Source organism: Falsirhodobacter halotolerans (assembly GCF_022899245.1).
Taxonomy (GTDB): domain Bacteria; phylum Pseudomonadota; class Alphaproteobacteria; order Rhodobacterales; family Rhodobacteraceae; genus Falsirhodobacter; species Falsirhodobacter halotolerans.
Window position 1 is genome coordinate 762,271 of sequence record NZ_JALJAZ010000001.1, and the last position, 55,974, is coordinate 818,244.

Sequence of the window (55,974 nt, forward strand, 5' to 3'; positions counted from 1 at the left end):
CCTTGCGGATGGCGGCGGGGTCGATGTGGTCGTGTTCGGCAATGACCACAAGGGCGGAGCGGCGGTCGGCCCCCCACGGGCGGTCATACTGGTGGCGCACACGCTCGCCCACCGCCTGCACCAGAAGGCGCATCGGTTTGCCCGCGACGGCGACATGGCCCTTGACCCGCAGGATTTCCTGCTCGCGCGCCAAACGGCGGATGCGGGTGGCCAGATCCTCGGGGTCGGCGATTTCGGGCAGGTCGATGACCACGGTGTCGAAATCGTCGTGTTCGTGATCGTCCGCCCCGTCATGGTGGCTGGGGCGGGCGGCAAGGTCGTCCTCCGCCGCAGCACCCAGACCAAGGATCAGCGTGGGGTCGATCGTGCCTTCGGTCACCGCGATCATCGGCAGGGGGCGCGGCGCCTCGGCCAGGATCGCCGCGCGGGCCGCGTCCAGACCGTCTGTGCCCGCAAGGTCGGCCTTGGTCAAAAGGACGATGTCGGCGCAGGCGATCTGGTCCTCGAACACCTCGGCCAAGGGCGTGTCGTGATCGAGGCTGTCATCCGCCGCGCGCTGCGCCTGCACGGCGTCCACGTCGGGGGCAAACCGACCGGCGGCCACCGCCTCGGCATCGGCCAGCGCGATCACGCCGTCCACGGTGATCTTCGACCGGATCGCGGGCCAGTCGAACGCCTTCAGCAAGGGTTTCGGCAGGGCAAGGCCAGAGGTTTCGATCAGAATGTGGTCGGGGCGCGTGGGCATGGCCAAGAGCGCCTCGATCGTCGGGATGAAATCGTCGGCCACGGTGCAGCAGATGCAGCCATTCGCCAGTTCGACGATGTTTTCCTCGGGGCAATTCTCATCGGCGCAGGCGCGCAGGATGTCGCCATCGACGCCGACCGTGCCGAATTCGTTGACCAGCACGGCCAGCCGTTTTCCCTGCGGATGCGCAAGAAGATGGCGGATCAGCGTCGTCTTGCCGCTGCCCAGAAAGCCCGTGATCACGGTGACGGGGATTTTTGCCAGATCGGTCATGAAGACACCTCGAACGAAGGGATGCGTGCGATGACGCGTTTGCGGAAAATCAGCGGGCGGTCGCGCCAGGGCACGACGCCGTCGTCCGAAGCCGCGTATTTCGCGGCCCCGTCCAGAATGTCGGGGGCGTCCTCGGGTGTCATCTGGCCATAGACATAGGTCCATTTGCCGGGAGCCTGCAGGGCGACGGCACAGCCGCCCGAACAGGCGGACAGGCATTCCACCCCGCGCACCGCGACATCGCCCGCCGCCAGCGCGTCGCGCAGTTGCGCGCCCTGACGCGGTTCGGCCGAGGGATCGCGGCCCTTGCAGGTGGTGCAGACCAGAAGCGTGACCGTCATATCGTTCCTTTCAAGGGGCGCATGACGAAACGACGCGGCCAAGGGCCACGTGCATTCCGGTCGCGACACACCCCGTTCGCCCGTTCTCATGCGCTGGCAGGTCTCCCGGCTTGCGGATTCAGGGTTTCCCCAACGGGCCGTCCGCCTTCCCGGTGTCCCAGTGGCGTTGGACGGACCTTTCCGGTCACGGTCGCGGGGGCGGCTGCGATCGGTCTCGCATTCCCTCTTGGCCTGTTCTAGGAACAGGAACCAGCGCGCGTCCAGATGGCGCGCTTGCCCATGGAATGTCAAGCCGAGGGGGCCATGATGGACAACGACCGCCATGCCGAGAAGAAGGCGAAGATCAAGGCCGCCCGTGACCGCATGATGGAGGGCAAGACGGGCGAGAAGGGGCTGGTGATCGTGCATACCGGGCCGGGCAAGGGCAAAAGCTCCTCCGCCTTCGGGATGGTGCTGCGCTGCGTGGCGCATGGAATGCCCTGCGCGGTGGTGCAGTTCATCAAGGGCGCGTGGGACACGGGCGAGCGGCGTCTGCTGACCGGCCATTTCGGCGATCTGGTGCAGTTTCACGCCATGGGCGAAGGCTTCACCTGGGAAACGCAGGACCGCGCGCGCGACATCGCGGCGGCGCAGGCCGGATGGGCCAAGGCCCGCGCGCTGATCGCCGACCCCGCGATCCGCATGGTGGTGCTGGACGAGATCAACATCGCGCTGCGCTACGACTATCTGGACGTGGCGGAGGTGCTGGCGGTTCTGGCCGCCAAACCCCCCATGACGCATGTGGTGCTGACCGGGCGGAACGCGAAGCCCGAGGTGATCGAGGCGGCGGATCTGGTGACCGAGATGACGGCGGTGAAGCATCCCTTCCGCGACGGGATCAAGGCGCAGGCGGGGGTGGAGTTCTGACATGCCCGCGCTGATGGTGCAGGGCGCGGGATCGAATGTCGGGAAATCGCTGATCGTCGCGGGCCTGTGCCGGGCGGCGCGTTTGCGGGGCCTGTCGGTCGCGCCGTTCAAGCCGCAGAACATGTCCAACAACGCCGCCGTTACGGTGGACGGGGGCGAGATCGGGCGCGCGCAGGCGTTGCAGGCGCGGGCCTCGGGGCGCGATCCGGTGGTGGACATGAACCCCGTCCTGCTGAAGCCGGAATCGGAAACCGGCAGTCAGGTCATCGTGCAGGGGCGGCGGGTGGCGACGGTCCGTGCGCGGGATTACGCCGCGCTGAAGCCCCGCCTGATGGCCCCGGTGCTGGAGAGTTTCGGGCGGCTGAAGGCGCAGGTGGATCTGGTGATCGTGGAAGGCGCGGGCAGCCCGGCAGAGGTCAATCTGCGGGCGGGCGACATCGCCAACATGGGCTTTGCCCGCGCCGCCGATGTGCCCGTGCTGTTGGTGGGCGACATCGACCGGGGCGGCGTCATCGCGCAGATGGTGGGCACCCATGCCGTGCTGGATGCGGGCGATCTGGGAATGGTGGAAGGCTTTTCGATCAACAAGTTCCGCGGCGATGTTCGCCTGTTCGATGAAGGCTATCGCCTGATTGCGGAGCGGACGGGCTGGCGGGGGATGGGGGTCATCCCGTGGTTTGCGGGGGCGTCCCGCCTTCCGGCCGAGGATGCGCTGGATTTGCGCGTCGCCTCACGCGGGGGGCGGGTGAAGATCGCCTGCCTGACCCTGCCGCGCATCGCCAATTTCGACGATCTGGACCCGCTGGCGGCGGAACCGGAGGTCGATCTGGTCATGGTCCGGGCGGGCGAGGCGATCCCCGGCGATGCGGCGGTGGTGATCCTGCCCGGCACCAAATCGACCCGCGCGGATCTGGCAGCGCTTCGGGCCGAGGGGTGGGATGTGGACTTGGCCGCCCATCTGCGGCGCGGCGGGCATGTGCTGGGCATTTGCGGCGGATACCAGATGCTGGGCCGGACGGTGGCCGACCCGCAGGGGATCGAGGGCGCGGCAGGCGCGACCGAGGGTCTTGGCCTTCTGGACGTGGACACGGTGATGACGGCGGACAAGCGTCTGGCGCGGGTGACGGGCGCGCGGGATGGCGTGCCGTTCGCGGGGTATGAAATCCATATCGGCCAGACCGAAGGCCCCGACCGCGCCCGACCCTTTGCACAGGTCGAAGGGCGCAATGAGGGGGCGGTGAAGGGGCGCGTCGCCGGAACCTATCTGCACGGGATGTTTGCCGATGACGCCTTTCGCGCGGCGTGGCTGGCGGGCATCGGCGCGCAGGGGGGCGCGCGTTACGAGGCCGGGGTGGAGGAGGCGCTGGACCAACTCGCCGCGCATCTGGAAACGCATATGGACGTCGAGGCCGTCCTGTCACTCGCGCGGTAGGGCGGCCTTCACCCGGTCCCATTCGTGCGGGGCGGGCAGGCCAAGCCGAAGCCACGTGCGGGAATAGGGGAAGATCCGGCTCCAGATCCCGTGTCGGGCCAGATGCGCCTGCGCCGCCGCCGCGTCCGCCGTGGCATAGGTGCGGAACAGATGCGTCCCGCCCACCAGCGGCCACGGCGCAAGCGCGTCCATCCGCGCGGCGTCCCGCGCCAGCCGGTCGATTGTGACGGCGGCCCAATCCGTATCGTCCAACGCCGCGCGCCCCACTTCCAGCGCCACGCCCGCGATGGGCCACGGCCCGGCCAGCGGGGCCACGTCCGCCCCGGCGACGAAGCCAAGCCGCAGTCCGGCAAGACCATAGAACTTGCCGAACGAGCGCAGCACCACCAGCCCCTCGCGCATATGAGGCAGAAGCGACAGATGCGGCACGGGGTCGGCAAAGCTTTCGTCCACGATCAGGCGGCGCACGTCCAGCGCCAGAAGCGCGGTCGGGTCATGCGCCTGTCCGTCGGGGTTATTGGGGTTGACCACCACCGCCAGATCGGCGCCGTTCAGGGCGGACAGGGTCACCACCTCCTCCACCCGCCAGCCCGCCGCGCGAAATTGGGCCGCATGTTCGTTATAGGTTGGGGCGAGGATGCGGGCGAGGCCGGGGGCCCACAGGCGCGGCAGCACCTGGATCGCCGCCTGCGCGCCCGCCACGGGGATCAGGGGGCGGGCCGAACCCCACGCCCGTTCCGCCGCCCGCGCCGCGGCCCCCATCGCGCGGGGTGTGGGCAGGGCGGTCCACGCCTCGGGTGGCAGCGGCGGGATGGGATAGGGCACGCGGTTGATGCCGGTGGACAGGTCGATCCAGTCCCTTCCGCCGAACAGGGCCTTTGCCCGGTCCAGATCGCCGCCATGATCGCGTGTCACAGGAATGCCCCCACCGCCAGTGCCATCCCAACCCCTAGCATCGCGCGGCGGAACAGCGCCAGCGCGCGAAAGAGGTCGGCAGGGGCGGGGTCGCGGCCCGTGGCGTTCAACCACGGCTCCGGGCTGATCGCGCCGTCATAGATGCGGGGGCCGGACAGGCGGATGCCCAGCGCGCCCGCCATCGCCGCCTCGGGCCAGCCCGCGTTGGGCGAGCGGTGGCGGCGGGCGTCGGCCCACATCGCGCGCCAGCCGCCCCCCCCGGCCACCGCAAAGAGCGCGCCGGTCAGGCGCGCGGGGATCAGGTTTGCGGCATCGTCGATGCGGGCGGCGGCCCAGCCGAACGCCTCATGCCGCGGGGTGCGGTGGCCGATCATCGAATCCAGCGTGTTGATCGCCTTGTAGGCCGCGATGCCCGGCAGGCCGAAGATCAGCCCCCAGAACAGGGGCGCGATGATCCCGTCCGAGGTGTTTTCTGCCAAACTTTCGGTCGCGGCGCGGGCGATGGCGGGGGCGTCCAGCCGGGCCGGATCGCGCCCGACGATCATCGACACCGCTCGGCGCGCCTCATCCATGTCCCCCGCCGCCAAGGGACGCGCCACCGCGGCCACATGATCGTGCAGCGAGCGGGTGGCGACCAGCGGGGCCGCCAGCACTCCGCTCAGAACGACGCCCACCGCGCCGTCGGGCAGAAGGGCCGACACGACCGCCGCCATGCCCGCCGCGACCCCGATCACCACCAGCGCCGCGGCAAGCCCCTTGACCCGCCGCGCGCGCCCCCGGTTCCAGCGACGGTCCAGCGCGGCGATCAGCGCCCCGATCCACGTCACCGGATGGCCGATCCGCGCGTGCAGGCGGGCGGGCCAGCCGAACGCCCCCTCGATCAGAAGGGCGAGGAGGAGCGCCCCGCTCATCCCCGCACCGGGAAGCTGACGATGTGCCGGAACCCCGCCTCGCGCATGGCGCGGCGGGCGGGGGTGGGGTCGGCCTCCGGCGGCAGGATCAGCGCGCGGGCGGGTCCGGTATGCGCGCGCGCCCAGCCAAGCGCGGGCAGAAAGGGCGTCGGATCCTGCGCCGGACCCCGCAGGGCCTGGGTGCGCGCGGCGGAGGTGCTGGCCAGCCGGGCCACGGTCGCCAGCGAGGGATCGGCGCACCACGCCGCCACCAGATCGGCGATGTCGGGAAAGCGGGTATCGGCGGGGTCGGTCCGTTCCCCCGCCCCCAAAAAGCCGCCGACGATGCGCATGGGCGGCAAGGGGGGCAGGGCGCGCAGAACGACCGCGCGCCGCGAGGCCCAAAGAAGGCGCTCGGGTCTGGGATGCATCAGCGGATCGACCGCCCCCTCCAGCCGCAGGCACAGGGCGGCCAGCGCGTCGGGATCGCCCCGCCCCGCCATCGCAAGGATCGCGGCCGTGGAGCTGCCCGCCCCGCCGCCCGCCGGCATGTCGGCGCGCAGGTGCCAGATGCCCGTCCGCCGCACCGCACGCGCCACGGCGGGCCGGATCACCCGCGCGCCGCGCAGGGCGAAGGGGCCGGGGCGATGGGTTGCGGTCACGGCCAGTGCGGGGCAGGGCAGGGTGATCAGCGCCACATCGCCCCCCAGACGGCCCTGCATCAGCTCGCCCATATGCCCCTCGATCCGGGTCATAGGGGTTCGTTCACCGACAGGATCGCCCAATCCGTGCCGTCGGTCCAGATGCGGGTCAGCGACAGGGGGGCGATGTGGAAGGCCAGCGCATCCTCGGGCGTGGTGAGGGCGAGGGCGAGGCCTGCGCGGATGGTGCCCGCATGGGCGACGACGGCGGTCGTGCCGGTCAGGGCGCCGAGCGCGGGGCGGGCGCGGGCGATCAGATCGGCAAAGCTTTCGCCCTGCGGCGGGCGGTGGACGGCCAGGGCCGCGCGGGGCAGCGGGCCAAGATCGGGCGGCGTCTCCGCCCCCTCCCACAGGCCGAAGTCCTGTTCCCACAGGCGCGGGTCGGTCGGGATGGGCCGGCCCGGATAAAGCGCGGCGGCGGTCGCGGTGCAGCGGCGGGCGGGGCTGGCGACGACATGATCCGCCGCAGGCCCCGCCGGTATCGGGTCGGGCAGGCGGCAGGCCGGATCGCCCCGCCCCGTCACGCGGGGCGGGGGGACGATGGGCGCGTGGCGGATCATCAAGAGCGTCGTCACGGGGACCTTTGCATCGGCGCGGTTTCGTGGTTTTAAATGCGGCGCAAAGGGGCGCGGCATGGCGGTGATACTCATTACAGGCGGGGCGCGGTCGGGCAAGAGCCTCCATGCCGAAACCCGCACGCGGGCGCTGGGCCCGAACCCCGTCTATATCGCGACGGCCCAGGCGTGGGACGCCGAAATGGCCGCCCGCATCGCCCAGCATCGCGACCGGCGCGGGCCGGATTGGCATCTGATCGAGGCGCCGCTGGACCTGTGCGCCGCGCTGGACCTTTGCGGGGCGGATCCGGCGCTGATCGATTGCCTGACGCTGTGGCTGGGCAATCTGATGCATCACGACCGCGACTGGGCGGCGGAGGTGGAGCGGCTGTGCGCCGCGCTGGCCGCGCGGACCGCGCCCGTGGTGCTGGTCACGAACGAGGTGGGGATGGGCATCGTGCCCGACAACGCGCTGGCCCGCGCCTTTCGCGATGCGCAGGGCACGCTGAACCAGCGCGTCGCACGGATCGCGGATGAGGTGGAGTTCGTCGTCTCCGGCCTGCCGATGAGGGTGAAATGACGCTGCGGGAATATCTGGATGCGCTGACCGACCTGCCGCCACCCGACCCGGTGGCGCGGGCGGAGGCCGAGGCGCGGCAGGCCAGCCTGACCAAACCCCCCGGCAGTCTGGGGCGGCTGGAGGATCTGGCGGTCTTCATGGCCGGGTGGCAGGGGCGCGCGCGGCCCCGCATCGCCCGCGCGCAGGCGCTGGTCTTTGCCGGAAACCACGGGATATGCGATCGGGGGGTAAATCCGTTCCCGCAGGCCGTCACCGCGCAGATGGTGGCGAATTTTCGCGCGGGGGGGGCGGCGATCAATCAGTTGTGCGCCGTGGCGGGGGCGGACCTGTCGGTCGTGGCGCTGGATCTGGACCGTCCGACGCAGGATTTCACCCGCGCCCCCGCCATGACCGAGGCCGAGGTTCTGGATGCCCTTCGCACGGGGGGCGAGGCGGTGGACCCCTTGGCCGACGTGCTGATCGTGGGAGAGATGGGGATCGGCAATTCCACCACCGCCGCCGCGCTGGCCTGCGCGACCTTTGGCGGCGCGCCGTTCGAATGGGTGGGGCCGGGAACGGGGGCACCCGGCGCGATGCAGGCGTTGAAGGCGCAGGTGATCGGCGAAGGGCTGGCGCGCCACGCGGACCTGCTAGGCACCCCGCTCGGGGCGTTTCGCGCCTTCGGCGGGCGGGAGCAGGCGGCGATGGCGGGTGCGGTGATCGCGGCGCGGCGGCACCGGGTGCCGGTGATCCTGGACGGCTTCATCGGCACCGCTTCGGTCGCGCCGCTGGCCCCGTGGCTGGATCATTGCCTGATCGGCCATGTCAGCGCCGAACCCGGCCATGCGGTGCTGGCAGGGCGCTTGGGCAAGCGGCCGATACTGGATCTGGGAATGCGGCTGGGCGAAGGGTCGGGGGCGGCGGTGGCGCTGATGGTGCTGCGGGCGGCGTTGGCCGCGCATGACGGCATGGCGACCTTTGCCGAAGCCGGGGTGTCGGACGCATGAACTGCCGGGACGACCTGCGCGTGGCCGCGATGCTGCTGACCCGCCTGCCGGTGGGGCGGGTCGCGCGGACGGTGCCGATGGGCGCGACGGGCTGGGCCTGGCCGCTGGTCGGGGCGGGGGTGGGCGCGGCTCAGGCCCTTGCCCTGTGGGCGGGGGGGGCGCTTGGCCTGCCGCCGCTGGCCGCCGCCGTGATCGCGGTGGCCGTGGGGCTGGGCGTGACGGGCGCGCTGCATGAGGACGGGCTGGCCGATCTGGCCGACGGCGTGGGCGGCGGGGCGACCCCGGCGCGCAAGCTGGAGATCATGCGCGACAGCCGTCTGGGCACCTTCGGCGCGGCGGCGCTGTGTCTGGCGCTGATCTTGCGGGTGGTGTGTTTCGCGGCGCTGATCGCCGTGCCATGGGTTCTGGTGGCGGCGGGGGCGGCCTCGCGCGGGCTGCTGCCATTGCTGCAATGGCAGCAGCCCGCGGCGCGGCCGGGCTTGGGGGCGCGCGCCGCCGAGGGGGGGACGGCGGCGATCTGCCTGATCGCGCTGGGCCTTGGGACGGTGGCGCTGATCCCGGTGGGGGGGGTGCTGCCGCTGATCGCCGCGCAGGCCGGGGTGGCGGCCCTTGCGCACCGACAGATCGGCGGGATCAACGGGGACGTTCTGGGGGCCGCGCAGGTGGTGGGGGAGGCCGCGATTCTGCTGGCGGTCCTGTCAGCGCTTTAACCGCTTGCCCTTTTTGCCCGTTCGGTCATCCTGCCCCGGACAGGAGAGCCCATGCACCCCCGAGATCGCCATGCCCGCATCGTCGACGCGCTGGACCGCGACGGCACCGTCACGGTCGAGGATCTGGCCGACCGGCTTCAAACCTCGCGCGAGACGATCCGCCGGGATCTGGCGGCGCTGGACCGGCGGGGCCTGCTGCGCAAGACCCATGGCGGGGCGCGACGGATCACCCACATCCCCGAGGAGGTGCGTTTCGACACCCGCATGTTTTCCGCCGTGGCCGAGAAACGGCGCATCGCGGCGGCGGCGGCGGACCTGTTGCGCAACGGCGATTCGCTGTTTCTGGATGCGGGATCGACCTCGGTCTTTCTGGCGGAACGTCTGGCGGGGTTGGCGGGGCTGACGGTCATCACCAACGCCGTGGCCACCTTGCCGCATCTGGCGGCGCGGGGGCATCGCGTGTTCCTGCTGGGGGGCGAATTCGACGGCGACGCGCACTGCACCTTCGGCCCCCAGACCGAGCGCGAGATGGAAAGCTTTCGCGCCGATCATGCCATCCTGACCGTGGGTGCGGTGACCGAGGACGGGGTGTTCGACTTCGACCTGCGCGAAGCGACGATCTCTCGTCGGATGTTGGCGCAGGCGCGGCAGGTGACGGTGCTGGCGGACCATGTGAAGTTTGGCCGCGACGCGCTGTTCCGCATCGGCACCTTCGCCCATATCGACCGCATCGTGACCGACCGGGCGCCCGAACCCGCGCTTTTGCGCAAATTGGAGGCGGCGGGCGTGCAGGTGATGGTCGCCCCGGAATGATGGGCCTTGTGCGACGAAAAACCGACCCTATCCTGTAGGCACCTCCCCCCCCCGACGAAAGGACGTCTGCCGTGACCAAATTCTGTCTGCTGACCGGGGCCAGCCGGGGAATCGGCCATGCCACGGTGAAGGTCATGCAGCGCGAGGGGTGGCGGGTTCTGACCGTATCGCGCCAGCCGTTTTCGGAGGAATGCCGCTGGCCCGGCGCGCGCGAAAGCCACATTCAGGCCGATCTGGCCGATCTGGACAGCATCCCGGCGCTGGCCGCCGATGTGCGCAGCCGGTTGCCGGACGGGGAACTGGCGGCGCTGGTGAACAATGCCGGGATTTCTCCCAAGGGGCCGGGGGGCGCGCGGTTGGGCGTGTCGGACACGGATGCGATGGCATGGTCCACGGTACTGAACGTCAATCTGGTGTCCACCGCGCTTCTGGTGCGGGAACTGCTGCCGGAACTGACCCGCGCCAAGGGGTCGGTGGTCAATGTCACCTCCATCGCCGGATCGCGGGTGCATCCGTTTGCGGGCGTGGCCTACGCGGCATCCAAGGCCGGTCTGGCCGCGCTGACGCGCGAATTGGCGCATGAATTCGGCCCGCTGGGCATCCGCGCCAACGCCATTTCGCCGGGAGAGATCGCGACCTCCATCCTGTCGCCCGGCACCGATGAAATGGTGGAGCGCGAGGTTCCCCTGCGCCGTCTGGGCACGACCGAGGAGGTGGCGCGCACCATCCATTTCCTGTGCACCGACGCCTCCTCCTATATCAACGGGGCGGAAATCCACATCAATGGCGGGCAGCATGTCTGACATTCGCAATCTGCCCGTTCGTGCGGCAGCGTCCCGCCCTTGGTGACCGAACGGGCGACGATCGCGCGGAATGCAGGCAGAATGTGACGGTTCGGTCAAAACCTGCCGCGTCGTGACTACATTTTTCTTGCCAGCCGCGATGGGTGCGCGCTTCCATGACGGGGCCACAGATGAATGGACCCCGTCATGAACGTCATTCCCAATTCGCTTTCCGCCCGCGACCTGAAATACATGCTGCATCCGGTGACCAACGCCCGTGTGCATGAAAAGACCGGCCCGCTGATCATCACCAAGGGCGACGGGGTCTTTGTCATCGACGATGCGGGCAAGGACTATATCGAAGGCATGGCCGGATTGTGGAGCGTGGCGCTGGGCTTTTCCGAAAAGCGGCTGGTCGATGCGGCGACCGCGCAGATGGCCGAACTGCCCTACATGCACCTGTTTGCCAGCCGGTCGCAGGAACCGTCGATCGAACTGGCCGAAAAGCTGGTGCAGATGACGCCGGACGGGCTGGACCGCGTGTTCTTCACCAATTCGGGGTCGGAAGCCAACGACACCGTCATCAAGATGGTCTGGTTCTACAACAACGCGATCGGGCGGCCCGAGAAGAAGAAGTTCATCTCCCGCCTGAAGGCCTATCACGGGATCACGCTGGCGGCGGGCAGCCTGACGGGCATTCCGGCCAACCACAAGGGGTTCGACCTGCCCTTCGATTTCGTCCGCCATCTGAGCACACCGCATTACTGGCGCAACGCGCAGGAGGGGGAAAGCGAGGAGCAGTATTCCGACCGTCTGGCGGCAGAGCTGGAGGAGATGATCCTGGCCGAGGGGCCGGAGACGGTCGCGGCCTTCATCGGCGAGCCGTTGATGGGCGCGGGCGGTGTGATGCCCCCGCCGAAGGGATATTGGCCCAAGATGCAGGCCGTGTGCCGCAAATACGATGTGCTGATCGTCGCGGACGAGGTCATCAACGGATTTGGCCGCACCGGACACATGTTCGCCTGCGAGACGTATGGCCTGCAACCCGACATGCTGGTGCTGTCCAAACAGATCACCTCGTCCTATCTCCCGCTGGCGGCGATCGTGTTTTCCGAAGCGATCTACCAGGGCATTGCCGATGGCAGCAGCGAACTGGGCACGTTCGGCCACGGCTACACCACCTCCGGGCATCCGGTGGCGACGGCAGTGGGTCTGGAATGCCTGAAGATCATCGAGGAACGCGACCTGGTCACCAACGCCCGCCGCATGGGGGAAAAGATGCGTGCCGCCTTGGCGACATACGCCGACCATCCCTTCGTGGGCGAAGTGCGGGGCGAAGGGATGGTTGCCGCGATCGAATTCGTGGCCGACAAGACCGCCAAGACCGGCTTCACCCCGGTCGGCAAGGCCGCACAGGCCGTCATGGCGGCGGCGCAGCGCCACGGCCTTCTGGTCCGCGCCATCGGGGAATCGATCTGCTTCTGCCCGCCGATGATCATCTCGGACAGTGAGATGGACGAATTGCTGGCCCGGTTCGACCGCGCCATGACGGACGCATTCGAAGGGTTCGAAGCATGACCAACGATCTGAGCGAGGTGATCGAGGCCGACCGCGCTCATGTCTGGCACCATCTGAGCCAGCACAAGACCTATGAAACGGTGGACCCGCGCATCATCGTGGAGGGTAAGGGCCTGGATGTCTGGGACGCGGCGGGGCGGCAGTATCTGGACGCGCTGTCGGGCGGGGTGTGGACGGTCAATGTCGGCTATGGCCGGACCAGCATTGCCGATGCGGTTCATGCGCAACTGGTCAAGATGAACTATTTCGCGCAGGCGGCGGGGTCGGTTCCCGCCGCGATGTTCGCCAAGAAGCTGCTCGAGAAGATGCCGGGGCTGAACCGCGTCTATTACTCCAATTCGGGGTCGGAGGCGAATGAGAAGGTGTTCAAGATGGTGCGCCAGATCTCGGCGCGGCATCACGGAGGCGGGAAGTCGAAGATCCTCTATCGCGAGCGGGATTACCACGGCACCACCATCGCCACCCTGGCGGCGGCGGGCCAGCCGGAGCGGGCGGCGATGTATGGCCCGTTCCCCGACGGCTTCGTGCAGGTGCCCCACTGCCTGGAATACCACGCCCAATGGGACGTGGAGGATTACGGCCGCCGCGCCGCCGACGCGATCGAGGAGGTGATCCTGCGCGAGGGGCCCGACACCGTGGGCCTGCTCTGTCTGGAGCCGATCACGGCGGGGGGCGGTGTGATCGTGCCGCCCAAGGGATACTGGGACCGCGTGCAGGACATCTGCCGCACCTATGACATCCTGCTGCATATCGACGAGGTGGTCTGCGGCATCGGGCGCACCGGCGAATGGTTCGGATACCAGAATTTCGGCGTGAAGCCGGATTTCGTGACCATGGCCAAGGGGCTCGCCTCCGGCTATGCCGCGATTTCCTGCACCGTCACGACGGAAGCCGTGTTCGATCTGTTCAAGGACGATCCGACCGATCCCCTGTCCTATTTCCGTGACATCTCCACCTTCGGGGGCTGCACATCGGGGCCCGCGGCGGCGCTGGAGAACATGCGCATCATCGAAGACGAGGGGCTTCTGGCGAACACCAAAGCCATGGGGGAACGGCTGCGCACCAACCTTTTGGACCTGCAGTCGCGCCATGCGGTGATTGGGGATGTGCGGGGCATGGGGTTGTTCATGGGGGCGGAACTGGTTTCCGACCGCGCCACCCGCCAGCCGGTCCCCGAGGCGCTGGCGCAGCGCGTCGTGGCCGAAGCGGCCAATGCGGGGGTGATGATCGGTGTCACCAACAGGTCGATCCCCGGGTTCAACAACACGATCTGCCTGTCGCCCGCATTGATCGTGACGTCGGCCCAGATCGACCGGATCACCGACGCCATCGACATCGCGTTGACCAAGGTTTTCGCCGCCTGACACGGGCTTACGCGACCTGACCCGGCCCGTCCCCCTTGCGGGGCGGGCCTTTTCTTATGGCGGGCGCACAAAACAATCTATCGGTCATAAAAGTTTTTTCGATTGGACCTTTGGGGTTTTGGCAGGTTCGATGAAGGCAAGAAGACGGGCGCCGATCCCGCACCTCCCATCCCCAGCAGACACCGAGGTATTCTTATGACCCTTACCAACACGCATTTGTCACGCCGCGCCATTCTGGTGGGCCTGGGGGCGGGCCTTGCCGCGCTGGCCCTGCCGCGCGGACTGGCGGCGCAGGAGGCGGGCGGCACGTTGCGCTTCGGCCTGTCCACCTTTCCCCCCAGCCTTAGCCCGTTCGACAATGTGGGGGGGGCTGCGAACACGGTGAAGCTCTCGATCCATCGGGGTCTGATGGGGTATAACGCGGCGGCGGAGCTGCAGCCCGAACTGGCCGAAAGCTATGACTGGGAGGATGAGACGACCGTCACCTTCCGCCTGCGCGACAATGCGGTGTTTCACAACGGCGATCCGGTGACGGCGGCGGACGTGATCCATTCGCTGGAGGAAATCCGCAAGGAGGGATCGACCGCCTTCCTGCGCAGCGATCTGGCAATCATCGACGGGATGGAGGCGGTGGACGACAAGACCGTCCGCATCACCCTCACCTCGCCCAGCGCGGTGTTCCTGAACCTTCTGGCGAATTACTGCGCGCCGGTGATTTCCGCCAAATCCACGGCAGAGGACATCATCGGTTGCGGCCCGTTCCAGCTTTCGGGGCAGGAGCGGGGCGTGTTCATCGAAGTCACCGCCTTCCCCGATTTCTATACCGAAGGGGAGCCGGGCGTGGGCGGCATTCGCTTCATCGTCTATGCCGACGAGAACCTGCGCTATTCCGCGCTGGAGGCGGGGGATGTCGATCTGATCGAATATCTGCCGTGGAGTCAGTTCGCCACGGTGGAGGCGTCGGACCAGATGGAGATGCACGCCACCTCCGGCCCGTTCATGTTCCTTCTGTTCAACGTGGCGCAGGAAGGCCCGCTCAAGGATCCGCGCGTGCGCCAGGCCATCGGCTATGCCATCGAACGGCAGGACATCGTGGATGCAGCCTTTGCCGGATACGGCACGCCGCTTTACGGCTTTCCGAACCCCGAAGGGTCCACGGTTCCCATCTCGGATGAAGGGATCGCCTACAGCTATGACATGGAACGGGCGATGGAGCTTCTGGCCGAGGCGGGGTATCCCAACGGCTTCGATTGCCGTCTTCTGGGCACCGCCACCTATGGTATGCATCAGGACACCGCATCCGTCGTTCAGGCCTATCTGGCGATGATCGGCATCAACGCGACGCTGGATCTGCCCGACTGGGGCAGCCGCGTGACGGCGGGGACCGAAGGCCGCTACGACATCGCCGTGCACGGGGCGTCGGGGACGTTCAACGACCCGGATGCGCTGTTCTCCATGCTCTATTCCGGCAACCCGTCCTATCTGCAATCCTATGGCTTCAAGAGCGAGCGGATCGACAGCCTGCTGTTGCAGGGACGGAACGAACCGGACCCGGAGAAGCGCCGCGCCATCTACCAGGATCTTGCCGCCGCCTATTACGAGGAGGTGCCGCAGGTGCCGCTCAACTGGCGCACGCAGGCCCATGCCAGCCGGGGCGTGTCGGGGTTCGCCGCCTTGCCGGGCTTCTTGAACGGGTCGAGCGGGTTTTCGCTGGATGAAGCGAAGCTGGACTGATCCCATGGCCGGTTTTCTGCTTCGCCGCCTGCTGGCCGCCGCCGCGATGCTGTTCACGGTGGGCACGATCATCTTCCTGATGCTGGTTATCGTGCCGGGCGATCCGGCGGAACTGCTTCTGTCCACGGGCGGGGGCAGTGCGACCCCCGAAACCATCGCCGCCCTGCGTGAACGGATGGGGCTGGATCAGCCCGTCTTCACCCAATACGCAATGTTCCTGTGGAACAGCGTGCAGTTCGATTTCGGCACCTCGCTGATCGACGGGTCGTCCATCGCGGGCAACATCGCCCGGCGTCTGCCCCGCACGTTGGAACTGATCGCTGCGGGGACGGTGCTGGCGCTGCTGGTGGCCATTCCGGCGGGCACGCTGGCGGGGCTGCGGGCGGGGGGGCGGTTCGACATCGCGGCCTCCGGGCTGAACGCGCTTCTGACCTCCATCCCCGGCTTCGTTCTGGGCACGCTGTTCATCTATTTCTTTGCGCAGGTGCTGAACCTGCTGCCGGCGGGGGGGTATGTTCCCTTCGCGCAGGACCCGGTGCAGCATCTGCGCACCCTGATCCTTCCGGCGGTGACCGTGGGCCTGCATCTGGCGACGATCGTGTTCCGCATGACGCGGGCCAGCGTGCTGGAGATGCGGGGCCATGACTGGGTGCGCACCGCGACCGCCAAGGGCCTGCCGCGCCGCACGGTCGTGCGCCGCCACGTGTTGCAGAACGCGCTGGGCCCGGTGATCACCGTGGTGGGGATGCAGCTTGGCATCCTGCTCGGCTCCACCGTGCTGGTTGAGTTCGTGTATAACTGGCCGGGCCTGTCGGGCTTTCTGGTGACGGCGGTGGAACAGCGCGACTACCCCTCGGTGCGCGCGATCATCCTGACGGTGGCCGCCATCTTCATCGCGATCAACCTTGTGATCGACGTGCTCTATTCCCTTCTGGACCCGAGGATCCGCCTCGAATGACATCCATACCCGCCAGCCGGACGCGCCGTCGCGCGTGGCCCGCCATTCCCCGCCGCATGATCCTGCCCGCCGTCTTTCTGGGCGCGCTGATCCTGATCCCCTTTGCCGCGCCGCTGATCACCTCTGACAACCCGATCCAGATTTCCGTCCGCGACCGTCTGGCCGCGCCCAGTTGGGACCATTGGCTGGGGCAGGACGAATTCGGGCGCGACCGTCTGGCGCGTGTGCTCTATGGCGGGCAGGTGTCGCTGACGGTGGCCTTCGTCGCGACATCGGTCGCCTGCATCATCGGCACCTTGTTCGGGCTGATCGGCGCGTATTTCCGGGGGCCGTTCCAGTTCATCACCCGCCGTCTGTCGGATGTGGTCCTGTGCTTTCCGCCGATCCTGCTGGCACTTCTGGTCGTGACGCTGTTCGGGCCGGGGACGGGCACGCTGGTGTCGGTCCTGTCCATCCTGTATTTCCCGGCCTTTGCCCGCATCGCCTTTTCCGAAGCCGTGCGCGTGACCGCGCTGGATTTCGTCGAGGCGTCGCGCGCCTTGGGCACGCCATCGCGCCGGATCGTGTTCCGCACCATCCTGCCCAACATCGCGGGGCCGGTGTCGGTGCAGTATTCGCTGACGGCGGCGGCGGCGATCACCATCGAAAGCGGGCTGTCCTTTCTGGGCCTGGGCGTCGTGCCCCCCGCGCCAAGCTGGGGCCAGATGATCCGCGGCGCGCGGCAGTTCATGAATCAGGATCCGCTGGGCATCATCATCCCCTGCGTGGCGCTGACGCTGACCATCTATGCCATCAACTTCTTCTGCGACCGCCTGCGGGATACGTTGGACCCCAAGGGGAACGGCGGCGGCAAGGACGCGGTGTCGCGCCCCTCCTCTGGCGGGGCGGTCGCGGCGGCGCCCGATACGGTGGCCGCGATCCACGGCCTGCGGCTGGACATTCCGCGCCCCGGCCGCCCGGTGTCGGTGATCGAGGATGTCAGCCTGACCCTGCGCGCCAATCAGTGCACCGCGCTGGTGGGGGAAAGCGGGTCGGGCAAGTCGCTGTCGTCGCTGGCGCTGATGGGGCTGCTGCCCTCCGGCATCCGTCAGGCGTCGGGCACCTTGTCCCTGCGCCGGAAATCGGGCGACATGGTCGATCTGGGCCGCCTGACCCCCCGTGAGTTGGAGGATGTGCGCGGCAACGACGTCGCCATGATCTTTCAGGAACCCATGACCAGTCTGAACCCGATCCACAAGGTCGGCGCGCAGATGACCGAGGCCATTCTGGCCCACCGCCCCATGGCGAAGGCCGCCGCGCGGGCGCGGGCGATCGAGCTTCTGACGCTGGTGGGCATCAACGAGCCGGAGCGCCGCTTCGACGGGTATCCGCACGAGATGTCGGGCGGGATGCGGCAGCGGGTGATGATCGCCATGGCGCTGTGCTGCGAGCCGCGCCTGCTGATCGCGGACGAACCCACCACCGCGCTGGACGTGACGATCCAGGCCGAGATCATCGAGCTGCTGCAACGCCTGCGCCACGAATATGCCGAAGGGCTGAGCCTTTTGTTCATCAGCCACAACCTGGGCGTGGTGGCCGAGATCGCCGACCGTGTGGCCGTGATGTATTCCGGTCAGATCGTGGAGGAGGGACCGGCGAAGGACATTCTGAACGATCCGCACCACCCCTATACCCGCGCGCTGCTGGAAAGCATGCCCTCCAGCCATGAGGAGATGCATTCGGCCCGGGGCGACCGGCTTCTGGCCGTCGCAGGGACGCCGCCATTGCCGGATCGCCGTCCGTCGGGCTGCACCTTCCGCGACCGCTGCCCCATCGCCATCGACGCCTGCGCCGGCATCCGGCCCGACCTGTCGGGTCCGGGGGACCGCCGCGTCCGCTGCATCCGTGCGCCCGAAGCCGGAAAGGACGCCGCATGACCGCCCTTTTGGACGTGAAATCCCTGAACAAGCATTACCCCGTGGGCCGCAAGGGCCTGTTCGGCAAGGGGCGGATGCAGGTGCTGCGCGATGTCAGCCTGACCGTCGCCCCCGGCGAAGTATTGGGGCTGGTGGGGGAAAGCGGTTCGGGCAAAAGCACGATCGGCAAGGCAGTTCTGCGCCTGATCGACAGCGACAGCGCGGGGATGACCTTTGACGGGCATGACCTGACCCGCATCTCCTCGGCCGATCTGCGGCGGTTGCGCAAGGACATGCAGATCATCTTCCAGGACCCCTATGCCAGTCTGGACCCGCGCAAGACCATCCGCGCGACCCTGGCCGAGGCGCTGGACACGCACCGCCTGCACATGGGCGACGCGCGGCAGGCCCGGCTGGAGGCGCTGATGCGGATGGTCGGGCTGAACCCCGATTTCCTCGACCGCTATCCGCATGAATTTTCCGGCGGGCAGCGGCAGCGGATCGGCATCGCGCGGGCGCTGGCGGTGGAGCCGAAATTCATCGTCTGCGACGAGGCGGTGTCGGCGCTGGACGTGTCCATTCAGGCGCAGGTGCTGAACCTGCTGGCCGATCTGCGGCAAAGCCAGGGCATCTCGCTTTTGTTCATCAGCCACGATCTGTCGGTGGTCCGCTATATCTCGGACCGGATCATGGTGCTGTATCTGGGCCGCGTGATGGAGGTGGGGCCGGCGGATGCGGTGCATTTCGCGCCGCAGCACCCCTATACCGCCGCACTGGTGTCCGCCGAACCCAGCCTTGCGCGGTCTTCGTCCCGCATCCGGCTGGAGGGGGAGATCCCGTCCCCCCTGACCCCGCCTTCGGGCTGCGTGTTCCGCACACGCTGCCCCTTTGCCATCCCCGCCTGCGGGGCAGGGGTGCCCGAATTGCGGCCCGCGGGCGACGGACGCCTGAAGGCCTGCATCCGCGACGACATTTCCACAGGAGAGTAGGATGACCACCGCGAAACTGAAGATGGCCGAACTGACCAGCGAGGAGGCCCGCCAATACCTGACCGACGAGGCGGTGATCCTTCTGCCCATGGGGTCGTTGGAAGATCAGGGCACCCATGCGCCGATGGGCGATTATCTGGGCGCGGAATGCGTGGCGCTGGACATTGCCCGCGCGGCCCGCGCCGAAGGGGTGCCGACCTTCGTCGCCCCGCCGGTGCCGTTCGGCGGCGCGGATTATTTCGGATCGTCCCATGGCGGGATCGCCATCGAACAGGCGACGCTGACGGCGCTGATCAACGACATGATCGCCAGCCTGGCCCGCCACGGGCTGACCAAGGTTCTGATCATCAACGGCCATGGCGGCAACGTGCAGGCCATCAACGAGGTGACGCAGAACTGGCGCCGCAAGAACGGGATGTTCGTGGCGTCGATGTATCTGTGGCAAATCAGCTATGAGCTTTTGAAGGACATTCTGGGGCCGGAGCAGGCGGCTCGCGCGTCCGGCCACGGGGGCGATCCACTGACCTCCATCGGGCTGCATTATTATCCCGACATCCTGCGGATGGATCTGCGGCAGGCCCCGCCCAAGGACCGCAAGGTCATGGGCATGGACGTGGCCGGCATGTCGGCCATCAAATACGACGGCGCGCGGATCCAGGTCCCGATCGAGGCGATCGAGAGCGCGCCGCATGGCGTCTGGGGCGGTGATCCGGTCCATGCCTCGGCCGAGACGGGCCGCGCGCTGTCGGACCGGCTGGTGAAGATCGGGGCGGGGTTCATCCGCGATCACGTGGCCAAGGGCTTCGCCGGGTAACCTTACGTCTCCATGAAGGTGACATAGCGGGGATGGGCCGCCGCCCATTCCCGTGCCGCCTGACGGGCCAGTTCCAGAAGGCTTTCGGATTGTTGCTTGCGCGCGCGGTTCATGTGGACGCAGCGCGTGACCAGCGGGGCAAGTTGCACCGTCGCCGGGATTTCGGTCAGAAGGCCGGTCGTCAGCTCCATCTCCACCGCCGCCAGGGGAATGGCGGACACGCCATAGCCCGCGCGCACCATGTCGCAGATATTGCCCAGCGAATTGCCGGTGTGCCGCGCGTTCGGGCGGCGGCGCAACTCCTCGACCATGTCGGCCACGGGGCGGAACAGCGGTGAGGTGTGGGGATAAAGGATCAGGGGATAGCCCCGGATCTCGTCCGGGGTCAGCGCGCGGGAGATCTGGCCCGCCACGTCGGGCCGCGCGACCCATCCCACGCGAAACTGCACCGAGAAGCTGTTCGCGATCTGCGGCAGGCCCGCCTCGCCGGTCACGAAGGCCATGTCCAGCGTGCCGTTGCGCATCAGTTCCTTCAGATCGACATTGGAGGCGGAGTGGAAATCCACGAGCCCGATATCGGGATCGGCCGACACCTTGCGCCGCAGCGTCGCCCCCCAGGTGTTGGTGACCATTCCAACCATGCCGATCGTATAACGTTTCTTTCGCCCCGCGCGCAGCCGCCCCGTCAGCGCCTCGGACAAAGACAGGAACGTCTCGGCGTATTCGGCGACTTCATGGCCTTGTTCGGTCAGGGCGAAGGTGGGGGAATCGCGGTTGATCAGCGGCACGCCGAACGCATCCTCCAACCCTGAAATCCTTGCGGAAACAGCCGGTTGCGTCAGGCCGATCCGGTCGGCCACCTTCTGGAAACTTTGCAGGCGCGTCAGCCAATAGAACGCCTCGATCTGCTTGAAGTTCATGTCGTCTCATCCCTCCGGGGGCCCGCGCCGATCATAGAATTTATTTATGAACCCGACCATTATTTTTGCTTTGACGGTTCGGGGCAACCCGCCGTTCCATGGGCGCAACACATTCGACATTCCGAAGGACCGACCCGATGCATGTTGCCGTCTATCTCCCCAGCGATGAAAAGACCAAGGACTGGTGCCAGATGCTGGGCGACCTGATGCCCGACTGGTCGTTCGAGCCGATGAAGACGGTGAAGGACCCCGAGGCCATCACCTATACCGTCGTGTGGCGGCCGCCCACGGGGGGGATGACGGGGTTTTCCAACCTCAAGGCGGTGGTGTCGATCGGCGCGGGGATCGACCACGTTCTGGCGGACGAGGATCTGCCGGATGTGCCGATCATCCGCACCGTGGGCCGCGACCTGACGCAGCGGATGAAGGAATACGTGGCGCTGCATGTGCTGCGCCATCACCGCGCGCTGCCCGCCCTGCAGGCCAGCCAGGCGAAGGGGAAATGGGAACCGGTCATCGTGCCGCCCGCCACGGGCCGCCGCGTGGGCATCATGGGTCTGGGCAATCTGGGCGCCGAGGCGGCGAAGCTGCTGGCCACCATCGGTTTCGACGTGGTCGGTTGGTCGCGCAGCCCAAAGGAGATCGAGGGCATCCGCACTTTCGCCGGGAAGGATCAGTTCGGCGCGTTTCTGAACGGCACCGAAATCCTGGTCTGCCTGCTGCCCCTGACCGAAGACACGCGCGGCATCCTGAATGCCGACACCTTCAACCGCCTGCCACGCGGGGCAAGCGTCATCAACGCGGCGCGGGGGCCGCATCTGGTGGATGCCGACCTTCTGGGGGCGCTCGCCTCGGGTCAGATCGCGGGGGCCACGCTGGACGTGTTCCATGTCGAACCGCTGCCCGCCGAACATCCGTTCTGGTACCATCCGCAGATCACCGTGACGCCGCATGTGGCCTCGTTGATCGACGCGCCGACCGGCAGCCGCATCATCGCCAAGAACCTGCGCGAATTCGAAAAGACCGGCACCGTCGCGGATCTGGCCGACGGCAAGCGCGGCTACTGACATCAAGGTCGAAACGGCCATACCCCAACAGGAGAGACGTTCATGAAAACCATTCTGTCCGCGGCGATCCTTGCCGCCGCCACCGCCGCCCCCCTCTCTGCGCAGGATCTGACGGGCAACCTGACCATCGCGTCCTATACCGGCATCTTTCAGGACAAATACACCGCCGCCGTGATCGATCCGTTCCTGGCCGAACATCCGGGCCTGACGGTCACCTATGCCAGCGCGCGGGGATCGGCGGATCAGCTGGGCGCGTTGCGCGCGCAGGCGAATGACCCGCAACTGGATGTCGTGCTCTTTGACGTGACAACCGCGTTGATCGGAAACAAGGAGGGGCTCTTGGCCCCGCTGACGGTCGAGGATGTCCCGAACCTGGCCGATCTGGTGCCCGAGGCAACGGTGCAGGAAGGCTACGGCCCCGCCGTGACCTTCGACAACGAGGTCATCATCTACAACACCGATCTGGTGCAGGGCACGCCGGAGTCGCTCGAGGTGCTGTGGGATCCGCAATATGCGGGCAAGCTGGCGGTGACCTCGATGCCCAGCATTCTGGGAACGGGGCTGATGGTCATGACCTCGTCCATGCTGGGCGAGGATTATACCCAAGGCGTGGACCAGTCGATCGAGAAGCTGGCCGAACTGGCCCCCGCTGTGCAGACCTTCGACCCCAAGCCCGACAGTTACACCCTTGTCCTGAACGGGACGGTGGCCATGGCCACGGGGTGGAACGCGCGCGCCCAGACCTATTCCAACGATGCGGATGGCAAACTGGGGGTGATGACCCCGAAAGAGGGGACGGTCCTTCAGATCAACACCATCAATCTGGTGGAGGGGGCGAAGAACCCCGACGCGGCGAAGGCCTTCATCGATTACGCCCTGTCGCCCGAAGCGCAGGCGGCCTTCACCGAAGCGATGTATTATTCGCCCACCAACGCCAAGGCGCAACCGAGCGAGGACGCCCGTGCGCGCACCGTCTTCGGCCAGATGGACCAGACGCTGCCGCTGGACTGGACCTGGGTCGCCACGCAGAACGACCGTTGGAACGCGATGTGGAAGCGTCGCATCATCTCGGCCAACTGAGATGGGGATGACGGGACCCGCGCATATCCGCATCGATGGGCTGACCTTCGATTACGGGGGCAAGCGTCCGGCGGTGGACAGGCTGTCGTTCGACATCGCGAAGGGCGAGTTCATCGGCCTCCTCGGTCCTTCGGGCTGCGGCAAATCGACGACGCTGCGCATGTTCGCGGGGCTTCTGGCCCCCACGGCGGGCAGCATCACCATCGACGGAAGGGACATCGTGTCCCGCCCGCCATGGGAACGAAACCTGGGCTTGGTCTTTCAGTCCTATGCCCTGTTCCCGCACATGACCGTGGCGCAGAACGTGGCCTTCGGCCTGTCCTTGCGCAAGGTGGGCAAGGACGAGATGCGCGCCCGCGTGGCCGAGGCCCTGCGCGTCGTGCGGCTGGAGGCATTTGCCGAACGCCGTCCCGCCGAACTGTCGGGCGGCCAGCAGCAGCGCGTGGCCATCGCCCGCGCCATCGTGATCGAGCCGGAGATTCTGCTGCTGGACGAACCCCTGTCCAACCTCGACGCGCGGTTGCGCGACGAGATGCGGTTCGAACTGCGCGACATCCAGACCCGCACCGGCATCACCACCCTGTTCGTCACCCATGACCAGCAGGAGGCGTTGACCATGTGCGACCGCATCGCCGTGATGAACGAAGGGCGGCTGGAACAGATCGGCACCCCGTCCGACATCTATGACAACGCGGCGACGCCGTTCGTCGCCAATTTCATCGGGCGGGCGAACACCCTGTCCGCGCAGGGGGAGGGCGGTCGCCTTCGTCTGGGCGACGTGGTCGTGCCCGCCCCGGCGAATGTGCCGGCAGGGGCCGCGCAGGCCGTGATCCGCCCCCATGTCGTGCGCCTGACCCCCAGCGGCCCGCTGATGGCCGAGGTGACGCGGCGCGTCTTCGTCGGGTCGATGATCGAGGTGGAGTTGCGGCTGGACAACGGCCAGACCCTGATCGCCGACCTGCGCCCCGGCGATCCCGACGATGCGCTGGCCCAGCCTGGCGCGCGGGTGGGGGTGGACTGGCGGGCCGACGATCTGCGGGTCTTTGCCGCATGATGGCCTTCGCCCCCCCCGGAACCGCGACCCGCTGGACGCCGTGGCTGCTCATGGCGCCCGTGCTGTGCGTGCTGTCGATCAGCTTCATCGCGCCGATGATCTGGCTGTTCCGCATGTCGCTGAACATTTCGGATTACGGCGCGATCGTGCAGGCGGTCAGCTTCGACACCTATGTCGCGATCCTGAGCGACAGCTACTATCTCGACCTGTTGGGCCGCACGCTGAAGCTGGCCGTGACCTGTTCGGTCATTGCGCTGCTTTTGGCCTATCCCATGGCGCTGTTCCTGTCGCGCACCACATCGCGGTGGAAGACGGTGCTGACGGTTCTGGCCGCATCCCCGCTTCTGGTGTCGGCGGTGGTGCGGTCCTTTGGCTGGATGGTCACGCTGGGCAATGACGGGGTGGTGAACTCGCTTCTGCTGCATCTGGGCGTGCTGTCCGCCCCGGTGCAGCTGGTCAACAACTATACCGGCGTGGTGATCGGCCTGTCCGAGGCGATCATGCCCTATATGTTCCTGACGATCATGGCTGGACTTGGCCGTCTGGACCCCCGGTTGGACGAGGCGGCGCAATCGCTGGGCGCGCCGCCCCACGTCGTGTTTTTCCGCGTGACGCTGCCGCTGACGGTGCCTGCCATCATCGCGGCGCTGACCATCGGGTTCGTGCTGTCGATCTCGTCCTATATCACGCCGTCGCTTCTGGGCGGGGGCCGGGTGTTCCTGCTGGCGACCGAGGTGTTCGACCTTGCGCTTCTGACGCTGGACTGGCCGACCGCCGCCGCGCTGGCCTTCCTGATGCTGGCGATGTTCCTGATCGCGATGACGGTGACCGCGCTGTTCATCCGCTCTCTCACGAAGGTGCGCACATGACCCGTTTCATCGGCATCCTTGCCCGCATCTATGTCATCGGCGTCTTCGGGTTCGTCTTCGTGCCGCTGTTCATCGTGTTCATCATGTCGTTCAGCGCCGACGCCTATCTGTCCTTCCCCCCGTCGGGGTGGAGCCTCAGGTGGTATGGCGAGGTTCTGAACAATCAGGGCTTCATGGTGGGCCTGAAGAACTCGGTCATCATTGCGGTGATCGTGGCGGTCCTCAGCCTCGTGCTGGGTTTGCCCGCCGCCTATGCGCTGGTGCGGCTGGAGTTTCGGGGGCGCGAGTTTCTGCGCAACCTGATCCTTGCGCCCCTGGTCCTGCCATCGATGATGCTGGGCCTGGGCATCCTGATGGTCTTCACCCCCGCCGGTCTGGTCGCGACCTTTCCGGGGCTGGTTCTGGCGCATCTGGTGATGACCCTGCCGTTTTCGGTGCGCATCCTGCAGACGAGCCTTGGGAACTTGGGGCAGGACGTGGAACATGCGGCGATGACGCTGGGCGCGCGGCCATTGCAGGTGTTCACCCGCATCACGCTGCCGCGTCTGATGCCGGGGATCGTCGCCTCCTCGGCCATCGCCGCCATCATGTCCTTTGACGAGATTGTCCTGTCGCTGTTCCTTGTCGGTCCGCGCCTGACGACGCTGCCCGTGGCGCTTTACCGCTATGTGGACGAACGGACGGATCCGATGGTGGCGGTGCTGGCGGTGCTGCTGATCGCGGTGTCGCTGGGAATGGTTCTGCTGATCGAACGCACGGTCGGTTTCACGAAAGCCTTCGGGCGTTAAGGAGAGAGTTATGAGCTACAAGATCAACCCGATGCCCGAACAGATCCCGCAGGCCGATCTGGACCTGCTGGCGCAATGTGAAACGGCGACGATGGGCCATTGGCGCCAGTTCGGGTTCCTGTCGCGCCAGATCCAGCCGCTGATCCCGCGCCGCCGGGTGGTGGGCACGGCGGTAACCATCGCCATTCCGGGGCCGGATTCGACGCTGCTGCACCATCTGCTGTCGTTGATCCGTCCGGGCGATTTCGTCATCGTGGATCGCCTGCACGACGACCGCTATGCCTGCTGGGGCGGGGGCGTGACGGTGGGGGCCAAGGCGGCCGGGGCCGTCGGCGCGGCGGTGGACGGCCCGTGCACCGACCTTGAGGAGATCGAGGCCTCGGACTTCCCCATGTGGTGCCGTGGCATCTCGCCCATCACCACGCGGCTTTACGACATCGGCGGGGCGATCAACGTGCCGGTGTCCTGCGGCAACACCGTCGTCATGCCGGGCGATGCGGTTCTGGCCGACGAATCCGGTGTGTTGGTCCTGCCGCGCGACGAAGTGGCGTCCGAAGCGCAGAAGGCCATCGACACGCAGGCGCGCGGCAAGGGGCGCGAAGGGCAGGTCCGCGCGGGTGAGGCGAAGCTGGGCGATCTGTCCGGGGCCACCGCCCGCGTCATGGCCAAGCTGGCATGACCGCGATGCTGCCCTTCACCTGCGAAAAGCGGCCCGCCCACGGGGCCGGTGGCATGGTTGTCGCGAACCACCCCATGGGGGCGGCGGCGGGGGCCGAGATGCTGGCGGCGGGCGGCAATGCGGTGGACGCCGCCGTCGCCACCCTGCTGACCCTGACGGTGGTGGAGCCGATGATGGTCGGCATCGCGGGGGGCGGTCTGTCGCATATCCGCATGGCGGATGGCACGAACATCGTCATCGATGCCCTGTCCAGTGCGGCGGCGTCGATGACGCCCGACATGTATACCCCCGTGTCGGACGAGCCCAAGCGCTATATGGACACCGTAGGGCGGCGCAGCATGGTCGGCGCGTCCGCCGTGGCCGTGCCGGGCAACCTGCGCGGCTGGTGCGACATGCAGGCGCGGTTCGGCAAGCTGCCCTTTGCCGATGTGGTGGAACCGGCGATCCGCGCGGCCTCGCGCGGGTTCACCGCCACCCATTACCTGGCGGGCGCGGTGCAGGAATTCGCGAACGATCTTCTGGCCGATCCGGCCATGGCGGCGGTGGTTGCGCCCAAGGGCGATCTGCTGCGCCATGGCGACCGGGTGGTCATGGGCGATTACGCCGAAAGCCTGCGGCTGATTCAGACCGAAGGGGCCGGGGCGCTGCATGGCGGCGCGCTTGGGGCGGCGCTGGTGGACCGCATGGCCACGGGCGACGATCACACGGGCTTTCTGACGCTGGAGGATCTGGCGGGATACACGGCGCTGGACCGAACACCCATCGCAGGCACCTATCGCGGGTATGAGGTGATCGGCCCGCCGCCGCCCGCGTCGTCGGGGGTGCATATCACGCAGATGCTGAACATCCTTGAAGGGTATGACGTGAAGGGGCTGGGTTTCGGCACGCCCGCCGGGTTGCATCTGCTGGCCGAGGTGCTGAAGATCGCCTTTGCCGACCGCCGTCAAAGCTCGGGCGATCCGGCCTTTGTCGATGTGCCGGTGGCGCGGCTGACCTCCAAGGCCTATGCCGCCGACTGCGCGGCGCGGATCGGGGGGCCGGTCGGGGCCTTCGTCGCGGGGCGCGAAAGTGCCGACACCACGCATGTGACCGTGGCCGACAAGGACGGCAACATCGTCACCGCCACCCACACGATCAACGGGCTGTTCGGGGCGCGGTTCGTCGTGCCGGGGACGGGGATCATCCCCAACAACTATATGATGAACTTCGATCCGCGCCCGGGCAAGGCGCTGTCTGTGGTGCCGGGCAAACGGGTGCCGACCTCCATGGCGCCGATGATCGTGATGAAGGACGGGCGGCCTGCCTTTGCCTTGGGAATGCCGGGCGGCCTGCGGATCTTTCCGTCGATCTTGCAGGGGATCGTCAACCTGATCGACCACGGGATGACCGTGCAGGAGGCGGTGGAGGCCCCCCGCATCTGGACCGAAGGCCATGTGGTGGAGGTGGAGAAGGCCTTCGCCCCCCTTGCCCCGGAGCTGCAGGCCATGGGGCACGACATCAAGGTCATGCCCCATATCGGCGGCGGGATGAACGCCATTGAGTTCGGGACCCAAGGCGATATGACGGGGGCGGCCTGCTGGCGTGCCGATGGCACGGCGGTGGCCCTTGGTGGCGGGTTGGCGCGGCCCGGGGTCCGGTTCTGGCCCGACCGCGCGCCCGACGATGCGCAGACGACAACGAAGGATGTGAAATGAAAACTGTCTTCATCACCGGCGCGACCGCCGGCTTCGGTCAGGCGGCGGCGCGCCGTTTCGTTACGGGCGGCTGGCAGGTGGTCGGCACCGGGCGCCGCGCCGAACGGCTGGAGGCGCTGCGCGCCGAGTTGGGGGATGCGTTCCACCCCCTGTGCGTCGATGTCACGGATGAGGCGGGTATGTCCGCCGCGATCGACGGACTGCCGGCCGGGTTCGCGGGCATCGACCTTTTGATCAACAATGCCGGGCTGGCCCTTGGCACCAAGCCCGTGCCCGACGTGTCCCTGACCGATTGGCACCGGATGGTGGACACCAACATAAAGGGCCTGATGGCCACCACGCTGAAACTGATCCCGGTGCTGAGGGATCGCAAGGGTGGGATCATCAACCTATCCTCCATCGCGGGCAACTGGCCTTATGCGGGCGGCAACGTATATGGCGCGACGAAGGCGTTCGTAAAGCAATTCAGCCTGAATCTGCGGGCTGATCTGCACGGGACGGGGGTGCGCGTCACCTCGTTGGAGCCGGGCATGGCCGAAAGCGAATTCACGCTGGTGCGGACGAACGGGAACCAGCAGGCGCATGACACCCTCTATGCCGGGGCGGCGCCGCTGACCTCGGACGATCTGGCGGAAACGATGTGGTGGCTGGGCACCCTGCCGCCGCATATCAACGTGAACGTGCTGGAAGTGATGCCGGTGAACCAGTCCTTTGCCGGACTTCAGGTGCACCGCGCATGATCGTCGGGGCGCGGCCCGCGCCGCGCCCCGGAAATGTCAGGTCAGATAGATGATCAGGACGATGATGATCGCCGCGCCGACCAGAATGCCCGTGCGTCCCATGATCAGCGCCCCCCTGCAGGATGGACATGGCACGCCGCGAGGGCTGGCCTGACAGGCGGGCGGGGGTGGGACGTCATGGGAAGCTCCTTTAGCTCTTGCAAAAATCAACGCCTTCTATAGAAAAATGTTCCGGTTATCTTCCTGAAAGTTTTCCCTGCCCGTGCCCGAGAACCTTCGTTATGAGATGTTGGACGCCTTGGGTATTCTTGATACCCCGGTGGAACGGTCGTTCGACAATCTTGCGCTTTTGGCGCGGTTGGCCTGTCGGACTCCCATCGCCCTGATCTCGTTGCTGGATCGCGACCGGCAGTGGTTCAAGGCCGCGTCGGGCACGGACCTGATCGAAACCCCGCTGAGCCAAAGCATCTGCGCCTTCACCGTGGCGCAAGGCACACCGCTGGTGATCCACGATCTGCGGTTGGACGAGCGGACCGCCAACAACACGCTCGTGACCGAGGGGCCGGAGGTCCGCTTCTATGCCGGGGTGCCGCTGCGCGTTCATGATGTGCTGATCGGGGCGCTGTGCGTCATGGATTACGTCCCCCGGCCGCAGGGGCTGACCGAGGACGAACTTCTGGCGCTGACCACGCTGAGCCAGCAGATCTCCACCGAGATCACGATGCGCCAGCGTCAGGTCCGCTGGGTGTCGGATGTCGAACAGCACAACGCGTCCTTGCGGCTGGCCGCGGAACAGTCGCGCGCCTTGGCCGATCTGGGCGACCGCCTTCGTGGGGCCAGAACGGCAGCCGAGGTGGTGACGCTCGGCTCGGCCTGCATGGCCGACGTGTTGCGCCCCACCCGCGCGGGGTTCGGCATCGTGGACGAGGTTGCGGAACGCGTCGAGATGCAGCCCGAGTGGCGGATGCCGGGCGTTTCCTCCTTGGCCGGGACGCATCATTTCCGCGATTACGGCAGCTTTCTGGACGATCTGAAGCGGTCGGAACTGGTGATCATCCCCGACGTGGCCGAGGATGAGCGCACGAAGGAGCAGGCCAAGGCGCTTCTGGATATCGGCATCCGGGTGCTGATCAACGTGCCGATCTTTCACGATGGCGAATTCACCCTGGTCAGCTTCGTGCATTTCGATTGGCCCCGCCCACTCAGCGATGCCGACGTCGTCTTCATTCGCGCCGTCAGCGACCGCATCCATTCGGCCCTGATGCATCTGCGGTCCGAGGAAGACCGCCGCATCGCCAATCATGAGATGAGCCACCGGCTGAAGAACACCTTCGCCATGATCACCGCCGTGGCGCGACAGACCTTCGGGGCGATGGACAAGAACGCGGTCGCCATATTCTCCAGCCGTCTGGGGGCCATGGCCTCCGCCTATGACCTTTTGGCGCATGAACGGTGGGTGGCAACGCAACTGGGCGCGATCATTGCCGGGACGGTGCAGGTGGCTGGCGGGGCGGACCGGGTTCTGGCGGTCGGCCCCGATGTGGACATGGGGTCGGAGGTGGCGCTGTCCACCACCATGCTGCTGCACGAATTGACCACGAACGCCATGAAGTATGGCGCGCTGTCCGTGCCCGGGGGGCGGGTGCATATCGATTGGTCCATCGAGGACCGCCATCTTGTTCTGACATGGACCGAGACGGGCGGCCCCCCGCCCAACCCGACGCCGGGGCGAAAGGGGTTCGGCTCACGGCTGATCCAGGCAGGTCTGGGCAGCGGCGATGCCGATATCGACTATCTTCCCACCGGCTTGCGCGCGACCTTCCGCGCACCGATGGAACGCCTGAGCCGGTAGGGCGGAACCCCGGCCCGCCCGACACGTTGCCCTTCCAGAGACCAGAAGGAGCAACGACATGAAACGCTTGGTAACCTCGGCAGCCGTATTCGGCCTGACGGCATCGATGGCGATGGCGCAAACGGCCCTGCCCAGCGGGAGCGTCCGCGTCGACGACATCAAGGATGGCGACATCTACAGCATCCAGACCGGCATCGAACAATCGACCTTCGGCAACGCAACCTACACCCAGATCAGCACCGATTGGGACGATATCGGCGAGATCGAGGACGTGGTTTTGTCGGATGACGGTCAGATGATCGGCATCATCGCCGAAGTCGGGGGCATCCTTGGCCTGGGCGACAAGGACGTGTTCCTGCCCACGGATGCCGTTCGCCTCATTCCGGGCGAGGATGGCCGCTATGCCTATGTCACGCGCTTGTCGCTGGAGGAGCTGAAGGCCCTTCCGGACGCCGACCGCTGATACCGAAGCCGGGGGCAGGGGAACCTCTGTCCCCCTTGCACGTTTTTACCGCATGTCATTTTGGGAGGAGACATCATGGCCAGCAGCACGATTTCCAGCCGCGAAGTGGACGGCACCAAGGTCTACAGCCCCTCGGGTGAGAAACTGGGCAGCATCGACCACATCATGATCGACAAGCAGTCGGGCAACGTCGCCTATGCCGTCATGGGTTTCGGCGGCTTCCTCGGTATGGGCGAAGGGCATCATCCGCTGCCGTGGCGCAAGCTGCGTTACGATACCGAACTGGGCGGATATGTCACCGATGTGACCAAGGACCAGCTGGAAGGTGCGCCCGTGCGTCCCGACAACTGGGAAGATGACCGCGCATGGGCCACATCTTTCTACGGCTATTACGGCGTGGCACCTTATTGGGTGTGATCAATTGGCCCGTCGCGTCGGCCGGAAGGGCAGGGGTGCCACGGGAATATCGTCTTCGATAAGGCGGCGCACGTCCTCAAGACGGGCCTCGCCATAGATCGACCGGCCCGGCGCCTCTCCGTTGTGGATGCGCCGGGCTTCTTCAGCAAATTCGGTGCCGACATAGGTGGAGGTGGCCTCGATCTCTCGTTTCAGGTCGGCCAGCGCCTTGCGCCGATCTTCCGACGTTGCGGTGACGCTGGGGGCCATCAACGCCTTTTCCACATGAGTGGATACGCATTCCGAACATGTGACCTGACCCGCGCGCAGCAGCGCGTCGAACGTATCGGACGAGGCATACCATCCGTCAAACGCATGGCCGTCCGCGCATTTCAGGTCGTATCGGATCATGCCGTTTCCCATCGTCTCACACGAACTGAGGTACGGATATTCCGCCGACATTCAAGTCATGTCATGGGGGAGAAGTGGCCCAGCAACGCCCGAAGGGCGTGTTCGTCCACGCGTCGGGCCGCCTCTGACACGGCGAACCATTTCCGCCGCCGCTGCTTGGCTTCGGGGTAGCGTTTCGCAAGGGCGTCGACACGCAGGTCATAGACGTCCACCTCGCATGGAAGGTGCCGTTCCCGCGGCGAGCCGCGCCCGACAACCTTGTCATAGGCATAATGTCCGATGACCGCCCCGACCGTTCCCGACACGCCCGCCTCCTCCCATGCTTCCTGGGCCGCGGAATTGGCGTCGACCTGCCCCTTGACCGGCCAGCCCTTCGGCATCACCCATCGGCCGGTTTCGCGGCTGGTGATCAGAAGAACCTGCACCTCGTTGCCCTTGCGCCGCCAGCACAAGGCGCAGACCTGCCGCCGGGCGGACAGGGTGGGTGGGGGAAGCCGATTGTCGGTCACTTCGGGCATGGGCGTGTTCTGGGGCTGGGGAGCGGACAGGGTCCGGGAAAAGGGCGGGACTTTCAAGCGCCTGTCGGAAAAACACCAAAATTCGGGATTACGGCGACACGCGGCCTATCGTTCGATGGGGCCATTACAGCGCAGGGCGATCCGTTGCATCCTTCCTTTCCCATTCTGATCGGGGCTGAAATCTATCGCCATTCCAGCTATGGTCGGGCGCATCCGCTGCGGGTGCCGCGCGTGTCCACCGTGCTGGATCTGGCGCGCGCCTTGGATTGGCTGCCCGCCGCGCAATATCGCACCAGCCCGCGCGCAACGGCACAGGCGCTGTCGGCATGGCACGACCCCGCCTATATCCGCGCTTTGCAGGAGGCGGAGGGGCGGAAAACCCCGACCGAGGTCATGTTGCAGCGCCATCATCTGGGCACCCTGTCGAACCCGCTGTTCCCCGAAATGTTTCGCCGCCCCGCCACCGGGGTGGGGGGCATGATGCTGGCCGCCGAACTGGTGCGGGACGGTGGGGTGGTGCATGTGCCGGGGGGCGGCACGCATCACGGGATGCCAGATCGGGCCAACGGCTTCTGCTATCTGAACGATTGCGTGCTGGGGATGCTGGCCTTGCGCCATTTCGGAATGCAGCGCATCGCCTATGTCGATATCGACGCGCATCATTGCGACGGGGTGCAGGCGGGGTTCGCGGGCGATCCCGACATTCGCCTGATATCCGTCCATGAGGAGGGGCGCTGGCCCTTCACCGGGCTGTTGGAGGACGATGCGGGGGGGAACGCGTTGAACCTGCCCGTGCCGCGCCGGTTCAACGATACCGAGATGCGGGCGATCCTGCAGGATCTGATCCTGCCCGCCGTGGACCGCTTTGCCCCCGATGCCATCGTGCTGCAATGCGGGGCGGATGCGGTGGAGGAAGATCCGCTGTCCCGGCTGGCTTTGTCCAACAACGCGCATCGCGAGGTGGCTTTGGCGCTGCGCGATCTGTGTCCGCGCCTGATCGTGACGGGCGGCGGTGGATACAACCCCTGGTCGGTGGGGCGCTGCTGGGCCGGCATCTGGGCCGCCCTGTCGGGGCAGGACGTGCCCGACCGCCTGCCCCCCAAGGCCGAGGCGGTTCTGCGGGGGCTGAGCTGGGGCGGCGGCGCGCGTCCCCCACCGGAGGAGGGGATGATGACAACCCTCCTCGACCCCCCACGCGAGGGGCAGGTGCGGAGCGAGGTGCGGGACCGCATCCGCACCCTGCGCCGATCGTGGGCGTTCTAGGTCAGCGCGGCGATGATCGCGCCGAAATCGCTGGCCTTCAGACTGGCGCCGCCGACCAGGGCCCCGTTGACGTTGGGCAGTGCGAAAATCTCGGCGGCGTTGGCGGGCTTGACCGAACCGCCATAAAGCAGGCGCACCTGATCGCCGAACCGCGGGGCAAGGCGGTCGCGCAGGAAGGCGTGCACCTCGGCGATCTGTTCCAGCGTGGGGGTGCGGCCGGTGCCGATGGCCCAGACGGGTTCATAGGCGACGACGATATCCGTCGCCCCATCGGGCAGCGAGCCGTCGATCTGCGCGCCGATCACGTCAAGGGTGCGCCCGGCGTCGCGGTCGGCCTCCATCTCGCCCACGCAGACGATGGCGGTCAGGCCCGCCTCCTGCGCGGCCTTCACCTTTTCGGCCACCTGAGCGTCGGTTTCATGATGATCGGCACGGCGTTCGGAATGGCCGAGGATGACATAGGTCGCCCCCGCCTCGGCCAGCATTTGGGCCGAGATGTCGCCGGTATGTGCGCCGGAGGGGTTCGCGTGGCAATCCTGCCCGCCGACCGCGATCCCCGTCGCCACCATGCGCGACAAAAGCGTGGCGGGCGGGCAGATCAGCACATCGCAGGCGGGGGAGGGGTGGGCGGCCAGAAGGGCCTCGACCTCGGCCAGGTCCGCGCCCGTTCCGTTCATCTTCCAGTTTCCGGCAGCCAATCCGCGCATGATATCTCCTTGGGTTTGCACCAAAGGCTAGGGCATGGCGGGCAAAAGGAAAAGATTACTCGCGGAACTTCACCGATTCCCCGCAGCCGCAAGCATCGACCACGTTGGGGTTGCGAAACTTGAACCCCGATTCCAGAAGCGAGGTTTCATAGTCGATTTCCGTCCCGAACAGGAACATCTGCGCCATGGGGGCGATCATCACCCGCGCGCCGTCCTGTTCCACCGTCTCATCCATGGGATCGACGGCGGCGACATAGTCCATGGTGTATTCCATGCCCGCGCAGCCGCCCTTCTTGACACCGATCCGCAGCCCGGCGGACTGCTGTCTGGTCATCAGGCGGGCGATCTGTTTCGCGGCGGCGGGGGTGATGCTGACCGCCTGCTTTCCGGGAATGTTGAACATCGTGTCCTCACATGAATCCGAGTTCGAGACGCGCTTCGTCCGACATCATCTCCATCCCCCAGGGCGGGTCAAAGGTCATGCCGACATTGACATGCTTGACCCCCGGCAGGGGTTCGACGGCGTCGGCGACCCAGCCCGGCATCTCGCCCGCCACGGGGCAGCCGGGGGCGGTCAGGGTCATCAGGATCTCCACCTCGGACGCGTCGTTGATCTCGATGGTGTAGATCAGGCCCAGGTCATAGATGTTGACCGGGATTTCGGGGTCATAAACCGTGCGGCAGGCATCGACCACCTGTTCATAGAGCGGATGGTCGGTGGCGGACGGCTTGATGATCGGGGCGCCTTCGGCGGCGGTGGTGTCGGTCATGGGCGGGATCCTTTGTTCCCCCCGAATATAGGGATGCGGGCCCTATGCCTCAACCCAGATCGTGACGGGACCGGAATTGACCAGCGCAACCTGCATGTCCGCCCCGAAGATGCCGGTTTCGGTGGGCACCTGCGCGGCCATGCGGGCGACGGTGTGATCGTAAAGGCGCCGCCCGTCATCCGGCGCGGCGGCGGCGGAAAAACCGGGGCGGGTCCCGCGCGACGTGTCGGCGGCCAGCGTGAACTGGCTGACCACAAGGGCCGCGCCGCCGGTGTCCAGCAGCGACAGGTTCATCTTGCCCGCGTCGTCGCGGAAGATGCGTTGCTTCAGGATCTTGGCCACCAGCGCGTCGGCATTCGCCTCCGTATCGCCCTTCATCGCGCAGACAAGGATCAGAAGGCCCGCCCCGATCCGCCCCGTCACGGCCCCATCAACCGTGACCGACGCCTCGGAGACGCGTTGCAGCAGCGCCCTCACACTTCGCGCGCCCAGGGCGGGTTGGCCCCCGCGCGTGAGACGGTGATGGCGGCGGCACGGATGCCAAGGGTCAGCGCCGCGTCCAGCAGATCGTCGGACAGGTCCGCCACCGCCGTTTTCGTCAGCGCCCCCGCGCGGTCCAGCGCCGCCAGAAACCCCGCGTTGAACGTGTCGCCCGCGCCCACCGTGTCGGCCACGGTCACCTTGCGGGCGGGCACGCGGCGCGTCGTGCGGCGGGTAATGGCGCGCGCGCCCTCCGCCCCTTCGGTCAGCAGAACCACCTTCGGCCCGCGGTCCAGCAACGCTTGCGCCAACGCCACCGTATCCCCCGGACCTTCCAGCCAGTGCAGATCCTCATCCGACAGCTTGACGATGTCGGCCCCGGCCATCATCCGCCCGATCCGGTCACGATACCGCGCGGCGTCGCGGATGAAACCGGGACGGATGTTGGGGTCCAGCATGACCACGCGCGACGCGGATTCGCGCGCAAGCAGGGCGGCATAGGTGTCGGCGGCAGGTTCGCTGACCAAAGAGATGCCGCCGAAGAACAGCGTGCCGATGGTTTCGGGCAGGGCGGGCAGATCGCCTTCGGACAAAAGCCGCCCGGCGGTATTCTCGTCATAGAAGGCATAGCTGGCCTGCCCGTCGGTCAGGGTGACGAAGGCCAGCGTGGTGGGCCGGTCGCTGCGCGGCGCAAGGCCGGTATCGACATGGGATGCCGCAAGCGCCTCGGTCAGCTTCGCGCCGAAAAGATCGGTGGACAGGCCCGACAGGAATCCCGCCTGCGCGCCCAGACGGCCAAGGGCGATGGCCGTGTTGAACACCGCGCCGCCCGCATGGGGCACGAACGCCCCGTCCTTCGGCAGCATGTCGATCAGCGCCTCGCCGCAACACAGGATCATGGTCCGTCCCCCCAGATGTTTGCGCCGGACATTATCGGCCTCTGATCCACCCTGCAATGACGGATGGGGATTGACGCGCGGGCGGCGGCGGTCCCACATGGCCTGCCAATCCGAGACCTGTCATGCGCTTTGCCGTCCTTTGCCCACCCTATGCCAGCCACCTGCACGCGTTTTCGGCGCTGGCGGCCGGTCTGGTCACGCGCGGGCATGAGGTGACCTTCGTGCTGCCCGAAGGGGTGGAGGTGGCGGGGGATGTGAAGGTTCTGCGATGCGGGCCGCCCCCGTCGCATGTGGGGCTTCGTCGGCACGCCATTTCGGCAGGGGTGCGGCGGATGGATCATCTGTGCCGCATGGCCGACCGCCTGCGGGATATGGACGTCATACTGGGCGATCAGACCGAACCCGCGACCGGCCTCATCGCGGATTATCTGGGCCTGCCGCAGATCTCCGTGGCCTGCGCGCTGCCGTTGGATCCCGCGCCGGGGGTGCCGCTGCCGTTTCTGGGCTGGCCTTTCGATCCGTCCGAACGCGGTCTGCGCCGCAATGCCGGGGGGGAACGGGTGGCGCGGATGATCCTTTGGCGGCAGAACCGCATGATCGCGTCCTGGGCCGACCGCTTCGGTCTGGGTCCGCGGCGGGGGATGGAGGAGTGCCTGTCGCCGCTGTTGACCCTGTCGCAGACCCTGCCAGGGTTCGACTTCCCGCGCCCCGAGGGTCCGGTGGTGGAGGTGGGGCCCCTGCGCGGACCGGAACGCAGCGTGGTGTCCGACATCCGGCCAGACCCGTCGCGGCCCTTCGTCTATGCCTCGTTCGGGACCTTGCAGGGGCACCGTCTGCACCTTCTGCGGCGCATTGCGGAGGGGTGCCGGCGTGCGGGGGTGCAGCTGTTGGTTTCGCATGGCGGCGGATTGTCCGACGCGCAGGCCGACCGAATCGGCGCGACGTGGGTGCGGGCCTTCGTGCCGCAGGAAACGGTGCTGGACCAAGCGGATCTGTGCATCACCCATGGCGGGCTGAACACGGTGATGGAGGCGTTGATGCGCGGCGTGCCGTTGCTGGCGATTCCGCTCGCCTTCGATCAGTTCGGGGTGGCGGCGCGGGTGGTGCATCACGGCGCGGGTCTGCGCCTGTCGCGCCATCGGCTTGGGGTGGAAAAGGTTCAGGCGGCGGTGGAGCGTTTGTTGCGCGATCCCACCTTCGCGCGCAATGCGGCCCGCTTTCCGGCGGGGGGCGGGGTAAAGATGTCGGTGGACCGGATCGAGGCCGCGCTCATGCCGCGCCGAACGCTCGTAGCAGCGCAATGACATAGCCGTCGTCGATGGCCAGACTGACCCCGACCTCGATCGCGATGACGATGGCGATCACCGCCGCCGCGTGAAGCCGACCGGCGACGAAGGCACCAAGGGCGGCGGCCAGCGTGTCACCGATCGAATTGGGAATGCTATCCCCGAAATATGCCAGCGGATCGCCCGGTTCATAGCCGAACATCGCGATCATGGGTGGCAGGTTTTCCGCCACCTCCCACAGGACCGACGAAAAGACGACGAGCAGGACGATGTCCTTGGCGGGCCAGGCGGGCCGTAGGGCGTGGAACAGAACCGCCAGCGCCATGCCGAACCCCACATGCAGCAGGGAATAGGCGTCGGCGGGGTGCTGGGAATTGCACTCGGGCGAGGGGGCCATCTGGAACACCCCCTCGCACCCTGCGCCCCAGCCACGCCCGAGGATCACCAGCGCGCCGACCTGTGCCACGGCCAAGGCGATAAAGGCGAGGGGCAGCGGAAACCTGCGGCTTGGGGCGACATGGTGTTCCACCGACCCGTCCATGGGATCAGTCGCCGGCGATCATGTCGATGACCGCGTCGCAGAAGGCGGGCAGGTCGTCCGGCGTGCGGCTGGTCACGACGCCGTCGTCCACGACAACCTCCTGATCGACCCAGGTGCCGCCCGCGTTGCGGATGTCGGTGCGCAGTGACGGATAGGAGGTGAGGGTGCGTCCCCGCGCCTCATCCGCCTCGATGATCAGCCACGGGGCGTGACAGATGGCGGCGACGGGCTTGCCCTGTTCGAAGAACCGGCGGACGAAGGTGGTCACGTCCTCATCCGCGCGCAGCGTGTCGGCCCCCACGGTGCCGCCGGGAATGACCACGGCGTCATAATCGTCGGTATTGGCGTCCATGAAGGTCAGGTCGACCGGGTGCTGGCCCTTGGGCGACAGATCGCCTTCAACCGTGGCCGCGTCGTCTGCCTTGGTGCTGATCACGACGACCTTGGCGCCCGCTTCGGTCAGCGCCTTCTTGGGCTGGACGAATTCGGCATCCTCGGTTCCCTTGGGGGAAATCAGCAGGGCGACGGTTTTTCCTTGCAGGCGCATTCGGCTCTCTCCGATATGTGGTTACCGAAAGAACGAGGCGCGGCAGGGGAAAGTTCCGCCCCCGAAGGGACGGAACCGAAAGGTTAGCGCGGTTCGCGCATCAGGCCCACGACCAGCGAAACCGCGGCGCCCAACAGAACGATGGCGAAGGGAAAGCCGGTCGACACGGCCATGGCCTGAAGCGCGGTCAACCCGCCCCCCAGCAACAGCGCGATGGCGAGCATACCTTCGAACGTGGCCCAGAACACCCGCTGCGGCACCGGCGCGTTCACCTTGCCGCCCGCGCTGATCGTGTCGATCACCAGCGAACCGGAATCCGACGAGGTGACGAAGAACACGCAGACAAGCAGGATCCCCACGACCGAGGTGATCGCGGTCAGCGGCAGATGGGACAGCATTTCGAACAGCTGGATTTCCAGCGCCGCGTCCTGCACCGAGGTCAGGCCTTGGGTCACGACCTGGCTGATGGCGGTGCCGCCAAGCGCGGTCATCCACAGCGTGGACACGATCGACGGGATGATCAGCACGGCCAGCAGGAATTCCCGCACGGTGCGGCCCCGGCTGACACGGGCGATGAACATGCCCACGAACGGCGACCAGCTGATCCACCATGCCCAATAAAATGCGGTCCAGCCCTGACGGAAGTTGTCATCGTCGCGCCCGATCGGGTTGGACAAGGCGGGCAGGTATTCGACATAGGCGAGCAGGTTCTTGAAGAAGCCCGAGACGATCTGCGCCGTGGGCCCGACCAGCACGATGAACAGCAGCAGAAGGGCCGCCATGGCCATGTTGATCTCGGATAGAAGTTTCACGCCCTTGTCCATCCCGGCCAGGACCGAGGCGGCGGCGATGGCGGTGATCACGATGATCAGGAAGATCATCATGCCGGTGCTGCTGGGAATGCCGAACAGGAAGTCCAGACCGGCGGCGGCCTGCTGCGCGCCGATGCCAAGCGAGGTGGACAGGCCGAAGATCGTCGCAAAAACCGCGAGGATGTCGATCACGTGCCCCGGCCAGCCCCAGACGCGTTCGCCCAGGACCGGATAGAAGATGGAGCGGAAGGTGAGCGGCAGGCCCTTGTTGAACGAGAACAGCGCCAGCGACAGGGCGACGATGGCATAGATCGACCACGGATGCAGCGCCCAGTGGAAGATGGTCGCGGCCATGGCCAGACGGCGCGCCCCCTCTTCGTTGCCCGCCATGCCGTTCAGGGGGGCCCAATCGATGCGGGTGCCGTCGGCGGCGAATTCGGGACCCGCGAAGGCCGCGGTGAAGTTGCCCAAGGGTTCGGACACGCCATAGAACATGAGGCCGATGCCCATGCCCGCCGCGAACAGCATCGAGAACCAGGAGGCGTAGGAATAGTCCGGGGTGGCCTCCGGCCCGCCCAGACGGATCCGGCCAAGCGGCAGGATCACCAGCGCGATGCACAGCACCACGAAGATGTTTGCGGTGATGATGAAGAACCAGTCGAGGTTCGAGGTCAGCGCATCCCGCAGGCCGGCGAAGGCCGGCCCCAATATGTTCTGGAACATCAACGTCAGCAGGGTGAAAGCCACAATGCCAATGGCCGAGACGCTGAAGACGACGTTGTGAATGTCCAGTTCGAACACGAACCGGCGGCGGTAGCTGATATTGTCCTGACCGATCTCGTATTCGGTCTCGATCACCTGGGTCGCGCCCTCGGGGGCGGGAATGGCCTCCGGGGTTTCAGGGTCGAGTGGGACTTGCGGAGTGTCTGTCAAATGCACTGTCCATATGTTGTTTCAAACGGCGAGGGGGCGATCTGTGCAGAGGTGGGATCACGCGCCATCACCGGCCTGTTACCGCAGATAGGCCGAAAAAGCGACCCGACAGGGGCGATTAACGCAAATCCCTCTTGCGGCAGGGGTGTGGCTGGCGGATTTCGGGGTCAAACCGCCCCTCGGGTCCACCGGGCACCCGCCCGTGACCGGGGCGGCCTGTCAACGGCGGGGCGCGCGCCTATGTCCCCCCTGAACACCATAGAGGAGACGATCATGGGGCAGCTTGTCGATGGGGTCTGGCAGGCCGGGGGCGTCGTTCCCGACAGCGCCGACGGCCGCTTCGCGCGGACGCAAAGCGGGTTTCGCAACTGGATCACGCCGGACGGTTCCGCCGGGCCAAGCGGCGAGGGTGGCTTTGCGGCCGAACCGGGCCGCTATCACCTCTATGTCAGTCTGGCCTGCCCCTGGGCCCACCGAACGACGATCCTGCGGCGCTTCAAGGGGTTGGAGGGCATGATCGGCCTGTCGGTCGTCCATTGGCACATGGGCGAGCAGGGCTGGTCGTTCGAGGACGGCCCCTGCGTGACGGGCGACCCGGTTCTGGGCGCGGATCATATGCACCGCCTGTATTCTGCCGCCGCGCCGGATTACACGGGCAAGGTGACGGTTCCGGTTCTTTGGGACACGGCGCGGGGCACGATCGTGTCGAACGAATCCGCCGAGATCCTTCGGATGTTCAACACGGCTTTCGACGGTGTGGGCGCGAAAGCGGGGGACTATTACCCCCAACACCTTCGCTCGCGCATCGACGCGCTGAACGACCGCATCTATCCCACGCTGAACAACGGCGTCTATCGTGCGGGATTTGCCATGACGCAGCAGGCCTATGACGAGGCGGTGGCCGAGGTGTTCGGGACGCTGGACTGGCTGGAGGGCGTTCTGGACGGATCGCGCTGGTTGACGGGGGATGAGGTGACCGAGGCCGACATCCGCCTGTTCACGACGCTGGTCCGGTTCGATCCCGTCTATCACGGCCATTTCAAATGCAACCTGCGCCAGATTCGGACCTATCCGAACCTGCACCGGTATCTCCATGCGTTCCTGACGCTTCCGGGTGTGGAGGAGACGGTGAACATGGAGCATATCAAGCGCCATTATTACGAGAGCCACCGGCAGATCAATCCGACCGGCATCGTGCCGCAGGGGCCCGTGCCCGCCGTGTGATCGTGGGGGGCGGGAACGCGATGACGGGTGAGGAGTTTGCCCCCGCCCAACCTTGGACCCGTCATGCCCCATGCCACCGCCCGCCCGACCTTCGTTCTTCTTCATCCGCTGGGGGGGAGCGCCCGTTCCTGGGACGATCTTCGGCCCCATCTGACCCCGGTGGGGAAGTGTCTGGCGCTGGATTTGCCGGGGTTCGGCGATCTGGCGGCCCGGGGGGCGTCAAGCGTCCAAGCGACGCTGACCCACCTGCAGGACCGCGTCCGGGCAGAGGTGGCGGGCCCTTGGGTTGTCGTGGGGCACAGCATGGGCGGCAAATTCGCGACCCTCATGGCGGCGACCCGGCCCGAGGGGCTGGCGGGCGTGGTTCTGATCGCCGGATCGCCACCCTCCCCCGAACCGATCGACGAGGCGCGTCGTCGCACGATGCTGGGCTGGGTCGCGGACGGGCCGATGACGGCGGACCATGCGCGCGAGTTTCTTTCCGGGAACACCGCCGGTCCGCTCCCATCGGCCTGCGCCGACCGGATGGTTGCCGACCTGTGCCGAACGTCGCCCGCGGCGTGGACGGGGTGGCTGACCGAGGGCGTTGCGGAGGATTGCCGCGCGCAGGTGCCGGTGATGGATGTGCCCGCCCTCATTCTGGCCGGGCAGTCGGACGGGGATCTGGGGCCGGGGGCGCAGCGCAGGTTGAACCGGCCGTTCTATGCCAAGGGAACGGTCGAGGTGATCGACGATGCGGCCCATCTGATACCGCAGGAGCAGCCCGCGGCGGTGGCGGCGCAGATTGCGGCGCTGTGGCGAAGGGCCGCGGGGGGGCGTGACGGGCCCTCGCGGGTGGAACGGGCGCATTGAAGGCCGCCAGGTTGCGCGAATGCCCGCCGGTCTGAAACAGAAATAACCCCGCGCGTGGCGGGGTTATTCATTTCAGCCCTGGTTTACGATCAGGCCAGAAGCGCGGCCGTTTCACGCCGTTTCAGCACGCGACGTGCGGTCTTGCCATAAGCATCGCAGGACGAACGCAGCGTCGGGAACAGGGCGAACAGCTCCTCCCGGGCGCGATCGTTCATGCCGTCCACGCCATAGCTTCCGGGATGGAAGCTTTCGCTGGGAACACCATTGGCGAAGATCACCTCGTGCTGGTCGAAAAGCAGGTGGATATAGGTGATCTGATCCTGCGTATCGACGGTCACGAATTTACCGTCCACCATGTGGCGGGCGGACACAAAGACCTCCCGCTGTCCGAACAGCAATTCGGCGCGGTATCCTTCAATCAACATGCGGTGCTGGGGCGAGACCAGAATGTCGCTTTGCAATTCGGGAATTGCCCCGGAGCTGATTCGGATCGGCGCGAAATCGCCCTGCGCGCTGACGGTCGAGGTGCCGATCCAGCGCACGGGCTGAAGGCCGTTGTCGCGCGTGACCACCAGATCGCCAACCGCAAGCGTCTCGATCGCCCGGGGCCCGCTGACCGTCTGGATCATCGTTCCCGAGGTGAAGCAGACGATCCGTTCGATATTCGTGAAGTTGATGATCGTGCCGTCCGCCAACACGACATTGCCGGATTTCGACGGGCCATTCGTCTCCGTGATCGTGACCGTGTAATCCTGGGTTAGCGTGCCAAGATCGAGCGTGTCTCCCAAACCCCCGTCGGACAGATCTTCGGCGCCGCCATCGATCGTGACGACACCGCCTTCGGCTTCCGGATTGCGATTTGTGTCGGCGTCCCAGATGAACCGGTCGTTGCCCGTGCCGCCATACGCCTCATCGGTGCGCCCGAAATAGATGGTGTCGTCGCCACCGTCGCCATAAAGCGTATCCGCGCCTTCGCCCCCATAAAGGGTGTCGTTGCCGTCAACCTGATTGAGAGCCGCCGGCGGGACGCCCAGCATGGTGCTGTTGGCAAGGTTCTGACGCGCGCCCCCGGTGTCCGGTCCGGTGATGCTGCCTTGCAGAACGTCCGCTCCGCCGTTTTCCCAATACTGTATCTCGATCGAGTAGGTCTGGTTGGGATCGAGCTGGACTGTGGCCGAACGCTCGGTCGTGCCCTGATGGTAGTCGTTGTTCAGATACGGCAGGACCGCGCCGTCCGCATTCGTGAAGTTGAGGGCGTTGCCGTCCGCATCGCGAATGATGACGCGCGACCCGTCGTCCGAAGATGTGGTGAGCGTATAGGTGCCGCCGGAGGTGACGTTCAGCGTGCTGGTGAAAATAACGCCAAAGTCATTGGCATCGTTCGTCAGCGGTGTTCCGCGGGACACGTTGGCAAGGTTGCCGACGTCGAAATCCGTGACATAGCCGCTTCCCACCAGCTCACCCGAGGTGATCGTGGGGGCCTGGTTGTTCGACCCATCGAAATCGCGGTCATAGACGGCATAGCTCCACTGCCCCTCGACGGGGCCATCCCCGCGAATGACTTGGCCGTTCGGACCACCGGTTACGATGTCCGAGCCGCCCCCGCCGGTGACGGCACCGTCATCCGCCGCCCCTTGGACGGTTTGATCGGAATTGGTCGCAGGATTTGAGCTGGTGTTCGAAGGCATGTGCAATCACCGGAAATAAGGGGGGGGGAGGGGAGACAACTTTGAGTTGCTTTTACCGGCCTTGAATAAAATAGCGAGCGATATTCGCGCGAAGCTCAATAATTTTCTGTGAAGCTTAAAACTGTCACATTTTGGATCGAGGACGGTTTTCGTAATCGTGTCGGAAAAGAAAACCCGGCGGGGATGGCATAGAGACTTCGCGCGGCGATAAGTGTCCGTTCCTGAGCGGCTCATCCTGTGCCGGAGATTCTGATCTGGCGACACATGGCGTGGACCCGAACCTCCGATGCGGCGGGATTCGAAGAGGAAACATCCGTCAAACGGGGGCGGTGCTCATGACCCGCCATCCCTGAGGGTGATATGGGAAGAATTGTGCCGTCGGCTGATCCATTGCGACGAAGGCGATGAGGTGGTCTGCATGGTCAAACCTTCGCCACCGCACGGGGCGATCATCTGAACCAGCTTTGAGGAGATGGAGGCGGGTACCGGAATCGAACCGGTCTTCACGGATTTGCAATCCGCTGCGTAACCTCTCCGCCAACCCGCCGTTGCCCGAGGTAGGGAGGGTTTAGTGCATCCTCGCGCGGGGTGCAATAGGGTCCTCCACGGCCACCTTAGGCTATGTGCGCGGCTGGTTTGGAGGGGGCGCGACGGTGAAGAACGACGCGCGAGCACAAGGCCAATTGATTCGTTTCAACCCATAATTGTTTTAAACGACACGCATTAAGAGAGTAATTCAACCTTGGGTGTAATGAAAATAAATTCAATAAACCCAGAAACGAACCCATTGTTATCAATGGCATGGGTGAAATAATACTCTGTTAACCATTAAAACTGCGACCGATTTGTCGCTATTTTAAAAGCGGTGCCAAAGGAACGGTCCCGCGGTTTGACCCTCGCGCGGAACAGGCGCTTCGCATCACTTCCAACCATCATCGGGCGCATGCCGCCCCCATGACACAGGAGTGTGCGATGACCAGCCAATCCAGCGGCGGCACGGCAACCAACGGCAACGATACCCTTTACGGGACCGATGGCAATGACACCATCGACGCGAAAGGCGGCAACGATGTCGTCTATGGCAAGGGCGGGGACGATCTTCTGATCGGCGGCTCGGGCAATGACACGATCTTCGGCGGCGCCGGCAACGATACCATCTATGGTGATGTGAAAGACGGCGCGGCTCAGGTCACGTCGTCCACCATCCAGTGGAAGGAATTCCAAGACGCCAAAAGCCAGCAGGTCGAGGACGGCCCGATCAAGATGACTGTGGGCTATAACCCGACGGGGCAGAACTCTTCGGGTCAGATCGTCGAATACGGCGGCCAGTCCGGTGTCCGCATGTATCAAAGCGGCAAGGGTGCGACGGACACCCTTACGACGAAGTTCAGCCCGACGTCCGCCGACGGCACCACGACGGTCGATAACGTCAGCTTCAAGATTCACGACATCGACTGCTATTACAGCGACAAGGGGAACTTCGTCGATGTGGTGACGATCCGCGCCTATGGGCCGGACGGCAAACTTCTTCCGGTAACCTATACCTATGGTGGCCAGCCCTCGGTGACGACCACGGGCGAAGCGGTCATCAAGGGGGCCACTTCGGCCCGCACGAACGGCCCGCTGGACGAAAAGGGCATTGCCCAGATCGTCATCAAGGGCCCTGTTTCCAAGATTGATGTCATCTACACCAACGGCGCGTCGAGCAATGCCTATCACCCGCATGAGATCTATGTGGGCGACATGAGCTATACCGCGACGTCCAATCAGGAAGGCGACGATGTCCTGTATGGCGACGATGGCCATGATGCCCTGTATGGCGGTGGCGGCAACGACACCCTGCACGGCGGATCGGGGAACGACTCGCTTAACGGCGGGACGGGCAACGACAAGCTGTATGGCGGCAGCGGCAACGACACGCTGAACGGCGGGGCAGGGGCCGATTATCTGGATGGCGGCAGCGGCATGGATTATGTCGATTACCGCGATTCAAATGCGGGCGTGAACATCGACCTGGGCAAGGGCATCGCCAAGGGCGGTCATGCCGAAGGCGACACGCTTGTCGGCATCGATGGCATCTATGGTTCGAAATTCGATGACACGCTGATCGGGTTCGACAACTCCAGCAAGGATCCCAACGACACCTACACCAACGTCATTCATGGCGGTGACGGCAACGATTTCATCGATGGGCGTGGTGGGGACGACTCCCTCTATGGCGACGCGGGGGATGACACGATCCTGGGCGGCGACGGCAACGACTACATCGAAGGCGGCACCGGAAACGACTCCCTGAAGGGCGAAGCGGGCCACGACACGATTCTGGGCGGTGACGGCGACGATTACATCGACGGCGGCACCGGGAACGACGTCCTGAAGGGCGATGCCGGCAATGACACGATCCTGGGTGGCGAAGGCGACGATTACATCGACGGCGGCACCGGGAACGACCTTCTGAAGGGCGGCGCTGGCAACGACACGATCCTGGGCGGTGACGGTGACGACATCATTGACGGCGGTGCGGGGAACGACCTGCTGAAGGGTGGTGCGGGCAATGACGTTCTGGTCGGCGGCCTTGGCAAGGATACGATGCTGGGCGGGGACGGAAACGACCTGCTGGTCATCGGCCGGGGTGACGATGCGAGCGGTGGAAACGGAAACGACTACTTCTGGCTGGATGACTCGATCGACCGCGACATGGTCAAGGATCGCGACATCTATGTCGATGGTGGCGATAACGAGGCCGTCTCCAAGGACAACCCGGGCGACGTTCTGAACCTTGGCAAGGCCGAGGGCTGGCGTAACCAGAAGAACATGAACGACAAGGGCCTGTGGGACGGTTCGGGCGTCGTGACGTTGAAGGACGGAACGAAGGTTCACTACAAGAACATCGAGCAGGTGATCTGCCTGACGCCCGGCGCGATGATCCTGACGACCTCCGGTCTGCGTCCGGTCGAAACGCTGCGCGCGGGTGACATGGTCATCACGCGGGACAACGGACCGCAGGCCATCCGCTGGATCGGCAACTCCACCGTCTCGGGCCAGGGCGCCTTTGCACCGGTGCGGTTGCTTCAGGGGGCGGTGCCCGGACTGACGGCCGATCTGCTGGTGTCGCCGCAGCACCGGATGCTGCTGCAATCCTTCCGGTCCGAACTGATGTTCGGCGCGCGTGAGGTTCTGACGGCGGCCAAGCACATGGTGGACGGCACCCGCGCCGTGATCGAGGAAGTGGAGCAGGTGACCTATCTGCACATGATCTTCGACAAGCACGAGGTCATCTTCGCCAACGGCGCCCCGACCGAGAGCTTCCATCCCGCCAGCTACAGCATAGGCGGTTTGGCCGAGGCCACGCGTGAGGAACTGTTCGCGATCTTCCCCGAACTGCGCGCAATGCCCGACAGCTATGGCCAGTCGGCACGCCGGGTTCTCAAGGCCTATGAGGCGAAGGCCCTGCTGGCGGCCTAACCGCCGGTATGGCTCATGTGGCGGGGCATCTGTCCCGCCACGGTCTGACGACCGTAGTCGAAATCGTGGCCTTTCGGCTTGCGGGTGATCGCGTCACGGATGGCCGCGCGCAGAACGTCCTCATCGTCGCTGTCGCGTAGAACCGCCCGCAGATCGGCGCGATCCTCCTGTCCCAGGCACAGATACAATTCGCCCGTGCAGGTCAGCCGCACGCGGTTGCAGCTTTCGCAGAAATTGTGGGTCAGCGGCGTGATGAAGCCGATCTTCTGCATCGTTTCGCCGACGCGCACATAACGGGCAGGTCCGCCAGTCCGTTCGGTCAGCGGATGCAGGGTGAAGCGTTCGGCCAACCGGGCGCGCAGATCGGCCAAGGGCCAGTATTGATCCAGCCGCCCCTCCATATCGCCCATCGGCATCACTTCGATGAAGGTCAGATCGTGCCCTTCGCGTGCGCACCAGTCGGCAAGGGTGAAGAGCTCGTCCTCGTTGAAGCCCTTCAGCGCCACGGTGTTGATCTTTACGCGCATCCCGGCCGCCTTGGCGGCGGCAATCCCCTCCAGCACCTGCTCAAGCCGGCCCCAGCGGGTGATGTGGGTGAACTTCGTTGCATCCAGGGTGTCCAGCGACACGTTGATCCGCCGCACGCCGCAGGCGGCCAGGTCATCGGCATATTTCGCAAGCTGCGACCCGTTCGTGGTCAGCGTCAGCTCCTCCAGCCGTCCGCTGTCCAGATGGCGGGACATGGCGCGGAAGAAGGACATGATGTTGCGCCGGACCAGCGGCTCCCCCCCGGTGATCCGCAGCTTCTTCACGCCCAGATCGACGAAGGACGAACAAAGCCGGTCCAGTTCGTCCAGCGTCAGAAGGTCGGCCTTGGGCAGGAACGTCATCTGTTCCGCCATGCAATACAGACAGCGGAAATCGCAGCGGTCGGTGACCGACACGCGCAAATAGGAAATGGGACGCTGGAACGGGTCGATCAGGGGGGCTGTCATAAGGGGGGAGATAGGCCGTCCCAACCGATCTCTCAAGGGTCCATTGACGGGAAGGGGGGATGCTCTACCCTCCCGGTCATGCGTGTCATATTCCTTGCCCCCCTCCTCCTCGTTGCCGGCTGTTCGCAACTGCAGCAGATCAGCAACCCGTCGCCCGCCACTGCCCCGCCGGCGGCGCAACCCTCAGCCCCGCCGCCCGCCATCGGCGCCGGGGCCGCGCGGTCGGTCGACAGTTACGACCTGACCTCCGCCGCCGAGCGTGAGCGCGCCCTGGCGACCCCCGCCAGCGCGGGGGCCGAGCGTCTGGCATCCGTGGTCGTCACCCTTGGCAACGCGGCAGAGCCGGGGTTCTGGCTCCGCTCCTCGCTTGTCAAGCAGCCCGCCAAGGGGCGGGTGGAGACGTCGGACGGCCAATCGGTCGCGGTGGACCTGCTGCCGGGGGCCGGGTCGGCGCAACTTTCCCTTGCCGCCTATCGCGCGTTGGGGCTGTCGCTGACGGCGCTTCCTCAGGTGGACGTGTATCGCAACTGACGGTGTCGTTCACGACCCGTTCACGTTTCGCCTTGGCATCCGCGCAAGGCGCACCTATCTTCACGCCAACGCTTTCGGGGTAAGGCATGGAACAGAAGTTCATTCAGGTGCGCGGCGCGCGCGAACACAATCTCAAAGGCATCGACGCGGACATTCCACGCGATCAGTTCGTGGTGATCACGGGCTTGTCCGGGTCGGGAAAATCCAGTCTGGCCTTCGACACGATCTATGCCGAAGGGCAGCGTCGATATGTCGAAAGCCTGTCGGCCTATGCCCGCCAGTTTCTTGACATGATGGGCAAGCCGGATGTGGATCACATTTCCGGCCTGTCGCCCGCCATTTCCATCGAACAGAAGACGACCTCGAAGAACCCCCGTTCGACCGTCGGCACGGTGACGGAAATCTATGACTACATGCGCCTGTTGTGGGCGCGGGCGGGGACGCCTTATTCCCCTGCGACCGGCCTGCCGATCACCGCGCAACAGGTGCAGGACATGGTCGATGCCGTCATGGCGATGGAGGAGGGGACGCGCGGCTATCTTCTGGCGCCCATCGTGCGCGACCGGAAGGGGGAGTATCGCAAGGAATTCCTGGACCTGCGCAAGCAGGGATTCCAGCGCGTGAAGGTGAACGGCCAGTTTTATGAGTTGGACGAACCGCCGACGCTGGACAAGAAGTTTCGTCACAACATCGACGTCGTGGTGGACCGGATCGTGGTGCGCGGCGATATCGCGACGCGGCTGGCCGACAGCTTCCGCACCGCCCTGAACCTGGCCGATGGGATCGCGATATTCGAAACGGCGGTGCCGGAGGGGGAGGAGCCCGCCCGCACCACATTCTCCGAGAAATTTGCCTGCCCCGTGTCCGGCTTCACGATCCCGGAGATCGAGCCGCGTCTGTTCTCGTTCAACGCCCCCTTCGGGGCCTGCCCCGCCTGCGACGGTTTGGGGGTGGAGCTGTTCTTTGATCCGCGTCTGATCGTGCCCGACCAGAACCTGTCCGTCGCGGCGGGGGCCATCGCGCCGTGGGCCAAGTCCAAATCCCCCTATGTCACCCAGACGATCGAGGCGCTGTCCTCTCATTACGGCTTCGATCGCAAGACGAAGTGGAAGGACCTGCCGAAAAAGGCGCAGGACGTGGTCCTCTATGGCTCGGGCAAGGACGAGATTTCGTTCCGCTATGACGAGGCGGGGCGCGTTTATACCGTGTCGCGGACGTTCGAAGGGCTGATCCCGAACATGGAGCGCCGATATCGCGAGACCGACAGCGCATGGAGCCGCGAGGAGATGGAGCGGTATCAGAACAACCGCCCCTGCGGCGCCTGCCACGGATATCGCCTGAAGCCGGAAGCTTTGGCCGTGAAGATCGCCGGATGCCATGTGGGCGAGGTGGTCCAGATGTCGATCAAGGACGCCTATGCCTGGATGGACACGGTGCCCGCCGCCCTGACCGCGCAGAAGAACGAGATCGCGCGCGCGATCCTGAAGGAGATTCGCGAACGGTTGGGGTTTCTGGTCAATGTCGGCCTCGACTACCTGTCGATGAGCCGCGCCGCGGGCACGCTCTCGGGTGGGGAAAGCCAGCGGATCCGCTTGGCCAGCCAGATCGGGTCGGGGCTGACGGGTGTGCTCTATGTGCTGGACGAACCCTCCATCGGTCTGCATCAACGCGACAACGACCGGCTGCTGACCACGCTGAAGAACCTGCGGGATCAGGGCAATTCGGTGCTGGTGGTCGAACATGACGAGGATGCGATCCGCGAGGCGGATTACGTCTTCGACATCGGTCCCGGTGCCGGGGTGCATGGCGGGCAGATCGTGGCGCATGGCACACCGCAGGAGGTGGCGGCCTCGGGCAGTTTGACCGGGCAATACCTGTCGGGCACCCGTGCGATCGCGGTTCCGGCCGAACGGCGCGAGGGCAACGGCAAGAAGCTGACCGTGGTGAAGGCCAGCGGCAACAACCTGCACGATGTCAGCGTCGATTTCCCCTTGGGCAAGTTCGTCTGTGTTACGGGCGTATCGGGGGGCGGCAAGTCCACCCTGACGATCGAGACGCTTTACAAGACCGCCGCCCTGAAGCTGAACGGCGCGCACGAAACGCCAAGCCCCTGCGAGACGATCAAGGGGTTCGAGCATCTGGACAAGGTGATCGACATCGACCAGCGCCCCATCGGGCGCACGCCCCGGTCCAACCCCGCCACCTATACCGGGGCGTTCACGCCGATCCGCGACTGGTTCGCGGGCCTGCCCGAGGCCAAGGCCCGCGGCTATGGCCCCGGCCGGTTCAGCTTCAACGTGAAGGGCGGCCGGTGCGAGGCCTGTCAGGGCGACGGCGTCATCAAGATCGAGATGCACTTCCTTCCCGATGTCTATGTCACCTGTGAAACCTGCAAGGGCGCGCGGTATAACCGTGAGACGTTGGAGATCAAGTTCAAGGACAAGAGCATCGCCGACGTTCTGGACATGACGGTGGAGGATGCGCAGGGCTTCTTCCAGGCCGTGCCGTCCATCCGCGAAAAGATGGATGCGCTCGTTCGCGTTGGGCTGGGATACGTCAAGGTGGGACAGCAGGCCACGACCCTGTCCGGGGGCGAGGCGCAGCGGGTGAAGCTGTCAAAGGAGCTGTCGCGCCGCGCGACGGGTCGAACCTTATATATCCTGGACGAACCGACCACCGGTCTGCATTTCGAGGATGTGAAGAAGCTGCTGGAAGTGCTGCACGAACTGGTGGATCAGGGGAACACGGTCGTCGTGATCGAACACAATCTGGATGTCGTGAGGACGGCAGATTGGGTCATCGACATCGGCCCCGAAGGCGGCGACGGCGGCGGGCGGATCGTGGCCGAGGGCACCCCCGAGGACGTGGCCTGCGTGAAGGGGAGCCATACGGGGCACTATCTGGCCCCGATGCTCAAACCCCGCAAGGTGGCCGCCGAATGATCAGCGGGTGGCCATCAACGTGGTAAGAAGACCCAGAACCGCAACGATGGCCATGGTCTTTTCATCCATGCGGACGACCTGATTGTCGACGACCCGATACCGCTGATGCGGGGGCAGGGGCGGCAGGAAGCGCAGCTCTGCCGGGGTCAGGGCGCGGCCCCGGTCGCGGCGATGGTCGTCATGGTGGCGGTGATGGTCGCGGCCGTGCTTGTGGTAGTGACGGTCGCAATGCCCGCCTTTGCCGCAATGATCGCGGTGCGGGGGATGGGCGTAAACGGGGCTGGCCATGAGAAGGGTCAGCGTGACGATCAGGGTCTTTTTCATGTCATACCTCCGGTCGCACTGATTTAGCGGGCGGGAGAGGGAAGGGAAGAACGGTCGATTTCGCCTTGCGGATTATCGCGCAATCCTGTTGCCTCCCCCGAACTACGGAGGGGGGACTTACCATGCGCATCGGCCTTTATCCCGGCACATTCGATCCGATTACCCTGGGGCATATCGATATCCTGAAGCGGGCGTCCCGGCTGGTGGATCGGCTGGTGATCGGGGTGGCGATCAACCACGACAAGCGACCGCTGTTCGATCTGCCCGAACGCGTGCAGATGGTCACGCGCGAGGCGGAGGATATCGTCGGATGCGAGATCGTGGTTCATCCATTCGAAAATCTGCTGATCGACTGCGCCCGCGACGTGGGGGCGACGGTCATCATCCGCGGACTGCGCGCGGTGGCCGATTTCGAATACGAGTTTCAGATGGTGGGGATGAACCGCGCCATGGATGACGGGATCGAGACGGCGTTCCTCATGGCCGATGCGCGCCGGCAGGCCATCGCCTCGCGGCTGGTGAAGGAAATCGCCCGGCTTGGGGGGGATGTGTCGAAATTCGTCACACCCCCCGTGGCCGATGCGCTTCGGGCGAAGTTCGCCTAGATCAGGCGGCCCATTGCGGCGGCGGTGTCCGCCATGCGGTTGGAAAAGCCCCATTCGTTGTCATACCAGGACAGGATGCGGACCATCCGCCCCTCCATCACCTTGGTCTGGTCCATGTGGAAGATGGACGAATGCGGATCGTGGTTGAAATCCGAGCTGACATTCGGCGCGTCGGTATAGCCCAGAATGCCCTTCAACGGCCCGTCGGCGGCGGCGCGGATGGCGGCATTGACCTCCTCCACGCTCGTGTCGCGGGCGGCGTCGAACACCATGTCCACGACCGACACGTTCGGGGTCGGCACGCGGATCGCAACGCCGTCCAGCTTACCCTTCAGCTCCGGCAGGACCAGACCCACGGCCTTCGCAGCGCCGGTGGAAGTGGGGATCATCGACAAGGCCGCCGCCCGCGCGCGATACAGATCCTTGTGATAGGTGTCGAGCGTAGGCTGATCGCCGGTATAGGAATGGATGGTGGTCATGAAGCCCTTGGTGATGCCGATCGCGTCGTTCAGCACCTTCGCCACCGGCGACAGGCAGTTCGTGGTGCAGGAGGCGTTCGACACGACCAGATCGTCCTTGGTCAGCGTGTCGTGGTTCACCCCGAACACGATCGTCTTGTCCGCGCCGTCCGACGGGGCCGAAACCAGCACCCGCTTGGCGCCGCTGTCCAGATAGACCTTCGCCTTGTCGCGCGCGGTGAAGATGCCGGTGCATTCCAGAACGACATCCACATCGCCCCAGGGCAATTGCGCCGGGTCCTTGATCGCGGTGACGCGGATCGGGCCGCGCCCGACATCCATCATGTCTTCGGACACCTTCACCTCAGCCGGGAAACGGCCATGGACCGAATCAAAGCGCAACAGATGCGCGTTGGTTTCGATGGGGGCGAGGTCGTTGATCGCCACGACCTCCACATCGGTGCGGCCCGATTCGATGATGCCCCGCAGGACGTTGCGCCCGATGCGTCCAAACCCGTTGATGGCGACCTTGACCGTCATGCCACTTCCTCCGATTGACGTTTGCGCTAACATGGGGGCAGGTGGGGGTCGGGCGCAAGGGGGTCAGCGCCAGAACATGATCCAATCCAGAAAACGCAGGAATTTGCGCATCAGGAAGGTGATCGCCCCCCAGCCCATGACCTGATCAAGCAAAATGGCCGCGATGATGATCGCGGCCAGATAGATGGCAACCCTGTTTGTCAAAGGTATCCCTCGTCAGTGGCGCAGGCGTCCCATCGCGGCGGCCACATCGGCCATGCGGCAGGAGAAGCCCCATTCATTGTCATACCAAGCCAGAACACGGACGGTTCGTCCACCGATGACTTTGGTCTGATCGGGCGCAAAGATCGAGGAATAGGGGGTGTGGTTGAAATCTATCGAAACCTTCGGCTCGGGATCGTAGGACAGGACAGAGCCCATCGTGCCGGCCGCCGCTTCGGCGACGATGGCGTTCACGTCATCGACCGTCACGTCCTTGGAGGCGACGAAGGTCAGATCCACCGCGGACACATTGGGCGTGGGCACGCGGATGGCCGATCCGTCCAGCTTGCCCTTCAGTTCGGGCAGCACCTCGGAGATCGCCTTCGCCGCGCCGGTGGAGGTCGGGATCATCGCCATCGCCGCCGCGCGGGCGCGATAGAGATCGCTGTGACGCCGGTCCAGCGTCGGCTGATCGCCGGTATAGGAGTGGATCGTGGTCATGATGCCCGATTCGATGCCGATGGCGTCGTTCAGCACCTTGGCCAGCGGCGCAAGGCAGTTCGTGGTGCAGGATCCGTTGGAAACAAGAAGATCCTCGACCCGCAGATCACGGTCGTTCACGCCATAGACCACGGTGCGATCCACGTTCTTGGCGGGGGCGGAGATCAGGACCGAGCCTGCGCCACGGTCCATATGCGCCTTGGCCTTGTGACCGTCGTTGAACTTGCCGGTGCATTCCAGGACGACATCGACGCCGCCCCAGTCCAGTTCGCCCATGTCATAGGTGGACATGACGCGGATCGGCTCGCCCCCCAGATCCAACATGCCGTTCGTGACGCGCACATTGCCGGGGTAACGGCCATGGACCGAATCGTATTTCAGAAGATGGGCGTTGGTTTCGATGGGGCCGGTGGCGTTGATGGCCACAACCTCGATATCGTTGCGCCCCGATTGCGCGATATGCGCCAAGGTGCAGCGGCCGATCCGGCCGAACCCATTGATACCCACGGTAATCGTCATGCGCCCACATCCTTTTTGCTGTTGCCTGCAATATAGGGCGCAACGGCATTTGAAAAAAGCGAAAAGGGCGTGATTTCAGTATGTTATCGCAAACAGGCGGTGTTGGCGCTAACGAAATGGGCCACCCCTTTGGGTGGCCCATTCTGGATTACAGAAGCGCCTTCACCTTGGCGACGGTCGCTTCGGCGGTGATCCCGAACTCCTGATACAGCCGCTCGGCGGGGGCGGAGGCGCCAAAGCCCGTCATCCCCACGAAATCGGCTTTCTTTTCGGATCCGCGTTCGCCCAGCAGGAACCGATCCCACGGCATCCGGATGCCCGCCTCGATCGCGACGCGAACCGGACCGGGCGGCAGGACCTTGCGGCGATAGGTTTCGTCCTGCGCGGCAAAGATCTCCAT

Annotated in this window: 57 protein-coding genes, 1 tRNA gene and 1 riboswitch (2 of these 59 cut by a window edge); of the genes, 33 read left to right on the forward strand and 25 right to left on the reverse strand. The window is 65.9% G+C overall.

Features of this window, described 5'->3' with window-relative positions; genetic code table 11:
• Together cobW and MU449_RS04065 are read right to left on the reverse strand one after the other, a co-directional pair.
• Window positions 1-1,018 carry the 5' portion of a cobalamin biosynthesis protein CobW gene (cobW, locus tag MU449_RS04060; protein ID WP_244736729.1) on the reverse strand. It extends 14 nt beyond the left edge of the window, so only the first 1,018 of its 1,032 coding nucleotides appear in the window; it begins with the start codon at window positions 1,016-1,018; the stop codon falls past the left edge of the window.
• Window positions 1,015-1,359 (reverse strand): DUF1636 family protein, encoded by a 345-nt coding sequence (locus tag MU449_RS04065; protein WP_244736730.1) that lies wholly within the window; start codon window positions 1,357-1,359, stop codon window positions 1,015-1,017. Before MU449_RS04065 ends, cobW begins: the two co-directional genes overlap by 4 nt.
• Window positions 1,360-1,437: 78 nt before the next feature.
• Window positions 1,438-1,628, reverse strand: a riboswitch (cobalamin riboswitch).
• 34 nt (window positions 1,629-1,662) lie between these two features.
• On the opposite strand from MU449_RS04065, the gene cobO reads away from it, so the two are divergent.
• Both cobO and MU449_RS04075 read left to right on the forward strand, forming a co-directional pair.
• The gene (gene cobO, locus MU449_RS04070; protein ID WP_244736731.1) at window positions 1,663-2,265 is read left to right on the forward strand and encodes a cob(I)yrinic acid a,c-diamide adenosyltransferase; all 603 of its coding nucleotides are present in this window, start codon (window positions 1,663-1,665) and stop codon (window positions 2,263-2,265) included.
• A 1-nt stretch (window position 2,266) separates the two neighbouring features.
• Window positions 2,267-3,697, forward strand: coding sequence for a cobyric acid synthase (locus MU449_RS04075; protein ID WP_244736732.1), 1,431 nt, complete (start codon window positions 2,267-2,269; stop codon window positions 3,695-3,697).
• Here MU449_RS04075 and MU449_RS04080 read toward each other — a convergent pair.
• The 4 genes from MU449_RS04080 to MU449_RS04095 are packed head-to-tail and all read right to left on the reverse strand — an operon-like array spanning window position 3,683 to window position 6,778.
• Window positions 3,683-4,612, reverse strand: a complete 930-nt coding sequence (locus MU449_RS04080; RefSeq protein ID WP_244736733.1) for an aminotransferase class I/II-fold pyridoxal phosphate-dependent enzyme — start codon at window positions 4,610-4,612, stop codon at window positions 3,683-3,685. The two genes, MU449_RS04075 and MU449_RS04080, sit on opposite strands and share 15 nt — an antisense overlap.
• Window positions 4,609-5,523 carry an adenosylcobinamide-phosphate synthase CbiB gene (cbiB, locus tag MU449_RS04085; RefSeq protein ID WP_244736734.1) on the reverse strand — a complete coding sequence of 305 codons (915 nt, stop codon included), beginning with the start codon at window positions 5,521-5,523 and terminating at the stop codon, window positions 4,609-4,611. The genes MU449_RS04080 and cbiB overlap by 4 nt, the downstream gene beginning before the upstream one ends.
• The gene (locus MU449_RS04090; protein ID WP_244736735.1) at window positions 5,520-6,257 is read right to left on the reverse strand and encodes a propanediol utilization protein; all 738 of its coding nucleotides are present in this window, start codon (window positions 6,255-6,257) and stop codon (window positions 5,520-5,522) included. Before MU449_RS04090 ends, cbiB begins: the two co-directional genes overlap by 4 nt.
• Window positions 6,254-6,778: a histidine phosphatase family protein gene (locus tag MU449_RS04095; RefSeq protein WP_244736736.1), complete on the reverse strand. Its 525-nt coding sequence runs from the start codon at window positions 6,776-6,778 to the stop codon at window positions 6,254-6,256. The genes MU449_RS04090 and MU449_RS04095 overlap by 4 nt, the downstream gene beginning before the upstream one ends.
• A 58-nt stretch (window positions 6,779-6,836) precedes the next feature.
• On the opposite strand from MU449_RS04095, the gene cobU reads away from it, so the two are divergent.
• The 12 genes from cobU (at window position 6,837) to MU449_RS04155 (ending at window position 19,960) form a co-directional block, all read left to right on the forward strand.
• Complete coding sequence (cobU, locus tag MU449_RS04100; protein ID WP_244736737.1) at window positions 6,837-7,337, forward strand: bifunctional adenosylcobinamide kinase/adenosylcobinamide-phosphate guanylyltransferase; 501 nt, start codon at window positions 6,837-6,839, stop codon at window positions 7,335-7,337.
• Entirely contained in the window at window positions 7,334-8,323 is a 990-nt protein-coding gene (cobT, locus tag MU449_RS04105; protein WP_244736738.1) for a nicotinate-nucleotide--dimethylbenzimidazole phosphoribosyltransferase, read from the forward strand. Before cobU ends, cobT begins: the two co-directional genes overlap by 4 nt.
• Entirely contained in the window at window positions 8,320-9,033 is a 714-nt protein-coding gene (locus tag MU449_RS04110; protein WP_244736739.1) for an adenosylcobinamide-GDP ribazoletransferase, read from the forward strand. The genes cobT and MU449_RS04110 overlap by 4 nt, the downstream gene beginning before the upstream one ends.
• Before the next feature lie 51 nt (window positions 9,034-9,084).
• Complete coding sequence (locus MU449_RS04115; RefSeq protein ID WP_244736740.1) at window positions 9,085-9,846, forward strand: DeoR/GlpR family DNA-binding transcription regulator; 762 nt, start codon at window positions 9,085-9,087, stop codon at window positions 9,844-9,846.
• A 71-nt stretch (window positions 9,847-9,917) separates the two neighbouring features.
• On the forward strand, window positions 9,918-10,649 hold the full coding sequence (locus tag MU449_RS04120; RefSeq protein ID WP_244736741.1) for an SDR family NAD(P)-dependent oxidoreductase: 732 nt from the start codon (window positions 9,918-9,920) through the stop codon (window positions 10,647-10,649).
• Between the two features lie 186 nt (window positions 10,650-10,835).
• Window positions 10,836-12,206 (forward strand): aspartate aminotransferase family protein, encoded by a 1,371-nt coding sequence (locus MU449_RS04125; protein WP_244736742.1) that lies wholly within the window; start codon window positions 10,836-10,838, stop codon window positions 12,204-12,206.
• Complete coding sequence (locus MU449_RS04130) at window positions 12,203-13,570, forward strand: aminotransferase family protein (RefSeq protein ID WP_244736743.1); 1,368 nt, start codon at window positions 12,203-12,205, stop codon at window positions 13,568-13,570. Before MU449_RS04125 ends, MU449_RS04130 begins: the two co-directional genes overlap by 4 nt.
• A gap of 195 nt (window positions 13,571-13,765) precedes the next feature.
• A complete protein-coding gene (locus tag MU449_RS04135) occupies window positions 13,766-15,304 on the forward strand; it encodes an ABC transporter substrate-binding protein (RefSeq protein ID WP_244736744.1) in 1,539 nt (512 codons plus the stop codon).
• A 4-nt stretch (window positions 15,305-15,308) separates the two neighbouring features.
• Complete coding sequence (locus MU449_RS04140) at window positions 15,309-16,262, forward strand: ABC transporter permease (RefSeq protein WP_244736745.1); 954 nt, start codon at window positions 15,309-15,311, stop codon at window positions 16,260-16,262.
• Entirely contained in the window at window positions 16,259-18,178 is a 1,920-nt protein-coding gene (locus MU449_RS04145) for a dipeptide/oligopeptide/nickel ABC transporter permease/ATP-binding protein (protein WP_244736746.1), read from the forward strand. The genes MU449_RS04140 and MU449_RS04145 overlap by 4 nt, the downstream gene beginning before the upstream one ends.
• The gene (locus MU449_RS04150) at window positions 18,175-19,146 is read left to right on the forward strand and encodes an ABC transporter ATP-binding protein (protein WP_244736747.1); all 972 of its coding nucleotides are present in this window, start codon (window positions 18,175-18,177) and stop codon (window positions 19,144-19,146) included. Before MU449_RS04145 ends, MU449_RS04150 begins: the two co-directional genes overlap by 4 nt.
• A gap of 1 nt (window position 19,147) precedes the next feature.
• Window positions 19,148-19,960, forward strand: coding sequence for a creatininase family protein (locus tag MU449_RS04155; protein WP_244736748.1), 813 nt, complete (start codon window positions 19,148-19,150; stop codon window positions 19,958-19,960).
• A gap of 2 nt (window positions 19,961-19,962) precedes the next feature.
• Here the strand turns inward: MU449_RS04155 and MU449_RS04160 are convergent, their stop codons facing one another.
• Window positions 19,963-20,880, reverse strand: a complete 918-nt coding sequence (locus MU449_RS04160) for a LysR family transcriptional regulator (protein ID WP_244736749.1) — start codon at window positions 20,878-20,880, stop codon at window positions 19,963-19,965.
• A 137-nt stretch (window positions 20,881-21,017) separates the two neighbouring features.
• Between MU449_RS04160 and MU449_RS04165 the strand changes: the two genes are divergently transcribed.
• The 11 genes from MU449_RS04165 to MU449_RS04215 all read left to right on the forward strand — a co-directional run bounded on the left by MU449_RS04165 (window position 21,018) and on the right by MU449_RS04215 (window position 31,583).
• A complete protein-coding gene (locus MU449_RS04165; RefSeq protein ID WP_244736750.1) occupies window positions 21,018-21,947 on the forward strand; it encodes a 2-hydroxyacid dehydrogenase in 930 nt (309 codons plus the stop codon).
• 42 nt (window positions 21,948-21,989) lie between these two features.
• Complete coding sequence (locus tag MU449_RS04170; protein ID WP_244736751.1) at window positions 21,990-23,027, forward strand: ABC transporter substrate-binding protein; 1,038 nt, start codon at window positions 21,990-21,992, stop codon at window positions 23,025-23,027.
• A gap of 7 nt (window positions 23,028-23,034) precedes the next feature.
• Window positions 23,035-24,081 carry an ABC transporter ATP-binding protein gene (locus MU449_RS04175; protein ID WP_244736752.1) on the forward strand — a complete coding sequence of 349 codons (1,047 nt, stop codon included), beginning with the start codon at window positions 23,035-23,037 and terminating at the stop codon, window positions 24,079-24,081.
• Window positions 24,078-24,950 (forward strand): ABC transporter permease, encoded by an 873-nt coding sequence (locus MU449_RS04180; protein ID WP_244736753.1) that lies wholly within the window; start codon window positions 24,078-24,080, stop codon window positions 24,948-24,950. Before MU449_RS04175 ends, MU449_RS04180 begins: the two co-directional genes overlap by 4 nt.
• Window positions 24,947-25,738 (forward strand): ABC transporter permease, encoded by a 792-nt coding sequence (locus MU449_RS04185; RefSeq protein WP_244736754.1) that lies wholly within the window; start codon window positions 24,947-24,949, stop codon window positions 25,736-25,738. Before MU449_RS04180 ends, MU449_RS04185 begins: the two co-directional genes overlap by 4 nt.
• Before the next feature lie 10 nt (window positions 25,739-25,748).
• Complete coding sequence (locus MU449_RS04190; RefSeq protein ID WP_244736755.1) at window positions 25,749-26,417, forward strand: RraA family protein; 669 nt, start codon at window positions 25,749-25,751, stop codon at window positions 26,415-26,417.
• Window positions 26,414-28,111 carry a gamma-glutamyltransferase gene (ggt, locus tag MU449_RS04195; protein ID WP_244736756.1) on the forward strand — a complete coding sequence of 566 codons (1,698 nt, stop codon included), beginning with the start codon at window positions 26,414-26,416 and terminating at the stop codon, window positions 28,109-28,111. The genes MU449_RS04190 and ggt overlap by 4 nt, the downstream gene beginning before the upstream one ends.
• Entirely contained in the window at window positions 28,108-28,851 is a 744-nt protein-coding gene (locus MU449_RS04200) for an SDR family NAD(P)-dependent oxidoreductase (RefSeq protein ID WP_244736757.1), read from the forward strand. The genes ggt and MU449_RS04200 overlap by 4 nt, the downstream gene beginning before the upstream one ends.
• A 262-nt stretch (window positions 28,852-29,113) precedes the next feature.
• Entirely contained in the window at window positions 29,114-30,703 is a 1,590-nt protein-coding gene (locus MU449_RS04205) for a GAF domain-containing protein (protein WP_244736758.1), read from the forward strand.
• Window positions 30,704-30,761: 58 nt separating this feature from the next.
• Entirely contained in the window at window positions 30,762-31,166 is a 405-nt protein-coding gene (locus MU449_RS04210) for a PRC-barrel domain-containing protein (protein WP_244736759.1), read from the forward strand.
• A gap of 75 nt (window positions 31,167-31,241) precedes the next feature.
• Window positions 31,242-31,583: a PRC-barrel domain-containing protein gene (locus tag MU449_RS04215; RefSeq protein WP_244736760.1), complete on the forward strand. Its 342-nt coding sequence runs from the start codon at window positions 31,242-31,244 to the stop codon at window positions 31,581-31,583.
• Here MU449_RS04215 and MU449_RS04220 read toward each other — a convergent pair whose 3' ends face one another.
• A complete protein-coding gene (locus MU449_RS04220; RefSeq protein WP_244736761.1) occupies window positions 31,584-31,973 on the reverse strand; it encodes a DUF1178 family protein in 390 nt (129 codons plus the stop codon).
• A 56-nt stretch (window positions 31,974-32,029) separates the two neighbouring features.
• Entirely contained in the window at window positions 32,030-32,491 is a 462-nt protein-coding gene (locus MU449_RS04225) for an NUDIX hydrolase (RefSeq protein WP_244736762.1), read from the reverse strand.
• A gap of 144 nt (window positions 32,492-32,635) precedes the next feature.
• Between MU449_RS04225 and MU449_RS04230 the strand changes: the two genes are divergently transcribed.
• Window positions 32,636-33,754, forward strand: a complete 1,119-nt coding sequence (locus MU449_RS04230) for an acetoin utilization protein AcuC (protein WP_244736763.1) — start codon at window positions 32,636-32,638, stop codon at window positions 33,752-33,754.
• Here MU449_RS04230 and tpiA read toward each other — a convergent pair.
• The 5 genes from tpiA to MU449_RS04255 are packed head-to-tail and all read right to left on the reverse strand — an operon-like array spanning window position 33,751 to window position 36,610.
• Entirely contained in the window at window positions 33,751-34,461 is a 711-nt protein-coding gene (gene tpiA, locus MU449_RS04235; protein WP_244736764.1) for a triose-phosphate isomerase, read from the reverse strand. The two genes, MU449_RS04230 and tpiA, sit on opposite strands and share 4 nt — an antisense overlap.
• Before the next feature lie 55 nt (window positions 34,462-34,516).
• The gene (locus tag MU449_RS04240) at window positions 34,517-34,864 is read right to left on the reverse strand and encodes a HesB/IscA family protein (protein ID WP_244736765.1); all 348 of its coding nucleotides are present in this window, start codon (window positions 34,862-34,864) and stop codon (window positions 34,517-34,519) included.
• Between the two features lie 7 nt (window positions 34,865-34,871).
• A complete protein-coding gene (locus MU449_RS04245; RefSeq protein ID WP_244736766.1) occupies window positions 34,872-35,231 on the reverse strand; it encodes an SUF system Fe-S cluster assembly protein in 360 nt (119 codons plus the stop codon).
• A gap of 42 nt (window positions 35,232-35,273) precedes the next feature.
• Window positions 35,274-35,708, reverse strand: a complete 435-nt coding sequence (dtd, locus tag MU449_RS04250; protein WP_244736767.1) for a D-aminoacyl-tRNA deacylase — start codon at window positions 35,706-35,708, stop codon at window positions 35,274-35,276.
• On the reverse strand, window positions 35,705-36,610 hold the full coding sequence (locus MU449_RS04255; RefSeq protein WP_244736768.1) for a carbohydrate kinase family protein: 906 nt from the start codon (window positions 36,608-36,610) through the stop codon (window positions 35,705-35,707). The genes dtd and MU449_RS04255 overlap by 4 nt, the downstream gene beginning before the upstream one ends.
• 122 nt (window positions 36,611-36,732) lie before the next feature.
• On the opposite strand from MU449_RS04255, the gene MU449_RS04260 reads away from it, so the two are divergent.
• Window positions 36,733-37,914 (forward strand): glycosyltransferase, encoded by a 1,182-nt coding sequence (locus tag MU449_RS04260; RefSeq protein ID WP_244736769.1) that lies wholly within the window; start codon window positions 36,733-36,735, stop codon window positions 37,912-37,914.
• Here MU449_RS04260 and MU449_RS04265 read toward each other — a convergent pair.
• The 3 genes from MU449_RS04265 to MU449_RS04275 form a co-directional block, all read right to left on the reverse strand.
• A complete protein-coding gene (locus MU449_RS04265; RefSeq protein WP_244736770.1) occupies window positions 37,880-38,437 on the reverse strand; it encodes a DUF2585 family protein in 558 nt (185 codons plus the stop codon). The two genes, MU449_RS04260 and MU449_RS04265, sit on opposite strands and share 35 nt — an antisense overlap.
• Window positions 38,438-38,441: 4 nt before the next feature.
• Window positions 38,442-38,984, reverse strand: coding sequence for a type 1 glutamine amidotransferase domain-containing protein (locus MU449_RS04270; protein WP_244736771.1), 543 nt, complete (start codon window positions 38,982-38,984; stop codon window positions 38,442-38,444).
• Window positions 38,985-39,067: 83 nt separating this feature from the next.
• The gene (locus tag MU449_RS04275; RefSeq protein WP_244736772.1) at window positions 39,068-40,729 is read right to left on the reverse strand and encodes a BCCT family transporter; all 1,662 of its coding nucleotides are present in this window, start codon (window positions 40,727-40,729) and stop codon (window positions 39,068-39,070) included.
• Between the two features lie 273 nt (window positions 40,730-41,002).
• Between MU449_RS04275 and MU449_RS04280 the strand changes: the two genes are divergently transcribed.
• Entirely contained in the window at window positions 41,003-41,953 is a 951-nt protein-coding gene (locus tag MU449_RS04280; protein WP_244736773.1) for a glutathione S-transferase family protein, read from the forward strand.
• A gap of 63 nt (window positions 41,954-42,016) precedes the next feature.
• A complete protein-coding gene (locus MU449_RS04285; RefSeq protein WP_244736774.1) occupies window positions 42,017-42,805 on the forward strand; it encodes an alpha/beta fold hydrolase in 789 nt (262 codons plus the stop codon).
• An 89-nt stretch (window positions 42,806-42,894) separates the two neighbouring features.
• Here the strand turns inward: MU449_RS04285 and MU449_RS04290 are convergent, their stop codons facing one another.
• Together MU449_RS04290 and MU449_RS04295 are read right to left on the reverse strand one after the other, a co-directional pair.
• A complete protein-coding gene (locus MU449_RS04290; RefSeq protein WP_244736775.1) occupies window positions 42,895-44,493 on the reverse strand; it encodes a Hint domain-containing protein in 1,599 nt (532 codons plus the stop codon).
• A gap of 473 nt (window positions 44,494-44,966) precedes the next feature.
• Window positions 44,967-45,040, reverse strand: a tRNA-Cys gene (locus MU449_RS04295).
• 425 nt (window positions 45,041-45,465) lie between these two features.
• Between MU449_RS04295 and MU449_RS15780 the strand changes: the two genes are divergently transcribed.
• Window positions 45,466-47,958, forward strand: a complete 2,493-nt coding sequence (locus MU449_RS15780) for a Hint domain-containing protein (RefSeq protein WP_280517628.1) — start codon at window positions 45,466-45,468, stop codon at window positions 47,956-47,958.
• On the opposite strand, the gene moaA is transcribed toward MU449_RS15780, so the two are convergent.
• The gene (gene moaA, locus MU449_RS04315) at window positions 47,955-48,953 is read right to left on the reverse strand and encodes a GTP 3',8-cyclase MoaA (RefSeq protein ID WP_244736776.1); all 999 of its coding nucleotides are present in this window, start codon (window positions 48,951-48,953) and stop codon (window positions 47,955-47,957) included. The genes MU449_RS15780 and moaA overlap by 4 nt on opposite strands.
• A 78-nt stretch (window positions 48,954-49,031) precedes the next feature.
• Here moaA and MU449_RS04320 point away from each other — a divergent pair, with 78 nt between their 5' ends.
• Window positions 49,032-49,484: a hypothetical protein gene (locus tag MU449_RS04320; RefSeq protein ID WP_244736777.1), complete on the forward strand. Its 453-nt coding sequence runs from the start codon at window positions 49,032-49,034 to the stop codon at window positions 49,482-49,484.
• 86 nt (window positions 49,485-49,570) lie between these two features.
• Window positions 49,571-52,426 (forward strand): excinuclease ABC subunit UvrA, encoded by a 2,856-nt coding sequence (uvrA, locus tag MU449_RS04325; protein ID WP_244736778.1) that lies wholly within the window; start codon window positions 49,571-49,573, stop codon window positions 52,424-52,426.
• Here uvrA and MU449_RS04330 read toward each other — a convergent pair whose 3' ends face one another.
• Window positions 52,427-52,750 (reverse strand): hypothetical protein, encoded by a 324-nt coding sequence (locus MU449_RS04330; protein ID WP_244736779.1) that lies wholly within the window; start codon window positions 52,748-52,750, stop codon window positions 52,427-52,429.
• Window positions 52,751-52,872: 122 nt separating this feature from the next.
• On the opposite strand from MU449_RS04330, the gene coaD reads away from it, so the two are divergent.
• Entirely contained in the window at window positions 52,873-53,355 is a 483-nt protein-coding gene (gene coaD, locus MU449_RS04335) for a pantetheine-phosphate adenylyltransferase (protein WP_244736780.1), read from the forward strand.
• On the opposite strand, the gene gap (MU449_RS04340) is transcribed toward coaD, so the two are convergent.
• The 4 genes from gap (MU449_RS04340) to tkt form a co-directional block, all read right to left on the reverse strand.
• Window positions 53,352-54,353 (reverse strand): type I glyceraldehyde-3-phosphate dehydrogenase, encoded by a 1,002-nt coding sequence (gap, locus tag MU449_RS04340; RefSeq protein WP_244736781.1) that lies wholly within the window; start codon window positions 54,351-54,353, stop codon window positions 53,352-53,354. The two genes, coaD and gap (MU449_RS04340), sit on opposite strands and share 4 nt — an antisense overlap.
• 63 nt (window positions 54,354-54,416) lie before the next feature.
• Window positions 54,417-54,557 carry a hypothetical protein gene (locus tag MU449_RS04345; RefSeq protein WP_244736782.1) on the reverse strand — a complete coding sequence of 47 codons (141 nt, stop codon included), beginning with the start codon at window positions 54,555-54,557 and terminating at the stop codon, window positions 54,417-54,419.
• 12 nt (window positions 54,558-54,569) lie between these two features.
• Window positions 54,570-55,574 (reverse strand): type I glyceraldehyde-3-phosphate dehydrogenase, encoded by a 1,005-nt coding sequence (gene gap, locus MU449_RS04350; protein WP_244736783.1) that lies wholly within the window; start codon window positions 55,572-55,574, stop codon window positions 54,570-54,572.
• Between the two features lie 148 nt (window positions 55,575-55,722).
• Window positions 55,723-55,974, reverse strand: partial view of a transketolase gene (gene tkt, locus MU449_RS04355; RefSeq protein ID WP_244736784.1) — the final stretch only. It continues 1,764 nt past the right edge of the window; 252 of the gene's 2,016 nt are visible here — the last part of the coding sequence; the start codon falls outside the window, past its right edge — the gene reads right to left on this strand; it ends in the stop codon at window positions 55,723-55,725.

Coding starts and splice junctions, on each gene's coding strand:
- MU449_RS04175 (WP_244736752.1), top strand. CDS start 23,035: ATGACGGGACCCGCGCATATCCGCATCGATGGGCTGACCTTCGATTAC.
- moaA (WP_244736776.1), bottom strand. CDS start 48,953: ATGACAGCCCCCCTGATCGACCCGTTCCAGCGTCCCATTTCCTATTTG.
- coaD (WP_244736780.1), top strand. CDS start 52,873: ATGCGCATCGGCCTTTATCCCGGCACATTCGATCCGATTACCCTGGGG.
- MU449_RS04270 (WP_244736771.1), bottom strand. CDS start 38,984: ATGCGCCTGCAAGGAAAAACCGTCGCCCTGCTGATTTCCCCCAAGGGA.
- MU449_RS04135 (WP_244736744.1), top strand. CDS start 13,766: ATGACCCTTACCAACACGCATTTGTCACGCCGCGCCATTCTGGTGGGC.
- MU449_RS04090 (WP_244736735.1), bottom strand. CDS start 6,257: ATGACCCGGATCGAGGGGCATATGGGCGAGCTGATGCAGGGCCGTCTG.
- MU449_RS04330 (WP_244736779.1), bottom strand. CDS start 52,750: ATGAAAAAGACCCTGATCGTCACGCTGACCCTTCTCATGGCCAGCCCC.
- MU449_RS04185 (WP_244736754.1), top strand. CDS start 24,947: ATGACCCGTTTCATCGGCATCCTTGCCCGCATCTATGTCATCGGCGTC.
- MU449_RS04290 (WP_244736775.1), bottom strand. CDS start 44,493: ATGCCTTCGAACACCAGCTCAAATCCTGCGACCAATTCCGATCAAACC.
- MU449_RS04260 (WP_244736769.1), top strand. CDS start 36,733: ATGCGCTTTGCCGTCCTTTGCCCACCCTATGCCAGCCACCTGCACGCG.
- gap (WP_244736781.1), bottom strand. CDS start 54,353: ATGACGGTCAAGGTCGCCATCAACGGGTTTGGACGCATCGGGCGCAAC.
- MU449_RS04150 (WP_244736747.1), top strand. CDS start 18,175: ATGACCGCCCTTTTGGACGTGAAATCCCTGAACAAGCATTACCCCGTG.
- MU449_RS15780 (WP_280517628.1), top strand. CDS start 45,466: ATGACCAGCCAATCCAGCGGCGGCACGGCAACCAACGGCAACGATACC.
- MU449_RS04065 (WP_244736730.1), bottom strand. CDS start 1,359: ATGACGGTCACGCTTCTGGTCTGCACCACCTGCAAGGGCCGCGATCCC.
- tpiA (WP_244736764.1), bottom strand. CDS start 34,461: ATGCGCGGATTGGCTGCCGGAAACTGGAAGATGAACGGAACGGGCGCG.
- MU449_RS04265 (WP_244736770.1), bottom strand. CDS start 38,437: ATGGACGGGTCGGTGGAACACCATGTCGCCCCAAGCCGCAGGTTTCCG.
- MU449_RS04215 (WP_244736760.1), top strand. CDS start 31,242: ATGGCCAGCAGCACGATTTCCAGCCGCGAAGTGGACGGCACCAAGGTC.
- gap (WP_244736783.1), bottom strand. CDS start 55,574: ATGACGATTACCGTGGGTATCAATGGGTTCGGCCGGATCGGCCGCTGC.
- MU449_RS04125 (WP_244736742.1), top strand. CDS start 10,836: ATGAACGTCATTCCCAATTCGCTTTCCGCCCGCGACCTGAAATACATG.
- MU449_RS04115 (WP_244736740.1), top strand. CDS start 9,085: ATGCACCCCCGAGATCGCCATGCCCGCATCGTCGACGCGCTGGACCGC.
- MU449_RS04255 (WP_244736768.1), bottom strand. CDS start 36,610: ATGATCCTGTGTTGCGGCGAGGCGCTGATCGACATGCTGCCGAAGGAC.
- MU449_RS04110 (WP_244736739.1), top strand. CDS start 8,320: ATGAACTGCCGGGACGACCTGCGCGTGGCCGCGATGCTGCTGACCCGC.
- MU449_RS04280 (WP_244736773.1), top strand. CDS start 41,003: ATGGGGCAGCTTGTCGATGGGGTCTGGCAGGCCGGGGGCGTCGTTCCC.
- MU449_RS04245 (WP_244736766.1), bottom strand. CDS start 35,231: ATGACCGACACCACCGCCGCCGAAGGCGCCCCGATCATCAAGCCGTCC.
- MU449_RS04130 (WP_244736743.1), top strand. CDS start 12,203: ATGACCAACGATCTGAGCGAGGTGATCGAGGCCGACCGCGCTCATGTC.
- MU449_RS04200 (WP_244736757.1), top strand. CDS start 28,108: ATGAAAACTGTCTTCATCACCGGCGCGACCGCCGGCTTCGGTCAGGCG.
- MU449_RS04160 (WP_244736749.1), bottom strand. CDS start 20,880: ATGAACTTCAAGCAGATCGAGGCGTTCTATTGGCTGACGCGCCTGCAA.
- MU449_RS04320 (WP_244736777.1), top strand. CDS start 49,032: ATGCGTGTCATATTCCTTGCCCCCCTCCTCCTCGTTGCCGGCTGTTCG.
- MU449_RS04220 (WP_244736761.1), bottom strand. CDS start 31,973: ATGATCCGATACGACCTGAAATGCGCGGACGGCCATGCGTTTGACGGA.
- cbiB (WP_244736734.1), bottom strand. CDS start 5,523: ATGAGCGGGGCGCTCCTCCTCGCCCTTCTGATCGAGGGGGCGTTCGGC.
- MU449_RS04225 (WP_244736762.1), bottom strand. CDS start 32,491: ATGCCCGAAGTGACCGACAATCGGCTTCCCCCACCCACCCTGTCCGCC.
- cobO (WP_244736731.1), top strand. CDS start 1,663: ATGATGGACAACGACCGCCATGCCGAGAAGAAGGCGAAGATCAAGGCC.
- MU449_RS04145 (WP_244736746.1), top strand. CDS start 16,259: ATGACATCCATACCCGCCAGCCGGACGCGCCGTCGCGCGTGGCCCGCC.
- ggt (WP_244736756.1), top strand. CDS start 26,414: ATGACCGCGATGCTGCCCTTCACCTGCGAAAAGCGGCCCGCCCACGGG.
- MU449_RS04075 (WP_244736732.1), top strand. CDS start 2,267: ATGCCCGCGCTGATGGTGCAGGGCGCGGGATCGAATGTCGGGAAATCG.
- MU449_RS04165 (WP_244736750.1), top strand. CDS start 21,018: ATGCATGTTGCCGTCTATCTCCCCAGCGATGAAAAGACCAAGGACTGG.
- MU449_RS04140 (WP_244736745.1), top strand. CDS start 15,309: ATGGCCGGTTTTCTGCTTCGCCGCCTGCTGGCCGCCGCCGCGATGCTG.
- MU449_RS04155 (WP_244736748.1), top strand. CDS start 19,148: ATGACCACCGCGAAACTGAAGATGGCCGAACTGACCAGCGAGGAGGCC.
- MU449_RS04240 (WP_244736765.1), bottom strand. CDS start 34,864: ATGTTCAACATTCCCGGAAAGCAGGCGGTCAGCATCACCCCCGCCGCC.
- MU449_RS04285 (WP_244736774.1), top strand. CDS start 42,017: ATGCCCCATGCCACCGCCCGCCCGACCTTCGTTCTTCTTCATCCGCTG.
- MU449_RS04190 (WP_244736755.1), top strand. CDS start 25,749: ATGAGCTACAAGATCAACCCGATGCCCGAACAGATCCCGCAGGCCGAT.
- MU449_RS04170 (WP_244736751.1), top strand. CDS start 21,990: ATGAAAACCATTCTGTCCGCGGCGATCCTTGCCGCCGCCACCGCCGCC.
- cobT (WP_244736738.1), top strand. CDS start 7,334: ATGACGCTGCGGGAATATCTGGATGCGCTGACCGACCTGCCGCCACCC.
- MU449_RS04210 (WP_244736759.1), top strand. CDS start 30,762: ATGAAACGCTTGGTAACCTCGGCAGCCGTATTCGGCCTGACGGCATCG.
- uvrA (WP_244736778.1), top strand. CDS start 49,571: ATGGAACAGAAGTTCATTCAGGTGCGCGGCGCGCGCGAACACAATCTC.
- MU449_RS04180 (WP_244736753.1), top strand. CDS start 24,078: ATGATGGCCTTCGCCCCCCCCGGAACCGCGACCCGCTGGACGCCGTGG.
- cobU (WP_244736737.1), top strand. CDS start 6,837: ATGGCGGTGATACTCATTACAGGCGGGGCGCGGTCGGGCAAGAGCCTC.